Source organism: Streptomyces sp. NPDC001714, assembly GCF_042892755.1.
Classification (GTDB): Bacteria; Actinomycetota; Actinomycetes; order Streptomycetales; family Streptomycetaceae; genus Streptomyces.
Genome location: NZ_JBIAUL010000001.1, coordinates 394,835 through 452,505 on the forward strand (window position 1 = coordinate 394,835; position 57,671 = coordinate 452,505).

Genomic DNA, 57,671 nt, shown 5'->3' on the forward strand with positions numbered 1-57,671 from the left:
TCCAGGGCGTCTACGCCGGTCTGCGTCCGCTGCTGGCCGGCGAGTCCGACGCCACCAGCAAGCTGTCGCGCGAGCACACGGTCGCGCATCCGGCGCCGGGGCTCGTGGTCGTCGCGGGCGGCAAGTACACGACGTACCGGGTGATGGCCAAGGACGCCGTCGACGAGGCGGTGCACGGGCTCGACATGCGGGTGGCGGAGTGCGTCACCGAGGACATCCCGCTGCTCGGCGCGGAGGGCTACCGGGCCATGTGGAACGCCCGGGCCCGGATCGCCGCCCGTACCGGCCTGCACGTGGTCCGCGTCGAGCATCTCCTCAACCGCTACGGCTCGATGGCGGAGGAGGTCCTCGACCTCATCGCCGCCGACCCCGGCCTGGCCGAGCCGCTGTCGGCCGCCGACGACTATCTGCGCGCCGAGGTCGTCTACGCCGCCTCCCACGAGGGCGCCCGCCACCTCGACGACGTCCTGACCCGCCGCACCCGCATCTCCATCGAGACCTTCGACCGCGGCACCCGCAGCGCCCGCGAGGCCGCCGAGCTGATGGCACCGGTCCTCGGCTGGGACAAGGACCAGATCGAGCGCGAGGTCGAGCACTACGAGAAGCGCGTGGAGGCGGAACGCGAATCCCAACTCCAGCCGGACGACCAGACAGCGGACGCGGCGAGGCTGGGAGCCCCGGACATCGTGCCGCGGTAATTCCCTGCCGGGCGTGGGGTTCTGGCGTGGGGCCGGGTGCGCAGCCCTGCGGGGGGCCGGGGTGCCGGGGTGCTGGGTGCGCAGCCCTGCGGGGTGCTGGGTGCCGCCTGGGCGGTGAGTGGTTCCGGGGGCGGGGTGCAGCCTGCGTGGTGCCGGGTGCGGGGTGCAGCCTGCGTGGTGCGTGGTGCGTGTGACCGCGTGCAGCCTGCGGCGCGGGGTGCCGGGTGCGGCCTGCGTAGTGCGTGGTGGGTGTCCGATGCCTGGCGTCTGCTGCTCGCTTCCGCTGTTCCCCTGCGGTCGGTTCCCGGTCCCACTTGCCGGTCGGTCGTCGGGAAATCCTTCACCGCCGCGATGGTGCTGAGCCACGGCGGTGGTCTCCGGCGGTGCCGTACCACCCCGACCACCCGTGCCGCCCGACCGTCTGACATCACCCGATCGAGCGACCGGGCGTCGGGATCTCTCCCCGGCACCCGGCCGTTCTACCCATTGCGAGGGCAGAACTCGGCGGCGAGCAGTGCGGGTTCGAGGGCCGGGTCTGCGATCGCCGTCGTGTTCACGCGGAACGTGAGGACATGCCGGCCGCCGATCACGGCAGCGCTCCGCACATAGCTGCCCGCGATCCGGCCGTTGTGCCCCCACACCGTGGTCCCGCACGGCAGCTTCACAGGAAAGATCCCCAGGCCGTACGCGCCATGTGCGGCACGGGTGCCGAGCATCTCGCGCAGCCGGCGCGGGGGCAGCAGCTCGCCGTCCAGCAGCGCCGCGTAGAAGCGGTCCAGGTCGTCGAGCGTGGTCACCAGCTCACCCGCCGCGCCGGCCACGCGCGGATCGAGCTCGGTGACGTCGGAGCCGTCGGTCGCGTAGGCGCGACCGTGCGGGGAGGGCAGCGTGGTGCGGGCTCCGGGGAAGGACGTGCCCTTGAGGCGGAGGGGAGTGATGATGCGGCGCCGGACCTCGGTGGCGTACGAGTGACCGGTGACCCGACGGATGACCATGCCGAGCACGACGTAGTCGGTGCTGGAGTACGCGTAGTGGCCCAGCCGGGTCGAAGGGAGGGAGAGCGAGATGCGTACGGCCTGAAGCGGGGTCAGCGGGACGGCCCCCCGGGTGACCGTGGTGAAGTCGGCGAGCCCGCCGGTGTGGCTGAGCAGGGCCCGCAGGGTGATCCTCCGTCCGTCGACGCCGCGGCCGCGCAGCAGTCCCGGCAGATACCGCTCCACGGAGTCGGACAGGGAGAGCCGGTGTTCCGCGGCCAGTTGCAGGACGACGGTGGCGATGAAGGTCTTCGTGATGCTCCCGGCCCGGAAGTGGTCGGCACGGGTGATGCCCCGGCCGGCGGCCGCAAAGCGGACCTCGTCGCCGTCGCGGTCCAGGAGGGCGGCGGCGGGTGCTCCGCCTTTGGTGACGAACTGTGACAGGAGGGGGTTCGTGGCCTCCGCCGAAGACGCGGAACCGGCCATCAACGGGGCGAACAGCAGGGCAAGAGAGACCGGTATGGCCACCAGTGTCCGAAGCGACGGCATCCGGGTTCCTCCCTTCTCCGGGCCCATCATCCCGCCCGCGTGACGCCCTCGTCACCGGGGGTTCCGGTCGGCCGGCCCCGATGTGCGGTCAGGGGGCCCCTGGGCGTTGGGCACTTGTCGGGTGAGGGACAATGGAGGCTCTGTCAGGGCGGGTTGCATGAGGGGACGCATGTCGGAGGCGGAGCGGGCGGGGACTTCTCGTCAGGAGACTCGTCAGGACAACAAGGAGCGTCTTCTCGCCGGGCGGTACCGGCTGGGAGGAGTGCTCGGCCGCGGCGGCATGGGCACGGTGTGGCGGGCCGAGGACGAGACCCTCGGCCGGACGGTGGCCGTCAAGGAGTTGCGGTTCCCGTCGAACATCGACGAGGAGGAGAAGCGGCGCCTGATCACGCGCACCCTGCGCGAGGCCAAGGCGATCGCCCGGATCCGCAACAACAGCGCGGTGACGGTCTTCGACGTGGTCGACGAGGACGACCGGCCCTGGATCGTGATGGAGCTGGTCGAGGGCAAGTCGCTGGCCGAGGTCATCCGGGAGGACGGCCTGCTGGAGCCGAAGCGGGCGGCCGAGGTCGGGCTGGCGATCCTGGACGTGCTGCGGTCGGCACACCGCGAGGGCATCCTGCACCGGGACGTGAAGCCGTCCAACGTGCTGATCTCGGAGAGCGACGGCCGGGTCGTGCTCACCGACTTCGGCATCGCCCAGGTCGAGGGCGACCCGTCCATCACCTCCACCGGCATGCTCGTCGGCGCTCCCTCCTACATCTCCCCGGAGCGGGCCCGCGGCCACAAGCCCGGCCCGGCGGCCGACCTGTGGTCGCTCGGCGGTCTGCTGTACGCGGCGGTCGAGGGCGCGCCGCCCTACGACAAGGGGTCGGCGATCGCCACCCTGACGGCGGTGATGACCGAGCAGCTGGAGGAGCCCAAGAACGCGGGACCGCTGAAGGACGTCATCTACGGGCTGCTCACCAAGGATCCGGCCAAGCGGCTGGACGACGCGGGCGCGCGGGCGATGCTCAACGCGGTCATCAACGCGCCGGAGGAGGTGCCCGCGGACGCCACCCGGGTCGTACCGCTGCCTCCGCAGCCCGACGCGCCGCAGGAGGAGAAGGGCGCCGGGGCCAAACGGGGCGAGGAGGCCGGGGAGAAGCTGCGCGGGGCGCTGCGGTCGGTGCGGAAGGCCGCGGGGGCGGCGGGTGCCGCGGCCGCGACCCGGACGAAGAGCGCGGGCGCGGGCGCCGAGGCGGGCGCGGCCGCGGCACCCGCCGCACCGGTCGTGACCGGTTCGCCCTCGGGGCCGGTCGGGGGTGCGCGTCCGGCCGCCGCCGGTGGGTCCGGTGCCGGCACCGCTTCGGGTGGGACCAAGCCCTCGGCCGGCAAGGCGAGTTCGGGGTGGCCCGTGATGCCGCCGCCGGATCTGGACCTGGCGCCCCGGCCCGTGCCCAAGGCGCCGCTCACCGACGTGGTGCCGAAGCGCACCCTGGTGATCATCGCCGTGGTGGTGGTGCTCGCGGTGCTCGGCACCGTGCTCGCCATCGTGCTGAACGGCGACAGCGGGGACGACAGCAAGGGGAGTGGCAAGAGCGGCGGTTCCAAGGCGGTGGCGTCCTCGGGGGCGAGTGCGAGCACCGGTTCCGGTTCGAAGTCCGGTTCCGGGAACTCCACCAAGCAGGACACGAGCGGCGGTACGCGGACGGACGGGGACGCGTCGGCGGCCGGTGCCTCCGGGAGCGACGACTCGGACGAGTCCGGCGACGACGCGTCCTCGGCGTCGAACTCCAGTGGCAGTGGGAGCAACAGCGACAGTGGCGCGCCGGTGGTGCGGACGTACAAGGGTGACCAGGGGTATTCGATCGGGCTCCCCAAGGGCTGGAAGTTCCAGACCAGCGGTTCCGCCGGGGACCGGTTCACCGGGCCCGACGGGCAGAAGCTGCTGATCGCCTGGACGAGCACCCCCAAGGACGACCCGGTGGCGGACTGGAAGAACCAGGAGCGTTACATGGTGCGCTCCCAGTACCAGAAGATCCGCATAGCGCAGGTGAGCTACCGCAGCTGGAACACGGCCGACTGGGAGTTCACCTACGTCGACGGCGGCACCAAGTACCACACGATCGACCGGGGGTTCGTCGTCAGCTCGGACCAGGGGTACGCGCTGATGTACACCGCGAAGGCCGACGACTGGAGCAGTGAGCTGCGCAAGGACACCTGGAAGACGCTGACGGCGTCGTTCGAGCCGAAGTGACAAATTCGCATCCCCACAATGCGAATTGCCTCCGGCACGTATCGTGAGTGGTTGCGGACCGTACGCATGCAGGTATGCATACAGAACGGGCCGCGAAACGAACGGATTTGACCAGCCGGGCGGCCGGGGGAGGCAACGTGGACGACTACGCGGGTCGGGTGCTCGCCGACCGCTACCGCCTGCCGCTGCCCCCCTCCGACGAGTACGAACACACCGAGACCCGGGCCTTCGACACCTACAGCGGGCAGGAGGTGTTCGTCCGTCAGGTGCCGCTGCCGGAGGTCGTCGAGGCGGAGGTGCTGGACGCCGGAGGGCTGCCGGAGGGTTTCACTGCGCGTGACCGTGGCGCGCGGCGGCCGACGACGGCGCGCACCGCGACACGCCGGCCCAGCGATCCGGTGGTGCGGCGCGCCGTCGAGGCCGCGCAGGCCGCCGCCCGCATCCCCGACCATCCCCGGCTCGACCAGGTCTTCGACGTGTTCGCCGAGGGCGGTTCGCTGTGGATCGTCAGCGAGTCGGTCGCGGCGCGGTCGCTTGCCGCGGTGCTCGCCGAGCAGCCGCTGAGCCCGTACCGGGCGGCCGAGGTCGCCTCCGACGTGCTGATGGCGCTGCGGGTGCTGCACGCCCACGGCTGGGTGCACCGCAACATCACCGCCCGCACGGTCCTCGTCTGCGACGACGGCCGGGTGATGCTGACCGGTCTCGCGGTCGGGGCGGCCGAGGAGGCGCTGTGCGGGTACGACCCGGTGCCGGCGCAGGAGGGCGAGGGCGGCGAGGAGGCCGTCGGCGGTCGGCGGGCCGGGGAGGCGGAAGGTTCCGTCGCACCCGGCGGCCTGCCAGGCCCCGGCGTTTCGCCCGGTTCGGGTGTTTCGGGCGGTTCGCCCGGCTCGGGTGTCGTCGCCGTCGGGGGCATCGGGAGCGTCGGTGGTGCGTCCGGTGGTACGGCCGGCGCGCAGCGGGCGCCCGGCGCGCCGGAGACCGATCCCGAGGCCGCTCGGCGTGCCGCGATCCAGGCGCGGGCCGCCGGCGGGTTGCCGGGGGCCGGTGCGGACGAGGGCCCGGGCGGGACCGGTCCGGGTGGTTCCGGTACGGGTGCCGTGGAACGCCGGGCGCTGGAGACCGGCTCGGACATCCGGGCCGCCCGCGCCGGGGCGATCGCCGCGTACCGGGCGGGAGCCAGGGCTGCCGCCCGGGTCCAGGAGGCCCAGCAGGACGGGCGGGCCGCGCTGCCCGGCGCCCGGCCGCCGGCCGAGGGCGAGACCGCGGCGTCCGCGCCGCAGCCGCCGTACGGCCCGGGACACGCCAACGGGGCGGCCCAGCAGCCGTACGCCAACGGCGTGACGCAACCGCCGCACGCCTCGGGGCAGGCCAACGGCGTGGCGCAGTCGCCGTACGCGAACGGGCAGGCGCAGGCGCCGGGCGGGGAGCAGCGGGCCGCCGGTGGCATGCCGCCCGGCCAGATAGCGGACCCGTACGGAGTGCGCGGCGCCCCGTCGCCCTGGCACGGCGCCGCACCCCGCCCCCGCCCCGGCCCGCCCCCGGCGGTGGTCCCCGGCCAGGAACGCACCGCGCTCCCGACGGCCGGACCCGGCGCGGGCACCCCTCTGACCGGCCCCGGCGCGGGCACGCCCCGGCCCGGCGCCGACCTCTCCGGCGTCCAAGGGCAGCCGCACGCCGTCGTGCCCCCGCAGGGCGCCGGACCCGTCGCCGCCCGCTGGGGCGAGCCCGCCGCCGCGGTCCCCGGACGGCGGGGGCCCGCCACCGCGCTGGCCGCCGAACGGGCGCGGCAGGTGCGGATGACCGTCGTGGGGCCGGTGACCGAGCGCTGGGCGCCGGAGCAGGCCGTTCCCGTGCACGAGAACTGGCAGCTGGCGGCGCCCATCGGCCCGGCCACCGACCTGTGGGCGCTCGGTGCGCTGCTGTTCCGGTCGGTGCAGGGACACGCGCCGTACCCGGAGGAGTCGACGGCCGAGCTGGTGCAACTGGTGTGCTCGGAGCCGCCCGCCTTCGCGGAGGAGTGCGGGTCGCTCAGGCCGGTCGTGGAGTCGTTGCTGCGTCAGGACCCCACCGAGCGGCTGGACTTCGAGGAACTGCGCGGCTGGCTGCGCTCGCTGGTGCGGTCCGCGCCCGAGCCGGACGCCGGTACGCACGTCGTCGCCGCCCCGCCCGCCGACCCCAGGCGGCTGCCGATCGTCCGGCGCCGCGGTGAGCTGGTGCGCAGGCGCAAGGCGGGGCTCCCGGCGACGCACGGCCGGCACAAGCGGGCCCGGCAGGAGGCCAGGTCCCCGCGCCGGCTGGGCCGTACGCTGCTCCTGCTGGTCCTGCTCCTGCTGGCCGCGGCGGTCGCGTACGCCATGCTGTTCCTGCCGAAGAAGGACACCGGGGACGAGGGCGGCGCGGCGACCGGCGACCGGACGGGCACGGCAGGCGAGGCGAGTCCCGCCCCGAGTCACAACGGGACGCCGACGCCGACTCCCACGTCGACCCCGTCCACCGAGACGCAGACCACCGCCGGTTCGACCGGCGGCTCCACCGTCGCCGACGGGTTCACCCTGCGCAACGACCCGAACGGCTTCCAGATCGCCGTCGCCAAGGGCTGGAGCCGCTCCCCGAAGAACGGCAGCGGCCAGGTGATCTACTCGCACGGGAAGTTCGAGCTGATCGTCGTGGCCGGGCGGGACAGCGCGTCGGCCTACGGCAGCGACCCGATGGCGTACCAGCGGGACAAGGAACCGGAGCTGCAGCCGTACCGGGACTCCAGCTGGGCCACCGCCGGCGGGCTGCGGACCATCACGGTGGGTCAGCAGGTCTCCGCGGAGGGGCAGTTCACCTGGACGGACAGCCAGGAGGGCGACCTGTTCGTGCGCAACATGGTCTTCCTGATCAACGGGAGGTACCACATCGTGCAGGTCCGCGGCCCCGAGTCCGACCGGGACGAGGTCACCACGCTGTACGAGCAGGCGTCGGCGACGTACAAGTACACGGGCTGAGACGCAGACGCGGCCGTGGACGTACAAGTCCGCGGACGGGCGGAAATCAACGCGTCCCCGGGGTAGTTGGTTCCCGTGCCGGTGCGGGGATTTCGTTCACATCCGGTGGCGAAAGCGAGAACCGTCACAGTGCTGTCTCCGTGGGACCCCGCTTGTTCCCTGACCGAGGGGCGGTCCTTAGTCTGACCCTGACAAGAGCATTGCGGGGCAACGTGAATCAGATGCAGGGCCTGCTCATCGCGGGCCGCTACCGGCTGGCCGACATCATCGGCAGCGGCGGCATGGGCCGGGTGTGGCGCGCCCATGACGAAGTGCTGCACCGGGCTGTCGCCATCAAGGAGCTGACGGCCGCGCTCTACGTCTCCGAGGGCGACCAGGCCATCCTGCTGGCCCGCACCCGGGCGGAGGCCCGGGCCGCGGCGCGCATCAACCACTCCGCCGTCGTCACCGTCCACGACGTACTCGAACACGACGGCCGCCCGTGGATCGTCATGGAGCTGGTCGAGGGCCACTCACTGGCCGACGCGGTCAAGGAGCAGGGGCGCATCGAGCCGCGGGAGGCCGCGCGGATCGGGCTGTGGGTGCTGCGCGCGCTGCGTGCCGCGCACAGCGCCGGAGTGCTGCACCGGGACGTGAAGCCGGGCAACGTACTGATCGGCCGGGACGGCCGGGTCCTCCTCACCGACTTCGGCATCGCGCAGATCGAGGGCGACACGACGATCACCCGTACCGGGGAAGTGGTCGGATCCGTCGACTACCTCGCGCCGGAGCGTGTGCGCGGGCACGATCCGGGTCCGTCCTCCGACCTGTGGGCGCTGGGCGCGACGCTGTACACGGCGGTGGAGGGGCGCTCGCCGTTCCGCCGCACCTCGCCGCTGACCACCATGCAGGCGGTCGTCGAGGACGAGGCCGCCGAGCCGCGCGCCGCGGGCCCGCTGGAGCCGGTCATCACCGCCCTGCTGCGCAAGGAACCGGCCGAGCGGCCGACCCCCGAAGAGACCGAGCAGATGCTCGCCGAGGCGGCGGAGGGCCGGCGGCCGAGCGCGGCACAGGCGTACGTGCCGACACAGTCGCAGATCAGCGGCGGCAGTGGCGGCGTCAGGACGCGGCCGGACTCCGGTGGCGGGTACGGGAGTTTCCAGGAGGGCGCGCCGTACGAGGGCCCGTACGGCAGCACCTCCTACCCGAACTCCTACGCCGGTTCGCTCGGCGGCTCCTACGAGGGGCGGCGTTCCTCCGGTGGTTCCACGCACACCCCGACAGCCGTCGGTCCGCCCTCCGCACCCGTTTCCGTCCGGTCCGGACGACGCCGGCTGCGGACGCTCGCGCTCGTCGTCGCCCTGGCCGCGCTGCTCGGCGGCGGTGCGGCCGTGGCCCTGCAGAAGTGGGGCTCCGGACAGCAGAAAGACACCGGCAGCTCGGCCTCGCCGGTCACGTCCAGCTCTTCCTCTCAGGGCGCGACCACGGCCCCGGACGGCACGATTCCCGCGGGCTGGCAGCGGTACGACGACCGCGCGGGCTTCACGCTGTACCTGCCCGCGGGCTGGAAGCGCTCGGTGTCCATCAAGAAGACCGCAGGCCTGGAGCAGATCGATTACTCGCCCGACGGGGGCACGCACCTCGTACGCGTCGCCGTCGACACCTCACCCGACTACGACAACGCGTACGACCACATGCGCAACCTTGAGGGGCAGCTCGGGCGGAGGCTGGTGGACTACAGGACGGTGAGCCTGAAGAAGGGCGTGTACCGGGATCTGCCCAGCTCCCGCTGGGAGTACACGTGGACCGCGCTGCCGAAGGACGCGAAGGTTCCGGGTCCGTACCGGGCCCTCGACGTCGGCTACTTCAATCGCGACGGCGTCGAGTACGCGATCTACACGGCCTCACCGGTCGACGACTGGGCCACCACCAGGAAGCAGTTCACCTCCGTCCTCCAGGGGTGGCGAGAGGGCGAAGTCAGGTGACGAGAGCGTCAAGCGACGCTCAGTATTTCGGTCGGCATTTCTGCCGGCGCGTGATATCCGAGGGTTTTTTACAGGGCTGTGCCTGCTTGCAGGAACAGCCCCCGATCGTCGCGCGGGGACTCAGGCCCAATCCGAGCAGGTGAGCCCGCCGACTATCTTGTCCCCCTCCCAGACCGCCACGTGCACACCGACATAGCGGAGGAAATTGTCGGTGGTCGACGCGTGAGTACTGATGGGGAGGGTCGATCCCTTTCCGTCGTACTCGTGATGCCAGGGCCAATCCCTGACGGAATCACTTCCGTCGGAGGAGATGAGTTGAATGGCCACATGGTGGCTGTCGGCAGCGGTGTCCTTGACCCACCCGCTGATGTCCACGTAATTGTTCGACCAGTTGGTGAACGTGAGACTCCCCGTGGCGCCGGTCGTGGAGCACGAGGCGCCGCCGCTCGCCGCGCTGGCGTCGGTCACCGTGGTCGCCGCGAATATTGCCACCGCCGCGACACCCGTGACGGAAAGGCGCTTCAAAGTGTTTCCCATAAAGAAACGATAAGACTTCCCGCAGTTCACCTGACAGCGTGCATTCGGCCGCCCATTTTGCCTCGCATAGAGCGTATGTCCGTATGATTTGCCATGCTTTGACTGCGTTTTGAATCGATCATGGCTGAAAATGATCCCCTCTGACGTTGCCGCAGCGGCGAGTCGTTGCGGGTCCGGGGGCCGCGCTCGTTTCGCTTCGCGGGGTTGTCACCTGATCCGGTGGCCGGCTCGAAGAAGCCCGATCACTGTGAGGGGGCGGCGGCACATTTGGCCGGTCGCCGCCCTGGGAGGGGGCCGTGTCCGGCGCGGCATGATGGGGCCCATGGCGACCGATGGGGATCAGAGTGACGGCCTCCGTGTCATTGCCGGGCGTTACCGGCTCGGGAAACGGCTCGGGCGGGGCGGAATGGGTGTCGTGTGGCGGGCGGCCGACCGACTGCTGGGACGGCAGGTCGCCGTCAAGGAGCTCACCGTCGACGACTCCCTCTCGGACGACGACGCCCGGCTGCGCCGCGAACGCACCCTGCGCGAGGCGCAGGCCGTCGCCCAGTTGCACCACCCGCACATCATCGTCGTGCACGACGTGGTCGAGGACGGCGGACGGCCCTATATCGTCATGGAGTTGATCGAGGGCGGGTCGCTCGCCGACCGGATCTCGCGGAGCGGGCCGGTGGACGTCGGCGAGGCCGCGCGGATCGGGATCGCTCTGCTGAGCGCGCTGCGGGCGGCGCACGGGGCCGGGGTGCTGCACCGGGACATCAAGCCGGCGAACGTGCTCGTCGAGGCCGCCACCGGGCGTGTCGTGCTCACCGACTTCGGCATCGCCCAGGTCGCGGGCGCCACCACGCTCACCGAGACCGGTTCCTTCGTCGGCTCGCCCGAGTACACCGCGCCCGAGCGGATGTCCGGCGGCCGGTCCGGCCCGGCGTCCGACCTGTGGTCGCTGGGCGCGCTGCTGTGCGCGGCGCTCAGCGGCGAGTCGCCGTTCCGGCGCGACTCGCTCGGCGGGATCCTGCACGCCGTGGTCTCCGACGAGATCCGGCCACCGGCCCAGGCAGAGCCGCTGCTGCCGGTCGTACGGGGGCTGCTGGAGCGGGATCCCGAGCGGCGGCTGGGCGCGGCGGAGGCCGAGCTGATGCTGCGCGGGTTCCTGGAGACGGGGGCCGTGACGGGCGCGGGCGACGCGGCACAGAGCGCGGGCGTCGCGTCGTACACGCCGACCCAGCGGGACGTTCCGTTGCCGCCGGCTCCGGAACCCGCGGTGCCGCCCCGGCCCTCCACCCGCGGGGTGCTGGTCGCCGCGCTGCTGGTCGCCGCGATGGCCGGCGCGGGCGTGTCGGCGGCCACGCTGCTGTTCCACGGAGGCGGGGGCGGCACCACCCCGGGCCCCGGGGGCACGACGGCCGTCTCCGCGTCGCACCCCGCGAACCCCTCGGCCACGGCCACCACCCCGTCCCCCTCCTCGACCGCCCCGCCGCCCGCCACCACCCACTCCCGCACCGCACCCTCCGGCTACCGTCTCGTCCAGGACCCGGCCGGCTTCTCCCTCGCCGTGCCGGCGCGCTTCACCCGCGACCCGCAGGGCGAGCGGGTCTTCTACATGTCGCCGGGGCAGACCTTCCGGCTCGGCATCAAGGTCTCCGAGACGCAGACCGGCGGACCGGGAGGGGTGATGCGGCGCGCGGCGGCCGAGGGGCCGAGCACGAACCCCGGGTACCACGACGGCCGGGTCACCGACACCACCCACGCCGGGCACCCCGCCGCGTTCTGGGAGTTCACCTGGAAGGGCTTCAGCGCGACGGAGGGACCGCGGCACACCTACGACCTCTGCTGGGAGGAGGGCGGACAGCTGTACGACGTGTGGGTGTCGGCGCCGGTCGGGAAGGTGCGGGAGGCGCGCGAGTACTTCGACGTCGCGGTGGACACGTTCACGGCCAACTCGACCTGACCCGTGTCTACATAGGGCGGCCTGGGGCACTTCCACAGGAGGGGGTCCGCGACCGGCGGACCTCTGACCGCGCCGCTTCGACAAGGGCATGGTGCGCGAGGTACTCATGTGACATGAGCGAAGACGGCGAACAGCCGGTCGAAGGGCGCCTGATCGGCGGGCGCTATCGGCTGGCCGAGCGCATCGGCGCCGGGCCGACCGGCACCGTGTGGCGCGCCCGTGACGAGCAGGACGACCGGGTCGCCCTGGACGCGCGGGACGCCCGGGCCGAGCAGGACGGCCGGGTCGCGCAGGACGCGCGGGACGCCCGTGACGCGCGGGACGCCCGTGACGAGCGGGACGCCCGGGCCGAGCAGGACGGCCGGGTCGCGCGGGATGCGCAGTACGCCCGTGACGCGCAGGACGGCCGGGGAGCACGCGGCGGCCGAGAGCCGCAGGACGGCCGGGACTCCAGGGACGGCCGGGGCGTGGCGGATCGCCGGGACGCGGTGGACCGCCGGGACGCTCGGGATGCCTCGTACGTCGCCCTCAAGGAACTGCGCCTGACCGGTGAGCCGGCGGACGAGGAGCGGCAACGGGCCGCGCACCGGCTGCTGCACGAGGCCCGTGCCGCCGCCCGCGTCGACCATCCGGCCGCCGTCGCCATCCACGACGTACTCCTGGACGGCGAACGCCCCTGGATCGTCATGGAGCTGGTGACGGGGGAGTCACTGCAGGCCGCCCTCGCCGCCCGTGGCCCGCTGCCGCCCGCCGAGGCCGCCCGGATCGGGCTCGCTGTCCTCGGCGCGCTGCACGCCGCCCACTGCGTCGGCATCGTCCACCGTGACCTCAAGCCCTCCAACGTCCTCCTCGAAGCCGGCGGCGAGCGCGTCGTCGTCACCGACTTCGGCATCGGCGCGGCACAGCAGGAGCCGTGCAGCGGTGACTTCGTGGCTCCGGAGTGCGGCGGGGGGCGCGGGGCCGGGCCCGCCTCCGACCTGTGGTCCCTGGGCGCCCTGCTCCGTACGGCCACGGCGAGCACGGAGGGCCCCCTCGGACCGTTGCTCGAACGGCTGCGCGCCACCGAACCGGAGGCCCGGCCGGCCGCCGCCGATGTCGCCAAGGCGCTGGCGGAGGCCGCCGGCGCGAGCCTCCCGGAGTGGGTGACCGCACCCCCGGCCACCGCCCCGGCCACCGCCCCGGCCACCGCCCCGGCCGCCCCCGCCTCGATCTCCGCGCCCGCCTCGGCGCAACCGGCTCCGGCGGCGCCCGAACCCCGCCGTCTCACCCCGCTCGCCGCCCTCGGCCTGCTCCTCGCCAAAAAACCGGAACGCGGCTGACCGGCGCTGATCGTCCCCGTCCAACCCCCTGATCAGCGCATTCTCTGCCAGTGATCACTGGCGGTGTGTGTGCGGTCGGTGAAAGCGGGTTACCCACGGGTACCCAAAGGCCCCGCTCCCGAATACCCTGCGGCTCATGACGGACTCGCAGGCCCCGGCCCACGCACCGGCCCCCACCGGCACGAACCCGCTCGCCCCCGCTCCCGCAGGGGCCCGAACCGCCGCCGACGTGGTCACGCCCGAGCTGGTCGCCCAGCTCACCAAGGGTGTCGTCGGCTCCGGTCGTACGGCCAACCACACGCCCTTCACCGGCGAGAAGCTGGCCGACCTGCCCGAGTCCACCCCCGAGGACGTGGCCAAGGCCTTCGACGCGGCCCGCGCCGCGCAGGCCGTGTGGGCGAAGGTGCCGGTACGACAGCGCGCCGCCGTCCTGCTCCGCTTCCACGACCTGATCCTGGCCCGCCAGGCCGAGGTCCTCGACCTCATCCAGCTGGAGACCGGCAAGGCCCGCCTGCACGCCCACGAAGAGGTCCAGGCCGTCGCCGTCGCCTCCCGCCACTACGGCCGCAAGGCCCCCGCCTACCTCCGCCCCAAGCGGCACGCGGGCGCCATGCCCACCCTCACCAAGGTGACCGAACTCCGCCACCCGCGCGGCGTCGTGGGCCAGATCGCCCCCTGGAACTACCCCCTCGAACTCTCCGTGGGCGACGCGCTCCCCGCCTTCGTCGCGGGCAACGCGGTCGTCATGAAGCCGGACACCGAGACCTGCCTGACCGCCCTGTGGGCGCGTGATCTGCTGATCGAGGCGGGGCTTCCCGCCGATGTCTTCCAGGTCGTCATCGGCGAGGGCCCGGTCGTCGGCCCCGAGGTCGTCCGGCACGCCGACTACGTCTCCTTCACCGGCTCCACCCGCACCGGGCGCGAGGTCGCCCAGGGCGCCGCCGCCCGCCTGGTCGGCGTCTCCCTCGAACTCGGCGGCAAGAACGCCATGCTCGTCCTCGACGACGCCGACATCGAGAAGGCGGCGGCCGGCGCGGTCCGCGCCTGCTTCTCCTCGGCCGGTCAGCTCTGCATCTCCATCGAGCGGCTGTACGTCCACGAGTCGATCGCCGACGCCTTCGTCGAGCGCTTCGCCGCCCGCACCAAGGCCATGCGCCTCGGCAGGTCCCTCGCGTACGGCGCCGACATGGGGTCCCTGGTCGGGGAACGGCAGCTGGAGACCGTCAAGCGGCATGTCGAGGAGGCCGTCGAGAAGGGCGCGACCGTCGTCGCCGGCGGCACCGCCCGCCCGGACATCGGCCCCTACTTCTACGAGCCCACCATCCTCGACGGCGTCGAGGACGCGATGGCCGTCTGCACGGAGGAGACCTTCGGCCCGGTCGTCTCCCTCTACCGCTTCAAGACGGAGGACGAGGCCGTCGAGCACGCCAACGGCACGCCGTACGGCCTCAACTCCTCCGTCTGGACCAGGAACGGCAGCCGCGGCCGCGCCGTCGCCGCCCGCCTGCGCACCGGCACCGTGAACGTCAACGAGGGCTACGCCCCCGCCTACGGCAGCGTCCAGTCCCCGATGGGCGGCATGAAGGACTCGGGCCTCGGCCGCAGGCACGGCTCGGAGGGCATCCTCAAGTACACGGAGGCGCAGACGGTGGCGCAGCAGCGCCTGTTGCCGATGGCGCCCTCGCTCGGGATGGACGACGAGAAGTACGCCGCCTTCATGAGCACCAGCCTCCGGGTGATGAAGGCACTGAGGCTGCGATAGCCGACCTGGCTTTTCTCGGGGGGCGCGGGGCTGCATTCGATCTGCGGCTCCGCCGCGTGGGCGCGACCAACCACGACCTACCCGCACGCGAAACTCAACGAGGAGCACCCGTGCCCCAGGACACCTACGACTACGACGTCATCGTCGTCGGCTCAGGCTTCGGCGGATCGGTAACCGCCCTGCGCCTGACAGAAAAGGGCTACACGGTAGGCGTCCTGGAAGCCGGCCGCCGCTTCACCCGCGAGTCGCTCCCCAAGAACTCCTGGGACATCAAGAACTACCTCTGGGCCCCGCAGCTCGGCTGCTACGGCATCCAGCGCATCCACCTCCTCGGCAACGTCATGGTGCTGGCCGGGGCGGGCGTCGGCGGCGGCTCGCTGAACTACGCCAACACCCTCTACATCCCGCCGAAGCCCTTCTTCGACGACCCCCAGTGGCGGGACATCACGGACTGGCAGGACGAGCTGAAGCCGTACTACGACCAGGCCCAGCGCATGCTCGGCGTACGGCTCAACCCGACGATGACCCCGTCCGACGTCCACCTGAAGGCGGCGGCGGAGAAGATGGGCGTCGGAGACACCTTCCACCTCGCCCCGGTCGGCGTCTTCTTCGGCGACGGCAAGGACGCCGACGGCGACGCGAAGGCGGCCCCCGGCGACCAGGTCGCCGACCCCTACTTCGGCGGCGCGGGCCCCGCCCGCAACGCCTGCACCGAGTGCGGCGAGTGCATGACCGGCTGCCGGCACGGCGCGAAGAACACCCTCAACGAGAACTACCTCCACCTCGCCGAGCAGGCCGGTGCGGTCGTCCACCCCATGACCACCGTCGTCTCCGTCACCGACGACTCCCAGGGCGGCTACGCGATCGCCACCCTCCCCACCGACGACAGGAAGGCCGAGGGCCGGATCTTCAAGGCCCGCCGGGTCGTCGTCGCCGCCGGCACCTACGGCACCCAGACCCTCCTGCACCGCATGAAGGCCGGCGGCCAGCTGCCGTACCTCTCCGACCGGCTGGGGGACCTGACCCGCACCAATTCCGAGGCCCTGGTCGGCGCCCAGACCGACGACCGGCGCTACCGCAAGGCCCACGGCAGCCCGAAGGCCGACTTCACCCAGGGCGTCGCGATCACCTCGTCCATCCACCCGGACGAGAACACGCACATCGAGCCGGTCCGCTACGGCAAGGGCTCCAACGCCATGGGCAGCCTGTCCATCCTCCAGGTCCCGTACGCGGAAGGCACCTCCCGTGTGCTCGGCTGGCTGGCGAACGCGGCCCGCCACCCCCTCCTCGTGCTGCGCTCGCTCTCCAACCGGCGCTGGTCGGAGCGGACCATCATCGGCCTGGTCATGCAGTCGCTGGACAACTCCCTGACGACGTACCTGAAACCGGACGGCGTCGGCAAGGGCCTGCTCACCGCCCGGCAGGGCCACGGCGCCCCCAATCCCAAGCAGATCAAGGCCGCTTCGGAGGCGGCCGGCGCGCTCGCCGCCGAGATCAACGGCTTCGCCGGCAGCAATGTCGGCGAGCTGATGGGCACGCCGCTCACCGCCCACTTCCTCGGCGGCTGCCCCATCGGCGACTCCCGCGAGACCGGGGTCATCGACCCCTACCACCGGCTGTACGGCCACCCGGGCATCTCGGTCGTGGACGGCGCCGCCGTCTCCGCGAACCTGGGCGTGAACCCGTCCCTCACCATCACGGCACAGGCCGAGCGCGCGATGTCCTACTGGCCCAACAAGGGCGAGGCGGACCCGCGGCCGCGGCAGGGCGAGCCGTACCGGCGACTCCAGGCGGTCGAGCCGCACCGTCCGGCGGTCCCGGCCGAGGCCTTCGGCGCGCTGCGGCTGCCGTTCCTCGGGATTCCGGCCGTACCGCCGAAGAAGTAGGCCGCAGCGGCGGCCGGACACCGAAGAGGGACCTGTGCCCCCCTCCGAGCCCAGGTCCCTCTTCGATCGGTGCGCGGCCGCCGCCGTACGACGGTCCGCGCGACCTTGCCTATGAGTCCGTGCCGGTCCTCCGTCGCCGTACCAGGACCACCGCGCCGGCGCCGACCACGACGGCGACTCCGCCGACCAGGCCGATGACCGGGAGCGCCGAGCCGGCGCCGGTGTCGGCGAGGTTGCCGGTCGGCAGGTCGGAGACGTTGCCCTGCGGCTTCTTCACGGAGTCCGCGCCGTCGTCGTCGCTGGGCGTGGCGGTACCCGGGGCCGGGTTGGACGAGCCCGCCTTGAGGACCGTGAAGTCGTACTGGGCCCAGCCCTCGGCGACGCAGTCCTGGCCTTCGACCTTGTCGAGGTAGGCGCCGGAGCCGAAGGAGTAGGCGTCACCGGCGGGCGCCCCGGCGTCGACGGAGACGCGCAGGTCGACCGACTTGCTCGCGCCCGACGTCAGCTTCGGCACGTAGAAGAAGTAGTCGCCGGCCCAGTCGTCGCTGCCGATCCGGTCCCACGAGCCGGTGTCGGGGTTCTTGAACTCCAGGTCGACGTACGGGCTGAGGTACTTCGACGCGTCGATCTCGTAGTTCTCGATCTCGGCGTAGAAGGCGACGCCCTCGACGTCCGTCTTGGATTCGTTCGTCACGACCAGCTCGAAGCCGTGGAAGCCGTCGCCCGCGACGATCTTGCCGGGCAGGCCCTTGACGTCGGCGGAGACTCTGGCGTCGTCGAAGTTCTGGTCGAGGTCCTCGCAGTACGGCACGTCCGGGTCGGTCGGGTTCTCGCTGGGCTCGGCCGACCCGGACGGCCCGGCGGAGGAGGACGCCGACGCGCTGCCGCTCGCCGAGGCGGAAGCGGAGGCGGAGGCCGACGCGGACCCGGACGCCGACGCGCTGCCGCTCGCCGAGGCGGAGGCCGACGAGGAGGCGGACGTCGTGTCGCCGGGGATCCCGCTCGGCGCGCTCTCGGACGCGGGTGTGGACGGCGACTCCTCCGCGAACGCGACGACGGGTGCGGACAGCAGGGCGACCGGCGCGATGACAGCCACTGCGACTGCCGCGCCTGCCCCGGTCATGACCCGGCGAAGTTTCACGAGGACCCCTGTGCATCAGCTGCGGTGGCATGGATGTCACCGCTGGTTCCGCAGATGTGACAGGTGAGTCCTGTGAATGGTTGCCTCCGCATTCACGGAACCCTCATGTGATCTGGGTCACTCGTTACGTGGGGTCGCCGGGTGGCATGGACACAGTCGATTCCAAGGTTATTCTCGCCCCCGTCGAGCGGCCGAGCGAGAGAGTGTCATGTCTGACAGACGGTCCGAAGAATCGTCGGGGGACGAGCCGTCGTCCTCCTCCATATCCGACGAGGTGTGGGAGCAGTTCCTCCAGGACACCGAACGGGACATCCGCAAGTCGGCCCCCAAGGAGCCCTCCGCCCGGGCCCGTGAGGTGACCGAGCGGCTCAAGGGGCAGAAGGGGGAGCCCGAGGGGTGGCGGACGGGGCCCGCCTGGCAGGAGATGAACGGGCGGGCCGCCCGGCGCCGCAGGACCTGGGCGGTCATCGGCGTCCCGCTGGCGATCGCCGTGGCCGTCGTGGCGATACGGCCGTCCCTGATTCCCGGCGATCCCTTCGGCTCACCCTCCGGCAGGGACACCGCCACCACGCCGCTGCCCGTCGAGACCACCACACCGACCGCCCCGCCCTCCGCGGCCGCCCCCGACACCCCCACGCTCGCCCACCCGTTCGCCGGTTCCCCGGCGCTGCGCTGGGCCGACGGCGCGGCCGGCATCGTGCTGCCGAAGGCCGCCGCGATCGGTGCCATCCCGAAGGACCGCGTCGAACTGGCCCTTCAGCAGACCAAGAAGCTGCTGGTGGACGCCAACCTGAACCCCGATGTGGTGGCCGGCGGCCGTCCCGCGGGCGCCCTTTCGGTGCTCGACCCCAAGCAGCCCGACGTGCTCGACAACCTCAACGCCTCGCTGCGCAGCCCCAGCAAGACCCACGACCCGCTGTTCCTGTTCAGCCGCTTCGATCCGAAGGACGTGAAGCAGGCCGGGAAGGTCGTCAAGGTGCGCGGCCGGATCACCTTCGAGAAGGGCAAGTACCAGGGCGTGGCGGTGCACGCCGACTACACCTTCGTCTACCCGGTCGTCCGCACCGACGGCTCCACCGAGGTCACCCGCACGATCGTGCGCCGCGTCATCGACACCGAACTCCCCGACCCCACGCGGTACCAGGTCACCCCCGGCCGCCTGACCCTCCTGCGCTACGACGAGGACGCCGGCAACTCCGCCTGCGACATCAACGACGGCTATCTGCACCCGCAGTTCCCGTCCCAGGCGCCGACCGGCAGCGCCGCCCCGACCGGCCCGTCCGTCGACCCGTACGACCGCAGCCGCGACATCGGCAAGGAGGAGGCCTGCGGCACGGTCAGCCGGACCTAGTTCTCTGTGCCTCCTGCGTCTGCGCGTCCACTGGGCGCAGGCGAAGGGCCCCACGGGACGGAGCCGCGGGGCCCTTCTTTCGTCAGCACCGACGTCAGGGCAGCGTCGGTGCCTGGAAGCGGCGCCGGGGGGTTGCGCCGCTGGTCTCTGTGCCCTGTACCGCCGTCCGTGCCCCGGGTCGGCGCCCCGGCGCGCTCGGGGCGTACGGCAGGTCTCGACCTTTGGCGGACGGTCGGTACACGGCAATTCCGTTGCCTGAACTGGGACTTGGGAGCTTCGAAGGCCTTGCGGGCCTTCTACGCATCGTGCTGGATGTACGCGGCCTCCGCAACCGTTTGACCCAGCCCTTGTGCATTTTTGCAATTTTCCGCCGGTCGGCCCCGGGCGTCCCCGGAGCCGGCCGTCTCTTGGGTGACCGGGCTGCTGTCCCCTGCCGTCCGGTCACTTGACTGGAGCGAGGTCCCACGGCGCACGGCATGTTCCGTACGCCTCATCGCCCCAGCGAAGCCACGCGTGGTTCTTTCGGGCCCGCCCCTGGCTGACACGGACACCCCACCAACGAAGTGCCTCGCGGGCCGGTCACGCGCCGTACGGGTGAGAAGAGCCCCGAACTCAGATCCGCCCGACTCAGATGCGACCCCGGCACAGTTCCAGGAGCGTCATGGCGAGGGCCGTGCCGGGCCTGCCGAGCGCCTCGCTGTAGTGGCCGAGGACCTCCATCTCCCGGGAGAGATTCACCCGGCGGCCGCCGGAGGCGATCCGCGCCTCCTGGACGACGGCGGAGACGGCCATCCGTTCCTGGATCAGGCCGATGATCCGGTCGTCGAGCGCGTCGATGCGCTCCCGCGCACCGGTGATCACCTCGGCGGCCTCGTGGGTACGGGCACCGGTCACGTCGATCGCGTTCATGGGGGCTCCTCGTCTGTCCTTGCCGGAAGGGGTGCGGTGCCCCGGAGCGACCGGATCCGGAGAAACACCAGGCGCCCCGGACCTTGTCGGCCCGGGGCGCCTGGGGAAGTCGCTTGTCAGTTGCTCAAGCAGCACGACCATGGCAGCCGGTGGGCCGGTTGCCATAGGTAAAGAGGAAGGTCGTCTGGGTGAGCATGGGGGCGAGTATGCCACAGCACTACGGCGAGGTGCCCCGCGCCCACCCCGTTAGAATCGGTAGTCACAGACCCCCGCCCGACCGCCGGAAGGCACCCCGTGTCATCAGCGACTCCCGCTGCCGCCGCTCCCGACACCGTCCTGGTCGTCGACTTCGGCGCGCAGTACGCCCAGCTCATCGCCCGCCGCGTCCGCGAGGCCCGGGTCTACAGCGAGATCGTGCCCAGCACCATGCCGGTCGCCGAGATGCTCGCCAAGAACCCGGCGGCGATCATCCTCTCCGGCGGCCCCTCGTCCGTGTACGAGGAGGGCGCCCCCCGCCTGGACCGCGAGCTCTTCGAGGCCGGCGTCCCGGTCTTCGGCATGTGCTACGGCTTCCAGCTGATGGCGCAGGCACTCGGCGGCACCGTCGACAACACCGGCGCCCGCGAGTACGGCCGTACCGACCTGCACGTCTCCAAGACGTCCTCCACCCTGTTCGAGGGCACCCCCGCCGAGCAGCACGTGTGGATGTCGCACGGCGACGCCTGCTCCGCCGCCCCCGAGGGCTTCACCGTCAGCGCGTCCACGGACGTCGTCCCGGTCGCCGCCTTCGAGAACGACGAGAAGAAGCTCTACGGCGTCCAGTACCACCCCGAGGTCATGCACTCCACGCACGGCCAGCAGGTCCTGGAGCACTTCCTCTACCGGGGCGCGGGCCTGAAGCCCACCTGGACCACCGGCAACGTCATCGACGAGCAGGTCGCCGCGATCCGCGAGCTGGTCGGCGACAAGCGCGCCATCTGCGGCCTGTCCGGCGGCGTCGACTCGGCCGTGGCCGCCGCCCTCGTCCAGAAGGCCATCGGCTCCCAGCTGACCTGCGTCTACGTCGACCACGGCCTGATGCGCAAGGGCGAGACCGAGCAGGTCGAGAAGGACTTCGTCGCCGCGACCGGTGTGCAGCTGAAGGTCGTGGACGCGGAGGCCCGCTTCCTCGACGCGCTCGCCGGGGTCTCCGACCCCGAGCAGAAGCGGAAGATCATCGGCCGCGAGTTCATCCGCGTCTTCGAGCAGGCCCAGGCGGAGATCATCGCCGACGCCGGCCCGGCCGTGGAGTTCCTGGTCCAGGGCACCCTCTACCCGGACGTCGTCGAGTCCGGCGGCGGCACCGGCACCGCGAACATCAAGTCCCACCACAACGTCGGCGGCCTGCCGGAAGACCTCGAGTTCAAGCTGGTCGAGCCGCTCCGCAAGCTGTTCAAGGACGAGGTGCGGATGGTCGGCCAGGAGCTCGGCCTGCCGGAGGAGATCGTCCAGCGCCAGCCGTTCCCGGGCCCGGGCCTCGGCATCCGGATCGTCGGCGAGGTCACCAAGGAGCGCCTTGACCTGCTCCGCGAGGCCGACGCGATCGCCCGCGAGGAGCTGACCGCGGCCGGCCTCGACCGCGACATCTGGCAGTGCCCGGTGGTCCTGCTCGCGGACGTCCGCAGCGTCGGCGTCCAGGGCGACGGCCGCACCTACGGCCACCCGATCGTCCTGCGCCCGGTCTCCTCCGAGGACGCCATGACGGCCGACTGGTCCCGCCTGCCGTACGAGGTCCTCGCGAAGATCTCCACCCGGATCACCAACGAGGTCCGTGACGTCAACCGGGTCGTCCTCGACGTCACCTCCAAGCCGCCGGGCACCATCGAGTGGGAGTAGGCCCGAAGAAGAGGTGGCACGGCTCCGGCGGTGCCACCTCTTCGCCGTGTGCGGTACAGGCCACTCGGCTGTCGATTCCTGACATCTTCTGTCGTGAAATGCTCGCGCGCGTCATCTTTACAGAACAGCTCTGTTTTCCTGCGCTGACCGGCGGTAACTTCCGGCCGTAACACAAACCCAGTGCTGGAGGACCTATGCACGGGCCGACCCCGCCCCTGCCGCTGCCCACCGATCAGCTGCAGTTCGCGATGCCGCCGATGTACGACTCGCTCGACGACGAGCGCCGGCATCGCAAGGAGCGGCTCGCCGGAGCGCTGCGGATCTTCGGCCGGGCCGGACTGGAAGACGGCGTGTCCGGCCACATCACCGCCCGCGACCCCGAGTACTCGAACTGTTTCTGGGTCAACCCGTTCGGCATGCCGTTCAAGCACGTCACCGTCGGCGACCTCGTCCTGGCCAACCAGGACGGCCAGGTGATCGAGGGCCGGTACCACGTCAACCAGGCCGCCTTCACCGTTCACACCCAGGTGCACGCGGCCCGCCCGGACGTCGTCGCCGTCGCCCACTGCCACTCCGTGCACGGCCGCGCCCTGTCCGCCCTCGGCGACCTGCTCGAACCGATCAGCCAGGAGAGCTGCGCCTTCTACGAGGACCACGCCCTCTACGACGCCTACACCGGCGTCGCCGTCGACGCCGAGGAGGGCCGCCGCATCGCCGCCGCCCTCGGCTCCCGCAAGGCGCTGGTGCTGCGCAACCACGGGCTGCTGACCGTCGGCGACTCGGTGGACGCGGCGGCCTGGTGGTTCCTGTCGATGGAGAAGTCCGCGCAGGTCCAGCTGACCGCGAAGGCGGCCGGCCGCCCCCTGCTCATCGACCACAAGCTCGCCGTCGCCACCCGGGAGCAGCTCGGCGGCGACCTGGTGGCCTGGATCAACTACCAGCCCCTGTGGCAGGACATCAGCCGCAGCGAACCGGACCTCCTCAGCTAGGCGCTCCGCTGGAAGCGCCGCGATCTGCCGTCTGCCGTCTGCCGTCTGCGGTGCCGTCGTGGCTGGTCGCGCAGTTTCCCGCGCCCCTTCGGGGCGCTGCCCCCGGCTCAGAAACTCCGCAGCACGGCCGCCTTCGTCAGCGCGAACTCCTCGTCCGTGAGCACGCCGTCCCGGTGCAGCTCGCCCAGCTCCCGCAGCCTGCGCAGCAGGACGTCGTGGTGGTCGGCCGACTGGCGCGGCACGGCCACCGGGGGGCGGTCCCGGTCGGCGTACTCCGCGCCCGGCCGGGTCGACGGATGCGGCAGCCGGGCCGTGACCGCCGCCGCGACCAGCGCCGTCAGCAGGTCGCGGCGGACACTGCCCCACAGGTCCAGGGCGTACGGGTCGCGCTCGGCCGGCAGCTTCGAGAACACCGTCTCCCGGGTCACGAACCGCAGGAAGCCGTCCTCGTAGCCGGAGTTGGGCAGCCACTCCACCTGCACGAGATCGCCGACGCCGATGATCCGGGGCCCGGTGGCCCGCTTGACCCGGTCGGAGGTGTCGGCCCAGTCGATGCGCACCTGCGTACCGTCGAACGACACCGTGCCGTCCGAGGACCGCACCGACACCGGCACCGGCGGCCCCGGCAGCAGATACGTCCTCGTCGGCTCCTTCGGGATCTGGTCCAGCAGCAGCGACTGCCGGATCTCCGCCGCGACGTACTCGGCCACCCCGGACCGGTCCCCGTCCACCGCCAGCCGATACGGATCCGCCGCCTCCGGCAACCGTCCGCCCGTCGCCTGCAACAACGGGTCGGCCCCCTCGCGCAGCCGCATCCTCAGCCGCCCCCGCTTGCGCTCCGGCTCGTACCCGACCCCCGCCACGGCCTCCAGGGGGACGGCGATCTCCCCGTAGGTCTGCCGGAACAGCGGCACGGAACGGTGGCGTCCCGGCGTGATCCTGACCGTGCTGCCGTCGAAGGCCCAGGTCCCGTCCCGCTGGATGATCTCGGCCATGGGGGAATTCTCGCAGCCGGGTCAACACGTCTGCCGTACCTTCACTCGTCGTGACCGGCCCACTGAACGCAAACGGCGTGGCGTAGGGCACAATTCGCACTCGACACAAGGGAGTTGCACGACGACTTCGGGCCCCGGGGAGGGCCCTGCGCGTCGTGCCCCGGGCGTGGGGAAGGCGGGCGTCGGGCGTGGCGGTGCAGGAGGCGAGGCAGGGCGCCCATTCGGGTGCCCACGGTGGCGGCTGCGCGTGCGGGGACTGTCCGCACGGGGCACGGGAGGGACACCGGCGGGCGGTCGCCGAATTCCTCCTCAAACGGGAAGAGTTCGCGGCGGGGCAGGGGCTGCCCGCGGCGGTGGCCCACTCGGCCTCAGCGTCCCGCCAGTGGGTCTCCGAGGAACTCACCCAGTCCGCCGAGGTGGTCGCCGAACGCGGCCGCGCCGAGGGCGAGGCCTGGCTCGCCCGCCTGTGGCTGCGCACCGCGTGCACCGTCTGGGCAGCCGTCGTAATCATGCTCCTCACCCAGGCGCTCACCGCCATCGGCGCGGGCTGGACCAGCGCCCGCACCGCCGGACTGCTCGCCGCCCTGATCGTGGCCCTCGCCCTCACCGCCGCCTCCTGGTTCCACCGCTCGCGCGGCGGGGTGCTCGCCCCCGTCATCGGTGAGGACAACCGCATGTCCACCTCCCGCACCGTCGCCGCCTCCTGGGTCCTCTTCGTCGCCTACGCCGTCCTAGTCCTGGCAGGCCGCCTGGCCGTCGCCTCCTCTCCCGCCGAGCGGGACGCCCTCATCTCCGGCCTCGACCTCGCCCGCGGCGCCGGTGCGGTGACGGTCCTCGCCGTCGTCTGCGGCATCGCGGTCCTGGTGCGCCGGGTGGTCGGCCTGCGCATCGCCGGCCAGCGCCTGCAGAAGGTGCGTGCCCACCGCCCGCGCGCCGCCGACCTGCTCACCGACGACTCCGGCCGCGGCACCTTCGCCGACATCCAGTACGTCGTCATCAGCGCCGTCGCCCTCCTCTTCGCCGCCGTACGGCTCGCCCGCCGCCCCGACCAGCTCCCCGACCTGCCCTGGGGCCTCGCGACGGTGGTCCTGATCTCCGCCGCGACCTACCTGGCCGGCAAGTACGCCGAGGGCGGCCGCCCGGTGATCCTCTCCGTCGTCCGCGCCCGCGAGGCCGGTGACCTGGACGCCCCCATCCGCACGGGCGACGACATCGAGATCCGCGGCACCGGCTTCGTCCCGCCCGGCGCCCAGACCGCCGACCGCCTCTCCCGCATGGTCGTCCGCATCGGCGCCGTCAACGTCCACGTCCCCCTGGTCCCCGTCACCGGCGGCTTCAGCAACCCCACGGACCACGTCCTCACCGTCCCCGTCCCGGCCGACGTGGAGCCCGGCTCCGTCGAGGTCCAGGTGGTGACGGCGGCCGGAGTGGCAACCAACCGGTGCGTGGTCGAGGTGACGGAGTGAGCGGGCCTGCCGATGAAGGCCGGAGCAGAACCGGCCGAACCCCACACCCGCCCCTTCTTGCCCACCTTTCTCCACCTTCCCGGGTGTCTCAGTCCGGCTGAAATTCGGAAAAACGTCCGGCAGAGGGTTGAGCGGGCCGCGGTTGTCGTACGTATGGTCTGTTGAGGGGCTCGGGTACTGCGGCGAGAGGCGGCTACTGGCGATGACTCACGGCATTCGTTCGGACACGCACACTCCGTATCTCGACGGCGACCGCGGTCTGCGGGACACCGCCACCCGGTACGCCCTCCTTCCCTTGCGGATCTTCCTGGGCGTCACCTTCATCTACGCCGGCCTGGACAAACTGACCGACAGCGCCTTCCTCAAATCAGGCGGCGCCGGGTCCATCGGCGACACCATGCGCGGCGTCCGTGACTCCGCCGCGATCCCGGCCCTGGTCGACCTGGCCCTGAAGAACCCGGTCGGCTTCGGCACCGCGATCGCCATCGGCGAGCTCGCCGTCGGCCTCGGCACCCTCTTCGGCCTGCTGGCCCGGCTCGCCGCGCTCGGCGGCGCGCTGATCTCGCTCAGCCTCTGGCTGACCGTGAGCTGGGCCAACTCCCCGTACTACTACGGCAACGACCTCGCCTACCTGATGGCCTGGCTGCCCCTGGTGCTCGCCGGCGCCCCCTATCTCTCCCTGGACGCGATGCTCCGCGCCCGGCGCCGACACCGCTCCGCACGGGCTCCGCTGCGCCTCTAGCGGGCTTCCTGGCCCTCCGGTGTGCTGCGGCGCCTGCGTATCGCCCGGGTCAGCGCCGCGGTCACCCCTGCGAGGAAGAGGCCGACCGCCATCACCGGGATGACCGCGAACCACTCGGTGTCCCACCAGCCGCCGGCGTCACCGGCGTAGGCGATCCCCGCCGCCGTCAGGAAGACACCGACGACCAGCCGTCCGGGCTGGAACTCATGCCGCAGCACGGGTCACCTCCACCTGTCCCGCGCCGACCTGGAGATCCAGATCGAGCGTCCCCGTGTTCTTCGCACCGCTCGTCGGCGCCAGCGTCACGTCCTTGTGCCTGCCCGGCTCCACGTCCACGTCCTTCTTGTCGTCACCGGGCAACTGGATGTCGCCCACCCCCACGTCGATGCTCATCCGCACGGTTACGTCCGCCGGTACGACGATCTTCAGCCGGCCCGCGCCCACCTCGGCCGACGTCGACACCGTCCGCCCCTGGGCGACGCGTATGTGCCTCAGGTCCAGCGTGGCCACGCCCGTCCCGAGGTCGTACGCCGACGACACCTGCGCCGCGGTGGCCGGGGTCCAGGAGGCCCGAGTCCAGTGGGTGCTGATGTCGGACGGGAGGGCCGTCGCGGCCGCCAGCAGGGCCGCCGTGACCAGCGCCAGGAAGAGCGAGCCGGCCCCCGTGCGCCCGACGAACGAGCTGAGCGCCGTCCCCAGCCCGAACACGATCAGGGCGCAGGCCAGACCGGTCTGGAGGCTGGTGCCCAGCGGGTGCGTGTCCCAGGTCAGACCGGTGCCCAGGCTGCCCGCCACCAGAGCGAACAGGAAGATCCAGCCGCTGATCCAGCGCGGTCCGCGCGGCTTGGGAGGCGGGCTCTGCCGGGCGCGGACGTCCTGGCCGTGCACCCACGGGGTGCTCAGCCGGAAGTCGAGCCCCGGCGCCTCCCGGCCGCGGACGTCGGCCGGGCCCCACAGGTAGCCGGTGCCCCCGACATGCGTGCCGTCCTTGACGATCGGGTCCCGCCACCACGAGGGGTAGGAGATCGGGACCGGCGGTGCCTGGGCCTCCGGCGGGGCGTCGGCGACGGCCTGGGCGGACAGCGGGTCGGGGTCGGGGGCGCCGCGCCGCCGCGACCAGTACCCGGCGCCGGCCAGCAGCAGGGAGAGGACGACGGCGAACGCCAGCACCTGGCCGTTTTTGATCATCGTCAGCAGCACTCCGCAGCCGACCAGCGCGAAGAGCACGGCCGCCAGGGCCTGCCCGTCGACCCGGCCGGTCAGCAGCTTGCGGACCTCGTTCTCCTCGTCGTCCTCGTACGGCACGAAGAGCCAGGCGAAGCCGTAGAAGAGGAGGCCGATACCGCCGGTCGCGGCCAGCACGGCCAGGGTGATGCGGAAGATCACCGGGTCCAGGTCGGTGTGGCGCCCGAGCCCCGCGCACACGCCCGCGATCATCTTGTGCCGGCGGTCGCGCCGGAACCGCGGGGAGGCCGCATCGGCGGCTTCCGCGCCGGTACCGGTGGCGTCGGCCCCCGTCCCGGCCGTCTCCGCCGCGGCGGGCGCGGCATCCGACGGCCCGGTGCCCGCTGCGGGCCGCGGGCCGGGGCCGGGTCCCGGACCCGTCGCGGCGTGCTCGTGATCAGTCATGAGTCAATGGTGACGGCCGTGCCGCCGCAGCGGCAGTCGGGATGACCCTGGCCGAACCCTGAAATCGGCCCCGAGGCCGAGCCGGGAAGCGTTTGAACGGCGCCCTGGCGACGGAGACCCGAGCTCTGGGCCCGCGGGACCGGCGACGGGGATCCGAGCTCTGGGCCCGGTGGAGCGGCGACGGGTATCCGAGCTCTGGCCCTGCTGGACCGGCGGCGTGGACCGCGTCTCGGCCCGGTGGAGCGGTGGCGTGGACCGCGTCCCGGCCCGGTGGAGCGACGGCGGGGATCCGGGCGTACGCAGTCGGACCTGAGGAGTCAGCGTGGGGAAATCCGAAGATCAGGGGAGTCTCGGGGGTCGACCCTGATGCTCCGCAACTCCGGGCGTGTGACCATCGATGGCATGCCGGAAGCCGCAGCAGCGCCCCTCGACGACCCGCGGCCGCCGCGCAAGCTCTACCGCAGCAGCGACGGCCGCTGGCTCGGCGGAGTGGCGCGGGGCCTCGCCGGGCATCTCGGCCTGCCTGTCGTCTGGGTGCGGCTCGTCTTCGTCGGCCTGTTCATGGCCAACGGCCTCGGCGCGCTGCTGTACGCCGCGTTCTGGTTCTTCGTGCCGCTCGGGGTCGGCGGGGTCGGCGGACAGAAGCCGCCGTCCCTGGTCGCCACCGAGACCTCGGCGGACGGCCGCCGCAGACTCGTCGCCCGCAAACCGGACCGGGGCCAGATCGTCGCCCTGCTCCTCATGGTCGTCGTGTCCGTGGTGTTCGTGGGCAGTGTCAACCTGACCAGCGGCGCCAAGGCCTATCTCCTTCCCGCGGTGCTGGTCGCCGCCGGTGTCGCCCTGGTCTGGCGGCAGGCGGACAACGCCCGCCGGGCCCGCTGGGTCGAGGTCGGCAGCCGGCGCCGCACGCTCAGCCTGCTGCGCGCGGGCGTCGGCGTCCTGCTCGTCACCGCGGGCGTCTCGGGCGTCTTCGTCATGCAGGGCTCCGCCGCGCACATCGGCGCGGTGCTCCAGGCGGCCCTCGCCGTGCTCGTCGGCATCACGCTGCTCGCCGGTCCGTATCTCGTCCGGATGACCCAGGACCTCTCCGAGGAGCGGCTGATGCGCATCCGCGCCCAGGAGCGCGCCGAGGTCGCCGCCCATGTCCACGACTCCGTGCTGCACACCCTCACCCTGATCCAGCGCAACGCGGAGAACGCGGGCGAGGTGCGCCGCCTCGCCCGCGCCCAGGAGCGCGACCTGCGCACCTGGCTCTACAAGCCCGAGGGCACCGGCAAGGACGAGGCCGACGAACCCGCCACCCTCGCCGACGCGGTCCGGCGCAACGCGGCGGAGGTGGAGGACAAGCACGGCGTGCCCATAGAGGTCGTGGTGGTCGGGGACTGTCCGCTCGACGAGCGGACGGGCGCGCAGATGCAGGCCGCGCGCGAGGCGATGGTCAACGCGGCCAAGTACGGTGGCGAGGGCGGCGCCGTCCAGGTCTACGCCGAGGTCGAGGGCAGGACGGTCTTCGTGTCCGTCCGTGACCGCGGTCCCGGCTTCGACCTCGACTCGATACCCGCCGACCGCATGGGTGTCAGAGAATCGGTCATCGGCCGCATGGAACGTCATGGCGGCACCGCACGGCTGCGGTCCGTGCCGGGCGGCGGCACGGAGGTCGAGCTGGAGATGGAGAGGGCGGAGAAGACGTCATGAGCGACGCGACCGAGGCGAACGGCCCGGCGGAAGGCGCGGAGAAGGCCGGGCGTCGGGTGCGTGTGGTCCTCGTCGACGACCACCGGATGTTCCGGACGGGCGTCCAGGCCGAGATCGGCCAGACCGAGCAGACCGGCGTCGAGGTGGTCGGCGAGGCCGCCGACGTCGACCAGGCGGTCTCGGTGATCACCGCGACCCGGCCCGAGGTGGTCCTCCTGGACGTGCACCTGCCGGGCGGCGGTGGGGTCGAGGTGCTGCGCCGGTGCGCCCCGTTGATGGCGGATGCCGAGCAGCCGGTGCGCTTCCTCGCGCTGTCCGTCTCGGATGCCGCCGAGGACGTGATCGGCGTGATCCGGGGCGGCGCCCGCGGCTACGTCACCAAGACCATCACCGGCACCGATCTGGTCGACTCGATCTTCCGGGTCCAGGAGGGCGACGCCGTCTTCTCGCCGCGGCTCGCCGGGTTCGTCCTGGACGCCTTCGCCTCCACCGACGCCCCGCCGGTCGACGAGGACCTCGACCGTCTCACCCAGCGGGAGCGCGAGGTCCTGCGCCTCATCGCCCGCGGCTACGCCTACAAGGAGATCGCCAAGCAGCTGTTCATCTCCGTCAAGACGGTCGAGTCCCATGTGTCGGCGGTCCTGCGGAAGCTGCAGCTGTCGAACCGGCACGAGCTGACCCGCTGGGCGACCGCGCGCCGCCTGGTCTGAGGCTCGCGCCGGCTGTCCGAGGCTGCCCGGAGGGCCGCGTGCGGCCGCTCAGACGACCCGCGTCGCCCCGGCGAACGGCATCTCGTCGATGGGTGCGATCCGTACCGGAGCCGACGGGTTGGGCGCGTGGATCATCTGGCCGTTGCCGATGTAGATGCCGACGTGGCTGATGCCCGAGTAGAAGAACACCAAGTCGCCCGGCTGGAGTTCGGAGCGGGAGACGCGGCGGCCGGCGTTGATCTGGGCGTAGGTGGTGCGGGGGATGGAGACGCCGGCGGAGCGGTAGGCGGCCTGGGCGAGGCCCGAGCAGTCGAAGGCGTCGGGTCCGGTCGCGCCCCAGACATAGGGGCTGCCGAGCTTCGAGTAGGCGTAGGCGACGGCGGCCGCGGCGCGGGAGTCGGTGGCGGCGACATCGCCGGCGGCCAGGGGGGCGCGGGCGTCCGACGCGGAGCGTGAGGCACGTCCGGTGCCGTCGTCCGCCGCGACCGCCGCCCGCTGCTGCGGTGACAGCCGGTCCAGCAGCTGTCGGGCCTCGCTCAGTTTGCCGTTGATGGCGGTCTTCTCCCGCCTCAGCTCGGCCTGCCGGGACCGCAGCGAGGTGAGCCGGACGTGTGCCGCGCCCCGCAACTGCTCGATCTCCCGCAGCTGTTGCCGTACCCGCGCCACCGCACCGGCCTGCCGGTCGCCGGCCCGCTCGGCGAACGCCGCGTTGTCCAGGTACTGGTCGGGATCGCTGGACAGCGCCAGCTGCCAGGACGGGTCGATGCCGCCGTCGCGGTACTGCGCGGCCGCTATGGAACCGAGCGCGTCCCGGGCGGAGTTGAGCTTCTCCTGCGCACGGGCGGTCTCGTCCTGCAGCGACTTCAGCCGTCGCTGGGCCGTGTCGGCCTTGTCCTTCGCTCCGTCGTACTTCTGGGTGGCCGCCTCGGCCTCCTGGTACAGCTGGTCCACCTTGGCCTTCACCTGCGCCGGTGTCAGTTGCGGCTCGGCGTTTCCGGTCCCTTCGAAGGCCGTCGCGGTGGCCGCGCCCGCCAGGGCGAGGGTGACGGCCGTGCGGGCCGTGTTGCCGCCGAGCGAGCTCTGTCGGGGCTTGCGGTGCGCTGCCACCTGGACTGTCCCGTCCTTTCGTACGACCGCCGTCTCGTCCGTGGGCACGCCAGGGGGAGCGTCCGTACGGCCGCGGGGCAGTGCGGATCACGCGTCCGGCGGCGGCCCGCGCAGGGGGAGCTGGCCGCCGCCGGATCTTCTCGGCGGTGGTGTCCGACTGCCGCCCCTGGCCCGGGCGGCGGTGGGGAGTCGGTCACCTGGGGGAGGACGGTAGGCCCGGGTGTGTCGGCTTGGTAACGCGATGCACGGAATTGGCGGGACCAGATCGTTACCCGACGGTATGTGAACGGGATTCCGGCCCGCAGTCGTCGGCTTCTCGGGGTGGGATGACCGAAGCGGCGGTTCCCGGGCTGGAGGGGGACACGGGGTGCTATGGGGTGCATATATGCGGGGCGGCGGGCGCCGGGGGAGGGGCCGGTGCCCGGTGCCCCGTGCGGCCCTGATTAGGCTCCGGGGCCATGGACGTACTCATCCATCTCTTCGTCGGCCTGCACATCATCGGCATCGCCGCGCTCCTCGGCGGCTTCCTCACCCAGATGAAGGCGATGGGCCAGGGCACGGCACGGTTCGTCCCCGGGATGCTGCACGGCGCGTTCACCATGCTCGCGACCGGCGTGATCCTGGTCGGCCTCAACGAGGCCGACGGCCACCACGTCAACACCGTCAAGATCGGCGTGAAGCTCGCCCTGCTGATCGTGATCCTGGGGCTCGTCTACGTGAAACGGGACGACGAGAAGGTGGAGAAGGGCGCCTTCGGCCTGGTGGGCCTGCTCACGATGGCGAACATCTTCATCGCCGTGCTGTGGACATGACCCTCAGCCGGTCTTCCTGAGAGCGGCCCGGGCGCCCGCCGCCGCGCCGGCCGCGACCGTCAGCCAGGCCGCCACCGTGACCCACACCAGCACCCGCCCCGGCCACTTCGGCCACGCGCCGCCGACGGCGGCTTCGGCCGACAGCGCCGCCGTCGCCGTCATCCCCATCGGGAACACCGTCGACCAGCGGCGCACGTCGTACCGGAGCCGGGGCCACGCCACCTCCGCGGCCAGCAGGACCACGTACCAGGCCAGGCCCAGGATCAGCAGTGCCACCGTCACCACGCGCAGGACGCCCCGGTCGTCGTCGTTCCACAGGTACAGCCGCGCACTGTCGGCGGCCAGCAGCCGCGCCCCGGCCAGCGCCGAGATCGCGAGCGCGCCGCCCGCCACCCACTGGTCACCGGGCCTCTGGGCGATCTGCCGCCACTCGAACCGGGGCACCGCGAGCCCGTACATCGCCAGCCCCAGCCAGAACAGGACCAGCGAGAGGTGTGCGAGCCACGCCGTCGTCAGGGCCGCCGCCAGCGTCGCACCCAGCACGGCCGGCCCCTGCGTGGCCACACAGGCCAGGAACACCGCGCCGGGCATCCGCGGCTTCCAGCGCCGCACGACGAGGATCAGCAGCGGCGGCCACAGCACCACCGACAGCGCCAGCAGGGCCTCGGCGAGGGTCTGCCACCCGAGCGCCGAGAACCGCGTCCCCAGCACCGTCGTCGCCGCCACGGCGGTGAGGGCGCCCGGCGTCCGGGCCTCCTGCGCCCACCGCCGGCGGTCGCGCGCCAGCCGTACGACGAAGTCCGCGGCCAGCGCCGGCCACATCACGCAGGCCACCACCAGCGCCACCCGGGACACGGTCTCCGCGCCCGCCAGGTGCAACCCCACCGACATGGTGCCGGTGGCCATCACGGCGGCCCCGGCCGCCGGCGGACGCTGCGCCCACCAGGCGCGGAGGGGTGAAATGCCGGACATGCTCCTGATGCTAGGGAGAGTCGGCCGTGGTACGAGCGGGGCACGCGCGCGTGCGGCCCGTGAACCGTGCGATCCGCGGTGGAGCGCGAGCGGGTGCGGAGGAGTGGCTGGAGGCGTGCGAGGTCTGGAGGTGCGCCGTGGCCCGCTGGGAGCGGTGGCGCGAGGGGGTGCGGTGGAGCGGCCGCGGGTGCGTGGGGGGAGGCGGGCGCCGTGGCGCGCGAACGCCGGCGAAGGGGAGCGGGAGGGGGCGCCCCACGGGTGATGGGCGCCCCCTTGGTCAGGCCGGGCGGACCACGCTGTGGATGATCGACTCGCCGCCGTAGTAGATCGACTCCTCCCGGACGTAGGCGCCGGGCTTCGGGGCGTGGATCATCATGCCGTTGCCGATGTAGATGCCGACGTGGCTGACGTCGCCGTAGAAGAAGACCAGGTCGCCGGGCTGGGCGTCGGCGAGGGAGACGGTGGTGCCGGCGTTCACCTGGTCGTAGGTGGTGCGCGGCAGGGAGACGCCCGCGGCCTTCCAGGCGGCCTGGGAGAGCCCGGAGCAGTCGCAGGAGCCGGGGCCGGTGGCGCCCCAGACGTACGGCTTGCCGATCTGCGCGCGGGCGAAGGCGATCGCCTTGGCGGCCTTCGTGGCATAGGCGGAGGAGGAACCGCCCGACGTGCCGGAGGAGGAGCTGCCCGACGTGCCGGAGGAGGGGCTGCCCGACGCGGCGGACGACGACGTCTCCTGGTCGGCCGCCGCGGCCTGCTGCTTCGCCAGCTCCGCCGCCTTGCGGTCCGCCGCTTCCTGCTGCTGCTTCTCGATCGCCGCCAGCCGGGCCTTCTCCGCGGCCGTCAGCCGCGACAGCAGCTCCCGCGCGGAGGCCAGTTTCGTCTGCACGGTGGTCTTGGCCGTCTTGAGGTCGTCCTGCGTCTCGGTGAGCGTCTCGAGGCTCCGGGTGGCCTCCTGCCGCTTCTTCATGGTCGCGGACTGCTGCGTGACGTAGTCGTCGACCGCGTCCTTCTGGCGCGAGGTCAGCCGGCTCATCAGCTGGTCCTGGTCGAAGTAGTCCTGGGGACTGTCCGCGAGCAGGAAGGTCGCCGTGTCGGGAACGCTCGCCCCGGTCCGGTACTGGGCCGCGGCGAACGAACCCAGTTCCTCACGCGCCTTGTTCAGCCGGTCCGTGCGCCGGGCGACGTCGTCGAGCAGGGTGTCGACCTGCCTGCGCTGCTTGCCGGTCCTCTCCTCGGCCGCGTTGTACTTCTCGGTGGCCGACTCCGCCTGTCGGTAGAGAGCGTCGACCTTCTTCTCGACCTCCTCCAGGCTCGGCTTGCCGTCCCCGGAGGGCGCGGCCTCGGCCGTCTGGGAGAACAGGGCCATGGAGGTGAGGGCGGCGGTGGCCAGCGCGGGGGTGCGTATGCCTGCCGCGCGTGTTCCTGACGGCCGGGACTTGCGGTGCGACGCCAACGGGGGCGACTCCTTCCAGCGTTCCGCCTACCGAGTTAGCTGTCGGGTTCGGGCGGGTGGTTCGGAAGGGTTGCCCTACGGTCCGGTCCCCGGAGGGAGTCGGGACCGATTCACCCCGGGATCGGTGTGGGTCCCCGGCTCCGGATGCGCTGCGGCGCCCCGGACTCGGCGGAGGCCGTGCGGCCCGGCGACGTTCGCCGGTGGGGGTCGTACGGCCTGCCCGGCACGCTAGCCAACTCGTGTGGCCTCTGTGAAGGTTGATGTGCGATATGCCCGATACATTTTCGTGACCTTGGCGTAGGGGTTTGTTCGGGTGGGGTGGTCTGGGGCGTTATGGGCCACTTGCCCGGGAGGATCGACGGGTTCACGGGATGCGTTCGCGGCTGGATGACGCGCGTCGACCGGCCGTGACGGAGTGGATCTGTTCGGTCACCGGGGCGAGTTTTCGGGGCGGCGACCGGTTGTCGGTGGGGCGCCCTAGACTCGGAGAGCGATGAGCAGCCTCTTTGACGACAGCTTCCTGGCGAGCCTCCAGGCCCCCCGCGGCCATGACGAGGAACCCCCGCCGCCGCCCGAGGACGAGCACGCTCCGGAGCCGGTTCCGGACGATCTGTTCGGCGGGAAGTTCGACGTGCCCCCGGACCGGGACGCCTACTACCGCGACGGCGCCGCCCGCCCCGCCCTGGACCCGGCCGCGCTCCTGGAGGGGCTCAACGAGAACCAGCGGGCGGCCGTCGTGCACGCCGGCTCCCCGCTGCTCATCGTGGCCGGCGCCGGTTCCGGCAAGACGCGCGTACTCACCCACCGCATCGCGCACCTGCTCGGCGCGCGCCAGGTGCACCCGGGCCAGATCCTCGCGATCACCTTCACCAACAAGGCCGCGGGCGAGATGAAGGAACGCGTCGAGCACCTCGTGGGCCCGCGCGCGAACGCGATGTGGGTGATGACCTTCCACAGCGCCTGCGTGCGGATCCTCCGCAGGGAGAGCAAGAAGCTCGGCTTCACCTCCTCCTTCTCGATCTACGACGCGGCCGACTCCAAGCGCCTGATGGCCCTGGTCTGCCGGGACCTGGACCTCGACCCCAAGCGGTTCCCGCCGAAGTCGTTCAGCGCCCAGGTCAGCAACCTCAAGAACGAGCTGGTCGACGAGGAGGACTTCGCCGCCCGGGCGAGCGACGGCTTCGAGAAGACCCTCGCCCAGGCCTACGCCCTCTACCAGTCGCGGCTGCGCGAGGCGAACGCCCTCGACTTCGACGACCTGATCATGACGACGGTCAACCTGCTGCGCGCCTTCCCGGACGTCGCCGAGCACTACCGCCGCCGCTTCCGGCACGTCCTGGTCGACGAGTACCAGGACACCAACCACGCCCAGTACGCGCTCGTGCGCGAGCTGGTCGGCACCGGCGCACACGCCCCGGACACCCCACCCGGCGAGCACGACCTGCCCCCCGCCGAGCTCTGCGTCGTCGGTGACGCCGACCAGTCGATCTACGCCTTCCGGGGCGCGACGATCCGCAACATCCTCCAGTTCGAGGAGGACTACCCGAACGCGACGACGATCCTCCTGGAGCAGAACTACCGCTCCACGCAGACGATCCTGAGCGCCGCCAACGCGGTCATCGAGCGCAACGAGTCCCGCCGCCCGAAGAACCTGTGGACCAACGCGGGCGCGGGCGCGCAGATCACCGGCTACGTGGCCGACACCGAGCACGACGAGGCGCAGTTCGTCGCCGAGGAGATAGACCGTCTCACTGACGCGGGCGAGGCGAAGGCGGGCGATGTCGCCGTCTTCTACCGCACCAACGCGCAGTCCCGTGTCTTCGAGGAGATCTTCATCCGGGTCGGCCTGCCCTACAAGGTCGTCGGCGGCGTCCGCTTCTACGAGCGCAAGGAGGTCCGGGACGTCCTGGCGTACCTGCGGGTGCTGGCCAACCCGGAGGACTCCGTCCCGCTCCGGCGCATCCTCAACGTCCCCAAGCGCGGTATCGGCGACCGTGCGGAGGCGATGATCGACGCCCTCGCCCAGCGCGAGAAGATCAGCTTCCCGCAGGCGCTCAAGCGGGTCGACGAGGCGTACGGCATGGCCGCGCGGTCGACGAACGCGGTCAAGCGGTTCAACACGCTGATGGAGGACCTCCGTACGGTGGTGGAATCCGGCGCCGGACCCGCCACGGTCCTGGAGGCGATCTACGAACGCACCGGGTACCTCGCCGAGTTGCAGAACTCGACGGATCCGCAGGACGAGACCCGCATCGAGAACCTCCAGGAGCTCGCCTCAGTGGCGCTGGAGTTCGAGCAGGAGTCCGGTGAGGGAGAGGAGCCGGCCGGGCTCGCCGACTTCCTGGAGCGGGTGGCCCTGGTCGCCGACTCCGACCAGATCCCCGACGAGGACGAGAACGGCGACGGCGTCATCACGCTGATGACCCTGCACACCGCCAAGGGCCTCGAATTCCCGGTGGTGTTCCTGACCGGCATGGAGGACGGCGTCTTCCCGCACATGCGCGCCCTCGGCCAGACCAAGGAGCTGGAGGAGGAACGGCGCCTCGCCTACGTCGGCATCACGCGCGCGCGGGAACGGCTGTACCTCACGCGGTCGGCGATGCGCAGCGCCTGGGGCCAGCCGTCGTACAACCCGCCCTCGCGCTTCCTGGAGGAGATCCCGGGCGCGTATCTGGAGTGGAAGCGGACCGGGGCGACGGCACCGGTCTCCTCCGGGCCCGCGGCGGGTGTGGCGGCCTCGCTCTCCTCGACCCGCTCGCGCTCCTCGGCGTCCGGCGCGTCCGGCTTCGCCACCCGGCGGACCTCGGAGAAGCCGGTGGTCTCGCTGGCGGTCGGCGACCGCGTCACCCATGACCAGTTCGGCCTCGGCACGGTCGTCGGAGTGAAGGGCACGGGCGGCAACGCGGAGGCGACGATCGATTTCGGCGACGCCAAGCCGAAGCGGCTGCTGCTGCGGTACGCGCCGGTGGAGAAGCTGTAGCGGAGAAGGCGCAGGGGAGAAGGTTGTAGTACCGGGCCCCGCCGCGGCGGGGCCCACCGCCACCGGGGGTGGCTCAGGTCGGGTCGAGCCCGTGGCTGCGCAGCCACGGCAGCGGGTCTATGGCGGCGCCGCCGGCCGGCCTCACCTCGAAGTGCAGGTGCGGGCCGGTCGAGTTGCCGGAGTTCCCGGAGTACGCGATCGGGTCGCCGGCCTTCACCGTCGTCCCGGCGGCGACGCGGTACGACGAGAGGTGGCAGTACCACGTCTCCGTGCCGTCCTTCGCCGTCACGATCATCATGTTGCCGTAGGCGCTGTTCCACTTGGTGGAGACGACGCCGTCGGTCGCGGCCATCACCGTCGTGCCGTAGGAGACGGGGAAGTCGATGCCCGTGTGGACGGACATCCAGTTCACGCCGGCCTGGCCGAAGTAGGCGCTGAGCCCCTTCTGCGTGACCGGAAGCACGTACTTGGGGCGCAGTCGCTCCTTGCGGGCCGCCTCCGCCGCCGCCTTCTTCTTCTCGGTCTCCTGCTGGGTCTTGAGGTCGATGCGCTCCTGCGTCCGGCTGGCCCGGTCGGCGAAGTCGTCGGCTCCTGCCGAGAGCGTCCTCAGCTGGGCGTCCAGCTTGCTGTTGGCGGCGGACGGCTTCACCGACTGCGCGTCGGAGGCGGAGGCCGTGGTGTCCTTGCCGTCGTCGGTCAGGCTGCCGACCGAGGCTGCCGCGATCCCGGCGACCCCCATCACGCACACGGAGGGCACGGCGACGGTCAGCAGCGCGGACCGCTTGGGAGGCGTACGGCGGCGGGAACGCGCCCCCGCGCGGGAGCCGGCGCGAGTCGCCGCGGCGGGTGGGGCCGGGGTGAGCTCTTCCTGGTCCTCCAGCAGTGGCGTTACTGCAGGCAGTTCACCGGTCGCGGCCAGCTCGCCGTCGTCCGGGGAGTCCGCCGCGGACTCCGCGAACTCGTCGTGCCCGCCGTACTCCTCGTACTCGCCGTGCTCGCGGTGGTCCCCCTGCTCCTCGAAGTCCCCGTACTGCTCGTGCTCGGGGGCCTGGGCCGGGGTGCCGTCGGAGTTCCACTGCGTGGCGTCGTACACGCCGGTGTCGAACGCCTGGGTGCCCCACTCCCATTGCTGGGTCGCACCGGCCGTGGAGGACTGGTCGGGCTGCAGCCAGGCGTTCGCGTCCCAGTGACCGCTGGTGTCGGGGGCCGTCCCCTGCGCCGGGACGGTCCACGCGGTGCTGTCGTAGGCGCCGGAGTCGTAGGCGGCGTGATGCTGGGCCGCGTAGGGGTCGTAGTTCAGCGTCTGGCCGCCGGCGGTCTGCCACTGCGTGGTGTCGTACGCGCCGGTGGCCTGGGCCTGACCCGGGAGGCTGCCGAAGAGCGGGTCGCTGTGGAACGAGGTGCCGGTGGCGGCGTGGTCGCCGTACGTGGTGAAGTCGCCGTACTGGGCTTCCTGCGTGCCGTACGGCGCGTAGTGCGCCTGATCGGCGTCGGAAGCCGGGGCCGGGGTGGTCATGGTCCCCGACGGGTGACGGTCGTTCACCAACTTCTCTTTCGCCTCGACAACAGGGGCTGCCAGAGCAGTGCGGCGACTGTACCCGGCGGTATGCGGGCGCGACAATCTTCAACAGGTTTCGCTGTTTCGGGAAACGGGCATTCGGCCGTGTTTCGGGGGACGACGGGCGTGGGTTTGGCCTTTTGTTCGAGGAGTGTTCGAGGTGAGTGGTGCCGCCGGTGGTCCCCGGCGGCACCGAACGGGCCCTCCGGTGCGCCCTCAGGCCACCGTCAGACCGCCCGCGATCCGCTCCTCCGGGTGTGTTTCGTCGAGGGCCTGCCGTATACCGGTCGCGATCGCCGGGTGGACGGGGAGGGCGAGGTGGCCGATCCCGGTCACCCGTACGTTCGTCGCCATGAGGTCCGGGTGGTCGACACGGGCCGTCTCCACCGGTTCCATCAGCGAGTCGAGGTCGCTCCAGAAGCTCACGAACCGGGTACGGCAGCCGGGCGCGGGCCGGGCCAGCTCCTCGATCACCTCCGAACCGGGGCGCATCTGCCGCACGATCGGGTGTGCGTCCGCCAGGGGCGCCACCCGGGTGCCGGAGTGCGGGGTGCCGAGCGTCACCAACGTGCGGACGCGCAGGTCGCCGCCGAGGCGCTGGACGTAGTAGCGCGCGATCAGCCCGCCGAGGCTGTGCCCGACGATGTCGACCCGGCCGCTGCCGGTGCGCTCGCAGATCTCCTCTATGTGCCGGCCGAGCAGTTCGGCGGCGGTACGGATGTCGCAGGTCAGCGGCGAGTAGTTGAGCGACTCGACGCGCTGGCCGCCGTGCTGGGCGAGGGTGCGGCGCAACAGGACGAAGACCGAGCGGTTGTCGATGAAGCCGTGCAGCAGCACGACCGGCGGGGCCGCCCGGACCGGCAGCCGGGCCGTGCCGTCGAGCCCGGCGGACGGTGCGGCCGGTACGGGGGAACGGCGCTCCGGGGTGAGGCCGGTCGGGTAGAGCAGCAGATGCCCGGCCAGGATCGCGGCCTCCAGGGCGGTCGACTTCAGGAGGGCCAGCGACAGGCCGGCGAGCCTGCTGGGCAGGAAGCGGCGGCAGAACGGGAGAAAGGGCTCCAGTAGTACCTCGGTGACCTTCATCGGCCGACCTCCTGTCGGCACGCCGAGGACGGCTCCGTCCCCCGTGTGCCCTCATGGGGATGCCGGGGCGAAGGCGGCGGGGGTGGCAGGGTGCGACGACGTGCCGCGTCGTGTGCCCGTGCGTCCCCGCGGACCACGCTGCGGCTCCCTGACGTGTCCCGCTGTGTGTGATTTCCCCCTCTGTAACCTCCGCGAAACTGCCGGTTGCGGGATGCTGTAGATAACGTTCGTTCACTTGAAGCGGGTGGCGGAACGCGCCAAATGTGCGGTACTTCTCGGTACGCATGGATGTTGGCGTGTTCGTTTCGTGGTCATGGAGGCAGTGATGGGTGTGGCAGCCGGTCCGATCCGTGTGGTGGTGGCCAAACCGGGGCTCGACGGCCACGACCGCGGGGCCAAGGTCATCGCGCGGGCACTGCGCGACGCGGGCATGGAGGTCATCTACACCGGACTCCATCAGACGCCGGAGCAGATCGTCGACACCGCCATCCAGGAGGACGCCGACGCCATCGGCCTCTCCATCCTCTCCGGCGCCCACAACACCCTCTTCGCCGCGGTCATCGACCTCCTCAAGGAGCGTGACGCCGAGGACATCCTGGTCTTCGGCGGCGGGATCATCCCCGAGGACGACATCGCTCCCCTCAAGGAGAAGGGTGTCGCCGCGATCTTCACGCCGGGGGCGACGACGGCGTCGATCGTGGAGTGGGTCCGGGAGAACGTCCGGCAGCCGACCCAGGCGTAGGCCGCGTTCGCGGGGGGCCGACTTCGGGGGTGCGGGGCCGTGTCGGCTGCGGCGCCGTCGTGGCCGGTCGCGCAGTCCTCCCCCAGCCCTCGGCCGGGGGTACCCCCAGCGCCCCTTTGGGGCGCGTTTCGGTGAGCGGTCGTCTAATGGTTCGGTGCGTCCAGCTCCGTGAGCATCGCCGCCCGTAGCCTCAGTGTCGTCACCAGGCGCTGGAACGCCTCCGCCCAGTACCCGCCGGCGCCCGGCGACGCGTCCTCCCGTTCGTCCGGTACGGCAAGGAGCGCGTCCAGCCGGCCGGCTTCCGCGGGATCCAGGCAGCGCTCGGCCAGGCCCATCACCCCGCTGAAGCTCCACGGGTAACTCCCGGCGTCCCGTGCGATGTCGAGGGCGTCCACCACGGACCGGCCGAGGGGTGCGGTCCACGGTACGGCGCACACGCCGAGCAGCTGGAACGCCTCCGACAGACCGTGTGCCGCGATGAAGCCGGCCACCCAGTCGGCCCGCTCCCCGTCCTCCAGCGTGCCCAGCAACTTGGCCCGCTCGGCCAGCGACACCGCCCCCGGACCGCCGGCCTCCGGTGCCGCCGGCGCCCCGAGCAGCGCTCTCGCCCACTCTGCGTCCCGCTGCCGAACGGCGGCCCGGCACCAGGCGGCGTGCAGCTCGTCCTGCCAGCCGTCCGCCACCGGCAGCGCCACGATCTCCTGGGGCGTCCGGCCGCCGAGCCGGGCCGGCCAGCCGGTGAGCGGGGCCGCCTCCACCAACTGCCCCAGCCACCAGGACCGTTCGCCGCGCCCGGTCGGCGGCTTGGCCACGACGCCGTCGCGCTCCATCCCCGGGTCGCACTCCGGCGGGGCCTCGACCGCGATCACGGGCCCGTCCCTGGTGTGGTCGACCGCCACGCACGCCCCGGCCCGCACCGCCATCCGCCCGGCGAGCGCCGAGCCGGGCAGCGCGGACAGCAGCTCCGCCGCCGTCGTCCGCACGTTGCGGCTGCGGTCCGACAGCGCCTGCTCCAGGAACGGCTCGTCCCCGGCGGTCAGTCCCGTGCGCAGCGAGTCGAGGAACATCAGCCGGTCCTCGGCCCGCTCGGTCGCCCAGGTCCCGGACAGCAACTCGCGCGCCGCCTCGGGCGAACGGCTCCGCAGCGCGGCCAGCAGCGCGACCCGCTCGGCGAACAGCCCCTCCTGCCACAGCTGCCGTATCGCCGCGGTGTCCTCGGGGTCGGGCAGGGCCGTGCCGCCGCCCGGGGCCGCGCGCAGCGCGAACCGCCAGTCCTGGTTGAGCCGGGCCAGCCACAGGGCGCGTGGTCCGGCGAAGGCCAGCGCGGCGGGCCGCAGGTCGGTACGGCCCCGGGCCGCGTCCAGCAGCGCGGGCAGCGCCTGCGGGGGCGCGGCGAACCCGCGTGCGTTGGCCGCCGCGAGCCACTGCGGCAGCAGCTCCATCAGGTCGGGCGAGGTGCCCCGGCGGCCGCCGGCCGCGATGCCGGGACGGTCGGACAGCAGCATCGCCAGTCTGCGTGCCGCGGCCGCCGGCAGCACGGGGCGCGGGTCCCCGGGGGCCGGTTCGGGGCGGCGCGCGGCCGGTGCCGGACGCAGCCCGGCCCGCCGCCGTACGGTCGCCACGGCCGCCTCGTCCAGCAGGGCCACCGGAGCCTCCCGGCCCGGTCCGCCGGTCGCAGGCGGACGCCGGTCCGTGCCCAGCAGGGCCGTGGTGACGAGATCCTCCCAAGCGGTCACGGGGTTCCCTTTCCACGAGTTCCGGGAGTTCGAGGAGTTCGGTGAGTTCGAGGAGCTCGGTGAGTTCGAGCGGTTCTGCGTGTTCTGCGTGTTCTGGGAGTCGGTTCGGGTGCGGGGCGGTGGTGCCGGGTCGGTTCGGGTGTCGGGCGGGTCAGCACAGCGGCACCGCCTCGCCCGCTTCCTCCGGCCAGGCCGTCAGCGGGGTGAAACCGCGGTGGCCGCACTCGCCGAAGACCGTGAGCGGGGCACCGCCCGAGAGCGCGACCAGCCGCCACAGCCCCGGCCCGGAACGGGCGCCGGGAGCCAGGGGCAGCGCCGACTCGCCCTCGGCGTCCGCCAGTTGCCAGGAGTCGCCGTCCGGGACCGGCACCACCCGGTCGAGCGTCACCGGCACCGACTCCAGCCACGGGTCGTCGCGCAGCGCCTCCCCGTACCGGGCCGCCGCCTGTGCTGTCGCCAGGCCCGGCGGCCGTATCGACAGGGGCGCGGGTGCGGCGAACCGCTCGCCCAGCGCCGCACGGTGCTGCCCCGCGCCCGGATGGGCGGACAACTCCGCCTCCAGGGCGAGACCGACCGGCAGGGCCAGCTCGGGGACGCGGCCGGCCGCGCCGTAGGAGAGGAGCAGTGCCGTACGGCCCGAGTCGGCGCCGTACAGCCAGATGCGGCGGGTGGTCAGCTTCGCGTCCGCCGTGTCGTACTGGGCGAGGACCAGCCAGCGGTCGCGCACCGGCGGGCCGTCCGCCGGGGCGGGCAGGCCGATACGGGAGCGGACCGTGGCCGCGAGACCCGCCGGGAGCCGGTCACGGCGCAGCCAGCCCTGGTCGAGGAGGTGCAGCAGCGCGCACTCCTCGAGGAGCCGCACCGGCCAGCCCCGTCCGGAGCCCGGTATCGCCCCCAACTCCCGCACCCGCGCGGCCAGTCCGGGAGCCTGGGCGTCGACCATGCGGGCCGCCGTCTCCTCCCACAGCCCGTACCCCGCCTGCTCGGCCGCGGCCAGGCCGCCGCGCAGCAGGTCGGACAGCCGCTGCTCCAGCTCCGTGGCGCCCGCCGTGACCCGCTCGGCCCGCTTCTCCGCCCGGCGCCTGGCCGCCTCGGGATCAGCCGCGGCCGGGGAACTGCCGCCGCCCGCCGCCCGTTTCCCCTCCGCGCGCTCGCGTCTGCCCGCGATCCACTGCTCGGCCCAGTCCGGCGGCTGCTGCGCCGCCGGGACCGAGTCGTCCGCGCCCGCCCAGAGCAGGAGCAGTCCGAGGGCGTGCTTGCAGGGGAACTTCCGGCTCGGGCAACTGCACTTGTAGGCGGGACCCGCCGGGTCGGCGATGTCCACGATCGTCTGGTAGGGCTTGCTGCCGCTGCCCTTGCACAGTCCCCATACCGTCCCCTCCTCGCAACTCCCGGCTCCGGACCACGGCCCCGCCGCTCCGAGCCTGCTTCCCGCTTTGCGTGACGCGGCGTCAGGCGCCAAGGCCAGCACCTGGTCCGCACTCCAGCGCACCCCCTGCTGAGTCATGCCATCGAAGGTAGATCCCGCCACTGACAATCGCCCCGGTGAGCACATTTACGCAGGTCAGAGCGATTGTCAGTGGCGTGGTGCACGGTGGACACCAGATCCGAACCGGCCGAGCTGGAGGGGGCCTCAGCCATGACTGTGTCCGTGGAACCGACCGACCCGACGACCGTCGAGAGCGCGCTGCGACCGCACGCCGAGCACGCCTTCGCCGCCGAACTCGCGGCACTGGCCGCACAGGACGACCGACCGCGCCCGGCCCGCTGGAAGCTGTCGCCGTGGGCGGTCGCCACCTATCTGCTGGGCGGCACACTGCCCGACGGCACGGTGATCACACCGAAGTACGTCGGCCCGCGCCGCATCGTCGAGGTCGCCGTCACCACCCTCGCCACCGACCGCGCCCTGCTCCTGCTCGGCGTGCCCGGCACCGCCAAGACGTGGGTCTCCGAACACCTCGCCGCCGCCGTCAGCGGCGACTCGACCCTCCTTGTCCAGGGCACGGCCGGCACCCCCGAGGAAGCCATCCGCTACGGCTGGAACTACGCACAGCTGCTCGCCCACGGCCCGAGCCGGGACGCCCTCGTGCCCAGCCCCGTCATGCGGGCCATGGCGGAGGGCATGACGGCCAGAGTCGAGGAGCTCACCCGGATCCCCGCCGACGTGCAGGACACGCTGATCACGATCCTGTCCGAGAAGACCCTGCCGATTCCCGAGCTGGGCCAGGAGGTGCAGGCGGTCCGCGGCTTCAACCTGATCGCCACCGCCAACGACCGCGACCGGGGCGTCAACGAGCTCTCCAGCGCTCTGCGCCGCCGCTTCAACACCGTGGTGCTGCCGCTGCCGGAGAGCCCGGACGCCGAGGTCGACATCGTGGCGCGCCGCGTCGACCAGCTCGGCCGCTCCCTGGACCTGCCGGCCGTGCCCGACGGCATCGACGAGATCCGCCGGGTCGTCACCGTCTTCCGCGAGCTGCGCGACGGCGTCACCGCCGACGGCCGCACCAAGATCAAGTCGCCGAGCGGCACGCTCTCCACGGCCGAGGCGATCTCCGTCGTCACGGGCGGCCTCGCCCTGGCGGCCCACTTCGGGGACGGCGTGCTGCGGGCCGGCGACGTCGCCGCAGGCATCCTCGGAGCCGTCGTCCGCGACCCGGCCGCCGACCGGGTCGTCTGGCAGGAGTACCTGGAGACGGTCGTCCGCGAGCGGGACGGCTGGAAGGACTTCTACCGCGCCTGCCGTGAGGTGAGCGCGTGAGCGACGACACGGCGTGGCGGCGGTCGCCCGGCCCCGGGCCGCTGCTGCTGGGGGTACGGCACCACGGGCCCGGCTCCGCGCGGGCGGTGCGGGCCGCGCTGGAGGCAGCCCGGCCGCGGGCGGTGCTGATCGAGGGGCCGCCGGAGGCCGACGCGCTGATCCCGCTGGCCGCCGACCCGGAGATGCGGCCACCGGTCGCGCTCCTCGCGCACGCGGTGGACGAACCCGGCCGCTCGGCGTTCTGGCCGCTGGCGGACTTCAGCCCCGAGTGGGTGGCGCTCCGCTGGGCCCTGGAGCACGAGGTCCCGGCCCGCTTCATCGACCTGCCGGCCACACACACGCTGGCCTGGGAGAGGGCGGAGGGAACCGCGGCCGCGGCTCCCGGCCCCGACGGTGACGGTGCGGATGCCGACCCAGGGGACGCCGACGAGTCCGGCGCCGAGCGGCAGCTCCGTGTCGACCCTCTCGCCGCCCTCGCCGAGGCCGCCGGTTACGACGATCCCGAGCGCTGGTGGGAGGACGTCGTCGAGCACCGGGGCGGGGCCGGGGAGCGGGACGTGTTCGCGCCGTTCGCCGCGGTGGCGGAGGCGATGGGGGCGCTGCGGGAGACGTACGGGGCCGGTGGCCGCGACCGGGATCCCGTACGGGAGGCCCATATGCGGCTCCGGCTGCGCGCCGCACAGCGGGAGTTCGGGGACCAGGTCGCGGTGGTGTGCGGGGCGTGGCACGTGCCGGCGCTGCGCGCGAAGATCACCGTCGCCGCCGACCGGGACCTGCTGAAGGGGCTCCCCAAGGTCAGGACGGACATGACCTGGGTGCCGTGGACGAACCGCCGGCTGGCCCGGACGAGCGGCTACGGCGCGGGCGTCGACTCGCCGGGCTGGTACGGGCATCTGTTCCGCGCCCCGGACCGGCCGGTGGAGCGGTGGCTCACCAAGGTGGCCGGACTGCTCCGCGAGGAGGACCGGATCGTCTCCTCGGCCCATGTCATCGAGGCGGTGCGGCTGGCCGAGACGCTGGCCGTGATGCGCGGCCGCCCGCTGCCCGGCCTCGGCGAGACGACCGACGCGGTGCGGGCGGTGCTCTGCGAGGGCTCGGACGTCCCGCTGGCGCTGGTGCACGACCGGCTGGTGGTCGGGGACGTGCTGGGCGAGGTGCCGGAGGCGGCGCCCGCGGTGCCGTTGCAGCGGGACCTGGCGCGGGAGCAGCGCCGGCTCAGGCTCAAGCCGGAGGCGCTGGAGCGGGAGCTGGAGCTCGACCTGCGCAAGGAGACCGACGCCGCGCGGAGCCGGCTGCTGCACCGGCTGCGGCTGCTCGGAGTCGGCTGGGGCGAGCCCGCGCAGTCCCGGGGCAGCACGGGGACGTTCCGGGAGACCTGGCGGCTGCGCTGGGAGCCGGAGCTGTCGGTGCGGGTGGCCGAGGCCGGGGTATGGGGTACGACCGTCGAGGGCGCCGCGACGGCCAGGGCCGAGGCCGACGCGGAGAACGCGAGCGCCCTGGCCGAGGTCACCGGGCTCGCCGAGCACTGTCTGCTGGCCGGGCTGCCGGACGCGCTGCCGGTGGTGATGCGGGCGCTCGCCGACCGGGCCGCGCTGGACACGGACGTCGGTCATCTCGCCCAGGCCCTGCCGGCCCTGGTCCGCTCCCTGCGCTACGGCGATGTCCGGGGCACCGAGACCGAGGCGCTCGCCGAGGTCGCCGCGGGCCTCGCCGAGCGGGTCTTCGTCGGGCTCCCGCCGGCCTGCGCCGCCCTCGACGCGGACGCGGCCGAGGAGATGCGCGGCCATGTGGACGCGGTGCACACGGCGGTGGGACTGCTCGGGGAGCCGACGGCGACCGGTTCCGGCCACTGGGACCTCCGAATCCGCTGGCGGGCCGTGCTGCGCACGCTGTCCGGGCGGGACACCGTGCCCGGGGTGCTGCGCGGGCGGGCCGCGCGGATCCTGCTGGACGAGGGGGAGCTGGGATCGCAGGAGGCGGCCCGGCTGATGGGGCTGGTGCTCTCGCCCGGGACCCCGCCGGCGGACGCGGCCGCGTGGATCGAGGGGTTCGTCGGCGGGAGCGGCGGCGGGATGCTGCTGGTGCACGACGAGCGGTTGCTCGGCCTGGTCGACGCCTGGCTGACCGGGGTGCCGTCGGAAGCGTTCACGGACGTGCTGCCGCTGCTGAGGCGGACGTTCTCGGTGTACGAGCCGGGGGTGCGCCGGACGATCGGGGAACTGGTGCGCCGCGGGCCGGGGGAGCGGCTCCGGGGTGCGGGGCAGTCGGACGGGACACCGGGGTTCGGCGCCGAGGCGGACGCCGAGCGCGCCGACGCCGTACTGCCGGTGCTGCGCCTGCTGCTCGGCCTCGACGAAGGGGAAGACGCAGAGGAATCGGACAACGACCTTGTGAGGGCGGGGAGATGACCACGGACGTGACGGACACGACGGACGCCGGCACCGAACCCGGTGATCCCGCGCGGGAGCGGCTGCGGCGGTGGCGGCTGGTGCTCGGGGGCGAGTCCGCCGACGGGACCGGGTGCGCGCTGGCGGGGCGGGACGCGGCGATGGACGGGACGCTGGCCGCGCTGTACGGGAAGGGGGACAGAGCGCAGTCGGGGCGGGAGCGCTCGGCGGGGCTGGGGGCGTCGGCGCCGTCGGTGGCGCGCTGGCTCGGGGACATCCGGACGTACTTCCCGTCCTCCGTCGTCCAGGTCATGCAGCGCGACGCCATCGACCGGCTCGGGCTGGCCTCGCTGCTGCTCGAACCGGAGATGCTGGAGGCGGTGGAGGCGGACGTGCACCTGGTCGGCACCCTGCTCTCGCTGAACAAGGCGATGCCGGAGACGACGAAGGAGACGGCACGGGCGGTCGTGCGCAGGGTCGTCGAGGACCTGGAGAAGCGGCTGGCCACCCGCACCCGGGCCACCCTCACCGGCGCCCTCGACCGCAGCGCCCGCGTCAGCCGGCCGCGCCACCACGACATCGACTGGAACCGCACCGTCGCGGCCAACCTCAAGCACTACCTGCCGGAGTACCGGACGGTGGTGCCGGAGCGGCTCGTCGGGTACGGCAGGGCGTCGCAGTCGGTGAAGAAGGAGGTGGTGCTCTGCATCGACCAGTCCGGGTCGATGGCGGCCTCGGTGGTGTACGCCTCGGTGTTCGGAGCGGTGCTGGCGTCCATGCGCTCGATCGACACCCGGCTCGTCGTCTTCGACACCGCGGTGGTCGACCTCACGGACCAGCTGGACGACCCGGTGGACGTCCTGTTCGGCACCCAGCTCGGCGGGGGGACGGACATCAACCGGGCGCTGGCGTACTGCCAGTCGCAGATCACCCGGCCCGCGGAGACCGTCGTCGTCCTCATCAGCGATCTCTACGAGGGCGGGATACGGAACGAGATGCTGAAGCGGGTCGCGGCGATGAAGGCGTCGGGGGTGCAGTTCGTGGCGCTGCTCGCGCTGTCGGACGAGGGCGCGCCGGCGTACGACCGGGAGCACGCGGCCGCGCTCGCGGCGCTGGGGGCACCGGCGTTCGCGTGCACGCCGGACCTCTTCCCCGAGGTGATGGCGGCGGCGATCGAGAAGCGGCCGATCCCGGTGCCGGACACCGTGTGACGCCGTGCCCGAAGGGTGACTTGTCGACTCGGCGATGTCCGGCACCGGCTGTCAAAACGGACATGACTACCCATCGGTAACGGAGGGCTTGCGCAACCGCGGGAGTGCCGTGCAAGGATCGAAGTCTCCACTGGTCTTTCACCGGCCTTCACGCCGTTGAGCCACCTCTGCTCCGTTCCGCCGCACGGGAGGACCCTCCCCGTCTTGACTTCGCCAGCAGTTCTGCCCGGTGCCGCCGCGCGTGTGTTGCGCACGGCGCCGGGACGGCGTGCGCTGCAACTGGCGCTGCTGGTCGGCGGACTGCTCGCGCTCGGCTTCCTCTGCGGACAGCAGGCACAGGCGGCCGAAGGGGCGACGACGTCGTCGAGTCCGTCGCTGACGTCGGTCGTGACCCAGAAGGTGCCGCTGCGGGATGTGGTGACGCCTCGTCGGGTGCCGGGGGCGGCGCGGAAGCCCGTCACCGGGGCCGTGCCGGTGGTGGGCGGCGTCCAGGACGTCGTCCGGTCCGTCACCGGCACGGTGAGTGACACGGTGACCGTGACGGCGGCCGTGACCTCTCCGGTCACCACGGCCCTGACCGAGACGCTCACCGAGACGGTGCGGCAGGTGACGGAGCTGCCCGTCGTGCCGGTGGTGCAGGTGCCGGAACTCCCCGTCGTCTCCGCGCCGCCGGTCGCCCCGGCCCCGGCACCGGTGACGCCGGTGCCCAGCCCCGCGCAGGGGCAGGCGCAGCCGCGGACACCGGTCACGCACGAGGCCGGGCACGAGAAGTCCGGTACGGAAGCCGCGACCGCGGCGGCGACCCCCGCCGTGTCGTACGGGCCGCGCAGCACCGCCGTGACCTTCACGTCCGGCAGGGCGCAGCACACCGGCGGCCACCGTGCCGACCGCGTCGTCGGCGCCCCCGCCCACCCCGCGCCCGCCGGAGACCCGGACGGCGCGCTGGGCAAGTCGGCGGTGGACGGCGCCCCCTCCCGGCACGGTGACGCGCACGCCGTGACCTTCGCCGGCCGGGCGCCGCTGAGGCTCGCGCCCGGTGCCGCCGCGCGTCTCGACGCGGTCGGGACCCGGGACAGGTACCGGGACATCCCCCTCTTCCCCGGCTAGGACCGGCGACCACCTCCCCGCCACAGACCTGTCGCGCGGGGGCGGAACAGGTCTGCCCGCCCGTCCGGGCCCTTGCGGATCCCCCTTCCGGACTCCGTGAGCACGCCTCGGTTCCCCTGCCGAGCGCTTCGGGCGGCGATGTCCCCAGCCGCGCTTCCGGCCTCACCGGAAGCTCTCCCGGCTCCGTGTGCGCATGGGAAACGCGCCGGAGCACCGAAGGACTGACACACGCATGAACGAGTACCTCGGCCGTTCCATGGTCACAGCCGCCGGCGGAAGCTGGGCGTGGGCGTTCGGCCGGCCCGCAGCGGCCGGCGCCGAAGAGCCGCCCGCCGCGCCGGGAGGGCAGCCCGCCGTGTCGAGCCGGGCGGCCCGGATCCGCGGTGCCCAGGCGATCCAGGGCGCCCGTGCGGCCCGCGCCGCGGCGGCCACGGCCAAGGCGCAGGCCACCGCCCGAGCGCACGCCCAGGCCCTCCAGAACCGCGCGGCGACCATGCTCGCGCACACCGCCCCCGGCCACGTGCCCTTCCCCTCGGGCGTCACTCCCATGACCCGGGAGGCCGGCCACGGCGCGTAGGCCCTGGTGACCGGCTTTCCGTGACTCCGTGGGTGGCCCGGTGCGGGCGGCCGAACGCCGTCGGTCCGTCCGGCCGGGATCCCACGGTTCGGGCCGGCCCTCCCCCGTGGGGCGGGGTGCGGCCGCCCGGCCCGAGGACCCGGAAATCCTCGGGGCCTGAGGCCTCACCGGGCCAACCCCAGCCCGGTGAGGCCTCGCACTTCGCACGTGGGACGGCACGCCGTGCCACGAGAACCAGGGATTCCCGGCATCATGTGACAGGTATCACCGCTCAGGTGTGACTCCCGATTTAGAGACCCTCAGCGAGCGGCGATAATCTGCGAGACGGACATGCCGCGCGCTCGGACACCGTGTGCGCACCCCTTGTGACACATTGCGGACGTCACGTTGCCCTTCGCGGCACGCCCACGCATCCAACGAACCGCGAGATCACTGATAGGGACGGAAGCGCGTGGACCTGTTCGAGTACCAGGCGAGGGACCTCTTCGCCAAGCACGATGTACCGGTGCTGGCCGGTGAAGTCATCGACACGCCTGAGGCGGCGCGCGAGATCACCGAGCGACTGGGCGGCAAGTCCGTCGTCAAGGCGCAGGTGAAGGTCGGTGGTCGCGGCAAGGCCGGTGGCGTCAAGCTGGCCGCCTCCGCGGACGAGGCCGTCGCCCGTGCGACGGACATCCTCGGCATGGACATCAAGGGCCACACGGTCCACAAGGTGATGATCGCCGAGACCGCCCCGGAGATCCTCGAGGAGTACTACGTCTCCTTCCTCCTCGACCGTGCCAACCGCACCTTCCTCTCCATCGCCTCCGTCGAGGGCGGCATGGAGATCGAGGAGGTCGCGGCCACCCGGCCCGAGGCCGTCGCCCAGACCCCGATCAACGCGATCGACGGTGTGGACCTGGCCAAGGCCAAGGAGATCGTCGCCGCGGCGAAGTTCCCGGCCGAGGTCGCCGACAAGGTCGCCGACGTGCTGGTCAGGCTGTGGGACACCTTCATCAAGTCGGACGCCCTCCTCGTCGAGGTCAACCCGCTCGCGAAGGTCGCCTCCGGTGACGTCATCGCCCTGGACGGCAAGGTGTCGCTCGACGACAACGCCGAGTTCCGTCACGACTGGGACGAGCTGCACGACAAGGCCGCGGCCAACCCGCTCGAGGCCGCCGCCAAGGAGAAGAACCTCAACTACGTCAAGCTCGACGGCGAGGTCGGCATCATCGGCAACGGCGCGGGTCTCGTCATGAGCACCCTGGACGTCGTCGCCTACGCCGGTGAGAACCACGGTGGCGTCAAGCCCGCCAACTTCCTGGACATCGGCGGTGGCGCCTCCGCCCAGGTCATGGCGAACGGCCTGGAGATCATCCTCGGCGACCCCGACGTCAAGTCGGTCTTCGTCAACGTCTTCGGTGGCATCACCGCCTGCGACGAGGTCGCCAACGGCATCGTGCAGGCCCTGAAGCTCCTGGAGGACCGCGGCGAGGACGTCTCCAAGCCGCTCGTCGTCCGCCTCGACGGCAACAACGCCGAGCTGGGCCGCAAGATCCTCACCGACGCCAACCACCCGCTGGTCCAGCGCGTCGACACCATGGACGGCGCGGCCGACAAGGCCGCCGAGCTGGCAAACGCCGCCAAGTAAGCACTCAGGACGAGGACACAACACACCATGGCTATCTGGCTCAACAAGGACAGCAAGGTCATCGTCCAGGGCATGACGGGCGCCACCGGCATGAAGCACACCAAGCTCATGCTGGGCGACGGCACCAACGTCGTGGGCGGCGTGAACCCGCGCAAGGCGGGGCAGACCGTGGACTTCGACGGCACCGAGGTACCGGTGTTCGGTACGGTCGCCGAGGCCATCGAGAAGACCGGCGCCAACGTCTCCGTCATCTTCGTGCCGGAGAAGTTCACCAAGGACGCGGTCGTCGAGGCCATCGACGCCGAGATCCCGCTGGCCGTCGTGATCACCGAGGGCATCGCCGTGCACGACTCGGCGTCGTTCTGGGCGTACGCCGGCAAGAAGGGCAACAAGACCCGGATCATCGGCCCGAACTGCCCCGGCATCATCTCCGTCGGCCAGTCCAACGTCGGCATCATCCCGGGCGACATCACCAAGCCGGGCCGTATCGGCCTGGTCTCGAAGTCCGGCACGCTGACGTACCAGATGATGTACGAGCTGCGTGACATCGGCTTCTCGACCGCCGTCGGCATCGGTGGCGACCCGATCATCGGCACCACGCACATCGACGCGCTCGCCGCGTTCGAGGCCGACCCCGACACCGACCTGATCGTCATGATCGGTGAGATCGGCGGCGACGCCGAGGAGCGGGCCGCGGACTTCATCGCGAAGAACGTGACCAAGCCGGTCGTCGGCTACGTCGCGGGCTTCACCGCGCCGGAGGGCAAGACCATGGGTCACGCCGGCGCCATCGTCTCCGGTTCGTCGGGCACCGCCCAGGCGAAGAAGGAGGCCCTGGAGGCCGCGGGCGTCAAGGTCGGCAAGACCCCGACCGAGACGGCGAAGCTGGCGCGCGAGATCCTCGCCGGCTGAACAGCCGCGTGACTGTACGCCGGTAGGCCCGTTCCCCGGGTGGGGGCGGGCCTACCGGCGTTTCGCTCACCCGCGCAGCCAGGCCTGCAGGGCGCGGCTGGGCAGCGCCCCGTAGGGGGCGGGGAACTTCGCGATCAGCCCCCACCGGCCCGCAGCCGACCGCGCTACCTCGCCACCGGCACCAGTCTCTCCGGGCCGTTGTAAGCGAGCCTCTGCAGTTTCAGCCGGAGCGCCCGTTCCCCCGCCGACAACGGCCCCAGCCCCACCGCCGCCGGCACCCCGCTGATCGCCTGGGCCGGGCCGATCGGTGCCTCGTAGTGCGTCGGCGCCGTCCGCAGCGTGAGGGTGGTCGCCGCGATGATCGTCGCCGTGAAGGCGAGCGCGGACCGGGTCCAGAAACGGGTCCGCTGTTCGGCGTACGTCCGCACGGTGGGCGGCTGGGCCGCCCGCAGCCGTTCCGTCGAGGCCAGTTCGGCCAGCCGGCGGTGGAGCGCGGCGGGGTCGGCGAGTTCCGGCACCCGGTCGGCGACCAGCCGCCGCGCGCGGGTCAGCCGGCCCGCCGCCGCCGGCGTGCTCGCCTCCGTCTCCGCCGCGGTGTCCGGCAGGTCGAGACCGACGCCGTCGTACAGCAACAGCGTGCGCCGGTACGACGGCGGCAGCGTCAGCAGCGCCTCCAGGAGCGCGCGGTCGGCCGAGTCGGCCGGCGGGGGTTCGGGGTGGCGGTGGCGCAGCCGGAAGCGGTGCCAGGGGGAGAGCGCACACTCGTGCGCCACCGCCCGCACCCAGCCGGCCGGGTCCCGGTCGCAGGCCACTTGCGGCCAGTTCTGCCAGGCGAGTTGGAAGGCCCGCTCGACGGCCTCCTGCGCCAGCTCCCGGCGGCCGGTGAGCAGGTAGGCCTGCCGTACCAGGGCCGGGGCGCAGAACGCGTAGAGCGCGTCGAAGGCCTGAGCGGGCGTCAGAGCGGGGGACGGTCCGGCCTCGTCGGTACGGGCAGGGCTCTGCGGCATCGGGCGCACCTCCCTTCGAAAAAGCACATAAACATATATTGAGCGACACTTCGGCTGTTCATCGGTTACGCCGGAAAAGCGCGTGTCGTTGGGAGCATGGCGGTCGTGATTCGGATGACCGCCCGCCGACCGTCGCTGCCGTCCCGCCGACCGCCGTCGCCGCCGCTGCTCAGCCGGGTGCGCGACCGTTCCCCGGGACTGGGCGCGAGCCTGGCGGCCGGTGCGCTCGCGGCCGGGCTCGGACTCGGTTCCTTCGCCGTCCTGGCGATCGCGCTGTGGGTCAGCTCGCCGTACCCGGACAGCGGTCCGGGCGGCGCGCTGCACGTCGCGGCCGCGCTCTGGCTGCTCGCCCACGGCGTCGAACTGGTCCGCACCGACACGCTGTCCGGAGTACCGGCTCCGGTCGGGGTGACACCGCTGCTGCTGCTCGTACTGCCGGCGCTGCTGCTGCACCGGGCGGCGCGGTACGCGGTGGACGCACCGGACGGCGACGACGCCGACGCGCCGCCGCCGGTGCGCGCCCGTACGGCCTGGGCCGGCGTCGTCGCCGGCTACCTCGCCGTCGGCGGCTGCGCCGCCCTGTACGCGTCCGGTGGTGACCTGCGGCCCCAGTGGGCGTGGGTGGCGGTGTGTCCGCCCCTGCTCGCGGCGTGCGCGGCCGGCGCGGGGGTGTGGACGGCGTACGGCCGTCCGCGTGAACCGCTGCTGAGCCTGGTGCCGGCACTGCCGGGTGCGGTACGGCGGCGGCTGCTCGGGCGCGACACACGGGTGCGGTGGGGTACGGCCCTGCGCGCCTCCCTGGCCGGGACGGCCGTGTTCTTCGGGGGCGGGACGCTGCTGCTCGCGGTGTCGCTGGTGGGGCACGGCGACGCCGCGCGGGCGTCGTTCCTGCAGCTGACGGAGGGCTGGACGGGCCGGTGCGCGGTCCTGTTCCTCTGCGTCTCGCTGATCCCGAACGCGGCGGTGTGGTCGGCGTCGTACGCCGTGGGCCCCGGCTTCGTGCTCGGCGCCGGGCATCTCGTGAACCCGCTGGCCTCGGATCCGGCACCGCTGCTTCCGCCCTTCCCGCTGCTGGCGGCCGTGCCGCAGCGCGGTCCCGGGACCTGGGCGAACTGGCCGGCCGGGGTGGTGCCGGTGGCGGCCGCGGTGACGGTGGCGTGGTTCGTGGCGGCGAGGGCGGTCGAGCGGCGCTGGTCGGCCGAGCGCACGGCCGGCGTGGTGGTACTGGCGGCGCTGCTGTGCGCGCTGCTGCTCGCGGCGCTGGCCGAACTGGCGGGCGGTCCGCTGGGCGTCGCCGCGCTCACCCGCTTCGGTCCGGTCTGGTGGCAGACGGGCGCGGCGACCGGCGGCTGGCTCCTCGTGGTGGGCGTGCCGGGAGCCCTGGCGCTGTGGGCGTGGCGGAGGGAGGGCGCCGCCTCACTCGCCGCGTGGCTGGGGTTCGCCGGGCGAAAGCCGCGGGACGGACGAGCCGCGGAGAAGGAGAAGGAGACCCAGCAGGGGAGCCACGCACCGTCGGCCTCGGACCCCGCCCCGACTCCGGCGCCCGCCCCGAATCCGGGTGCGACCCCGGCCTCGGTCTTCGTGGCCGGGCTGCTGCCGGATCAAGGCGACGGCGACACCTCCGAGCGGTACGAGGCGCTGCCGGCCGAGCCACCGGAGGTGCTGTCCGTCGACCCGCCGCCCGGCCCCTGGGAGGACGAGGCGGCGCGCAAGGCCCGCTGGACGGCGCTGCGGAAGCTGTCCGAGCCGGCCGAGGACACCGACGGCCCCTGACCCACCCGGCTGCGTCACCCCCGTCCCGTCAGCTGTTCCCGCTCCCCAGCACCCCGCGCAGCTCCTGCGGCAGCAGGTGGTCGCAGGACTGCTTGGCCTCGTTGGTGAGGGCGTCCGAGACGCAGGTGTAGTAGTCGCGGTAGACCATCTGGGCCGTGAAGTTGGCCGCCACCAGGGCCAGCGCCAGGGACGCCGTGACCAGGCCGCTGATCGCCGCCGTCGTCTGGGGGCGGCCGGTGGCGGCCTCGTCGGGGTTGCGGGGCTTGGCGCGGAGCGCGCTGATGCCCCAGTAGAGGGCCAGGGCGCCGAGCAGCAACGCCACGTACGGCCAGCTGAAGAGCGCGAAGAGGAAGGCCCACATGCCGCACAGCAGGGCGTACCGCGCCCTGCGCTGGGCCGGGTCGGTCGGGTCCCAGCGCATGCCGGGGCCGCCGGGGCCGCCGGGGCCGTTCTGGCCGCCGCCCGGGCCGCCGTCGGGACGCTCGCCGAAGCCGCCGGACTGCCGGCCGGGCTGGCGGTCGCTCCAGTGACTGCCCCACGGCGCTTCCCGATCGTCGTCACCGGCCGGGCGGCGCGGCCGCCACGGGCTGTCCGGGGTGCCCTCCGGCGGCGGGGCGAAGGGGTTGTCGTCCTGCTGGTCGTCCTTCGGCCGGTCCGAGGGCGCGTCCGGCGGCGAGGCCGGCCGCTCCCGCAGCAGCACGGCGGAACGCGTCCCTCCCAGTACCGACTGCGGGGGGAGCATGCGAAGTCCCAGGGTGCGGTCCGGCATCAAGTGAGCGTCTTCCCCTAGATCAAGATGAACAGAACAGAGCTGATGGATTCGGCTGCACACGGATACGGATACGCATGCAGGTACGGACACGGCTGGATACGGCGGATGGCTGCGGGCGATCGGCACAGCAGCCGAAACGACCGCCTACCCCGTGAACGCGCCGTATCCCGGACGCGTTCCCGTCTCGGTACCTCCCAGACGCTACCTTCCGGCCACGCCCCCGTCCCGTGGGGGCCGCCCGGTGTGCCGGTATCGTTGCTGACGGTCGGCCGCTTCGTAGACTTCCCCGTATCCCGGGGCGTGAAGCACTCGTACGAATGTACAAAGCGGGTACGAGTCCGGCCGCCGTACCGACGCTCCCCCGAGAAAGGGCCCCACCGTGGCCGCCAAGCCCGTGGCCAAGCGCCTCGTCGTGCTGGTCTCCGGATCCGGCACCAACCTCCAGGCGCTCCTCGACGCGATCGCCGAGAACGGCGTCGAGGCGTACGGCGCCGAGGTCGTCGCCGTCGGTGCCGACCGCGCCGGCATCGAGGGGCTCGCGCGTGCCGAGCGGGCCGGGATCCCGACGTTCGTGACCAGGGTGAAGGACTTCGCGACCCGGGAGGAGTGGGACCGGGCGCTGGCCGAGGCCGTGGCCGCCCACGCACCCGACCTCGTGGTCTCCGCCGGGTTCATGAAGATCGTCGGGAAGGAGTTCCTGGCGCGGTTCGGGGGGCGGACCGTCAACAC

General features: G+C 72.7%; 43 protein-coding genes and 1 riboswitch (2 of these 44 running past the window's edge). Of the genes, 27 read left to right on the forward strand and 16 right to left on the reverse strand.

Going from position 1 to position 57,671, the window contains the following annotated elements:
• A protein-coding gene (locus ACFY0P_RS01895) for a glycerol-3-phosphate dehydrogenase/oxidase (protein ID WP_388906171.1) crosses the window boundary here: on the forward strand, positions 1–698 show its 3' portion. 1,009 nt of this gene lie to the left of the window's left edge; 698 of the gene's 1,707 nt are visible here — the last part of the coding sequence; its start codon lies off the left edge, out of view; it ends in the stop codon at positions 696–698.
• A gap of 479 nt (positions 699–1,177) precedes the next feature.
• On the opposite strand, the gene ACFY0P_RS01900 is transcribed toward ACFY0P_RS01895, so the two are convergent.
• Entirely contained in the window at positions 1,178–2,221 is a 1,044-nt protein-coding gene (locus ACFY0P_RS01900; RefSeq protein ID WP_388906173.1) for a serine hydrolase domain-containing protein, read from the reverse strand.
• A 169-nt stretch (positions 2,222–2,390) separates the two neighbouring features.
• Here ACFY0P_RS01900 and ACFY0P_RS01905 point away from each other — a divergent pair, with 169 nt between their 5' ends.
• The 3 genes from ACFY0P_RS01905 (at position 2,391) to ACFY0P_RS01915 (ending at position 9,414) form a co-directional block, all read left to right on the forward strand.
• Positions 2,391–4,460, forward strand: a complete 2,070-nt coding sequence (locus tag ACFY0P_RS01905; RefSeq protein WP_388906175.1) for a serine/threonine-protein kinase — start codon at positions 2,391–2,393, stop codon at positions 4,458–4,460.
• Between the two features lie 137 nt (positions 4,461–4,597).
• Positions 4,598–7,450, forward strand: coding sequence for a protein kinase (locus ACFY0P_RS01910; RefSeq protein WP_388906177.1), 2,853 nt, complete (start codon positions 4,598–4,600; stop codon positions 7,448–7,450).
• Between the two features lie 221 nt (positions 7,451–7,671).
• Entirely contained in the window at positions 7,672–9,414 is a 1,743-nt protein-coding gene (locus ACFY0P_RS01915) for a serine/threonine-protein kinase (RefSeq protein ID WP_388906180.1), read from the forward strand.
• Between the two features lie 120 nt (positions 9,415–9,534).
• Here ACFY0P_RS01915 and ACFY0P_RS01920 read toward each other — a convergent pair whose 3' ends face one another.
• The gene (locus tag ACFY0P_RS01920) at positions 9,535–9,951 is read right to left on the reverse strand and encodes a hypothetical protein (protein WP_388906183.1); all 417 of its coding nucleotides are present in this window, start codon (positions 9,949–9,951) and stop codon (positions 9,535–9,537) included.
• A 322-nt stretch (positions 9,952–10,273) separates the two neighbouring features.
• Between ACFY0P_RS01920 and ACFY0P_RS01925 the strand changes: the two genes are divergently transcribed.
• The 4 genes from ACFY0P_RS01925 to ACFY0P_RS01940 all read left to right on the forward strand — a co-directional run bounded on the left by ACFY0P_RS01925 (position 10,274) and on the right by ACFY0P_RS01940 (position 16,866).
• Positions 10,274–11,899: a serine/threonine-protein kinase gene (locus ACFY0P_RS01925; protein ID WP_388906185.1), complete on the forward strand. Its 1,626-nt coding sequence runs from the start codon at positions 10,274–10,276 to the stop codon at positions 11,897–11,899.
• 113 nt (positions 11,900–12,012) lie between these two features.
• A complete protein-coding gene (locus ACFY0P_RS01930) occupies positions 12,013–13,218 on the forward strand; it encodes a serine/threonine-protein kinase (protein ID WP_388906188.1) in 1,206 nt (401 codons plus the stop codon).
• Positions 13,219–13,354: 136 nt separating this feature from the next.
• Positions 13,355–14,980, forward strand: a complete 1,626-nt coding sequence (locus ACFY0P_RS01935) for a succinic semialdehyde dehydrogenase (RefSeq protein ID WP_388906191.1) — start codon at positions 13,355–13,357, stop codon at positions 14,978–14,980.
• Positions 14,981–15,090: 110 nt separating this feature from the next.
• Positions 15,091–16,866, forward strand: coding sequence for a GMC family oxidoreductase N-terminal domain-containing protein (locus tag ACFY0P_RS01940; RefSeq protein ID WP_388906193.1), 1,776 nt, complete (start codon positions 15,091–15,093; stop codon positions 16,864–16,866).
• A 109-nt stretch (positions 16,867–16,975) separates the two neighbouring features.
• On the opposite strand, the gene ACFY0P_RS01945 is transcribed toward ACFY0P_RS01940, so the two are convergent.
• Positions 16,976–17,989 carry an LPXTG cell wall anchor domain-containing protein gene (locus tag ACFY0P_RS01945; RefSeq protein WP_388906196.1) on the reverse strand — a complete coding sequence of 338 codons (1,014 nt, stop codon included), beginning with the start codon at positions 17,987–17,989 and terminating at the stop codon, positions 16,976–16,978.
• A gap of 226 nt (positions 17,990–18,215) precedes the next feature.
• Between ACFY0P_RS01945 and ACFY0P_RS01950 the strand changes: the two genes are divergently transcribed.
• Positions 18,216–19,358 (forward strand): hypothetical protein, encoded by a 1,143-nt coding sequence (locus ACFY0P_RS01950; protein ID WP_388906198.1) that lies wholly within the window; start codon positions 18,216–18,218, stop codon positions 19,356–19,358.
• Between the two features lie 627 nt (positions 19,359–19,985).
• On the opposite strand, the gene ACFY0P_RS01955 is transcribed toward ACFY0P_RS01950, so the two are convergent.
• Positions 19,986–20,267 carry a chorismate mutase gene (locus ACFY0P_RS01955; RefSeq protein ID WP_388906201.1) on the reverse strand — a complete coding sequence of 94 codons (282 nt, stop codon included), beginning with the start codon at positions 20,265–20,267 and terminating at the stop codon, positions 19,986–19,988.
• Between the two features lie 294 nt (positions 20,268–20,561).
• On the opposite strand from ACFY0P_RS01955, the gene guaA reads away from it, so the two are divergent.
• Both guaA and ACFY0P_RS01965 read left to right on the forward strand, forming a co-directional pair.
• On the forward strand, positions 20,562–22,142 hold the full coding sequence (gene guaA, locus ACFY0P_RS01960; RefSeq protein WP_388906204.1) for a glutamine-hydrolyzing GMP synthase: 1,581 nt from the start codon (positions 20,562–20,564) through the stop codon (positions 22,140–22,142).
• Positions 22,143–22,336: 194 nt separating this feature from the next.
• Positions 22,337–23,131 (forward strand): class II aldolase/adducin family protein, encoded by a 795-nt coding sequence (locus ACFY0P_RS01965; protein ID WP_388906207.1) that lies wholly within the window; start codon positions 22,337–22,339, stop codon positions 23,129–23,131.
• A gap of 107 nt (positions 23,132–23,238) precedes the next feature.
• On the opposite strand, the gene ACFY0P_RS01970 is transcribed toward ACFY0P_RS01965, so the two are convergent.
• Positions 23,239–24,126 carry a DUF4429 domain-containing protein gene (locus ACFY0P_RS01970; RefSeq protein WP_388906209.1) on the reverse strand — a complete coding sequence of 296 codons (888 nt, stop codon included), beginning with the start codon at positions 24,124–24,126 and terminating at the stop codon, positions 23,239–23,241.
• Between the two features lie 188 nt (positions 24,127–24,314).
• Here ACFY0P_RS01970 and ACFY0P_RS01975 point away from each other — a divergent pair, with 188 nt between their 5' ends.
• Both ACFY0P_RS01975 and ACFY0P_RS01980 read left to right on the forward strand, forming a co-directional pair.
• Positions 24,315–25,592 (forward strand): hypothetical protein, encoded by a 1,278-nt coding sequence (locus tag ACFY0P_RS01975; protein ID WP_388906211.1) that lies wholly within the window; start codon positions 24,315–24,317, stop codon positions 25,590–25,592.
• 202 nt (positions 25,593–25,794) lie between these two features.
• The gene (locus tag ACFY0P_RS01980; RefSeq protein ID WP_388906213.1) at positions 25,795–26,334 is read left to right on the forward strand and encodes a DoxX family protein; all 540 of its coding nucleotides are present in this window, start codon (positions 25,795–25,797) and stop codon (positions 26,332–26,334) included.
• Here the strand turns inward: ACFY0P_RS01980 and ACFY0P_RS01985 are convergent.
• On the reverse strand, positions 26,331–26,552 hold the full coding sequence (locus tag ACFY0P_RS01985) for a hypothetical protein (RefSeq protein ID WP_388906215.1): 222 nt from the start codon (positions 26,550–26,552) through the stop codon (positions 26,331–26,333). The genes ACFY0P_RS01980 and ACFY0P_RS01985 overlap by 4 nt on opposite strands.
• Positions 26,539–27,963 (reverse strand): PspC domain-containing protein, encoded by a 1,425-nt coding sequence (locus ACFY0P_RS01990; protein WP_388906218.1) that lies wholly within the window; start codon positions 27,961–27,963, stop codon positions 26,539–26,541. The genes ACFY0P_RS01985 and ACFY0P_RS01990 overlap by 14 nt, the downstream gene beginning before the upstream one ends.
• A 402-nt stretch (positions 27,964–28,365) precedes the next feature.
• Between ACFY0P_RS01990 and ACFY0P_RS01995 the strand changes: the two genes are divergently transcribed.
• Positions 28,366–29,658, forward strand: coding sequence for a PspC domain-containing protein (locus tag ACFY0P_RS01995; protein WP_388906221.1), 1,293 nt, complete (start codon positions 28,366–28,368; stop codon positions 29,656–29,658).
• A complete protein-coding gene (locus tag ACFY0P_RS02000; protein WP_351491342.1) occupies positions 29,655–30,368 on the forward strand; it encodes a response regulator transcription factor in 714 nt (237 codons plus the stop codon). Before ACFY0P_RS01995 ends, ACFY0P_RS02000 begins: the two co-directional genes overlap by 4 nt.
• A gap of 48 nt (positions 30,369–30,416) precedes the next feature.
• On the opposite strand, the gene ACFY0P_RS02005 is transcribed toward ACFY0P_RS02000, so the two are convergent.
• Entirely contained in the window at positions 30,417–31,475 is a 1,059-nt protein-coding gene (locus tag ACFY0P_RS02005) for an NlpC/P60 family protein (protein ID WP_388906223.1), read from the reverse strand.
• Positions 31,476–31,933: 458 nt separating this feature from the next.
• Here ACFY0P_RS02005 and ACFY0P_RS02010 point away from each other — a divergent pair, with 458 nt between their 5' ends.
• Positions 31,934–32,287, forward strand: a complete 354-nt coding sequence (locus ACFY0P_RS02010; RefSeq protein ID WP_388906225.1) for a hypothetical protein — start codon at positions 31,934–31,936, stop codon at positions 32,285–32,287.
• Positions 32,288–32,290: 3 nt separating this feature from the next.
• Here ACFY0P_RS02010 and ACFY0P_RS02015 read toward each other — a convergent pair whose 3' ends face one another.
• Both ACFY0P_RS02015 and ACFY0P_RS02020 read right to left on the reverse strand, forming a co-directional pair.
• Positions 32,291–33,259, reverse strand: coding sequence for a tellurite resistance/C4-dicarboxylate transporter family protein (locus ACFY0P_RS02015; protein WP_388906228.1), 969 nt, complete (start codon positions 33,257–33,259; stop codon positions 32,291–32,293).
• A 277-nt stretch (positions 33,260–33,536) separates the two neighbouring features.
• Positions 33,537–34,709 carry an NlpC/P60 family protein gene (locus tag ACFY0P_RS02020; protein ID WP_388906230.1) on the reverse strand — a complete coding sequence of 391 codons (1,173 nt, stop codon included), beginning with the start codon at positions 34,707–34,709 and terminating at the stop codon, positions 33,537–33,539.
• 7 nt (positions 34,710–34,716) lie between these two features.
• Positions 34,717–34,890, reverse strand: a riboswitch (cyclic di-AMP (ydaO/yuaA leader).
• 312 nt (positions 34,891–35,202) lie between these two features.
• On the opposite strand from ACFY0P_RS02020, the gene pcrA reads away from it, so the two are divergent.
• Positions 35,203–37,689, forward strand: coding sequence for a DNA helicase PcrA (gene pcrA, locus ACFY0P_RS02025; protein WP_388906232.1), 2,487 nt, complete (start codon positions 35,203–35,205; stop codon positions 37,687–37,689).
• Between the two features lie 73 nt (positions 37,690–37,762).
• Here the strand turns inward: pcrA and ACFY0P_RS02030 are convergent, their stop codons facing one another.
• Both ACFY0P_RS02030 and ACFY0P_RS02035 read right to left on the reverse strand, forming a co-directional pair.
• A complete protein-coding gene (locus ACFY0P_RS02030) occupies positions 37,763–39,232 on the reverse strand; it encodes a M23 family metallopeptidase (protein ID WP_388906234.1) in 1,470 nt (489 codons plus the stop codon).
• A gap of 231 nt (positions 39,233–39,463) precedes the next feature.
• Positions 39,464–40,330: an esterase/lipase family protein gene (locus ACFY0P_RS02035; RefSeq protein WP_388906237.1), complete on the reverse strand. Its 867-nt coding sequence runs from the start codon at positions 40,328–40,330 to the stop codon at positions 39,464–39,466.
• 325 nt (positions 40,331–40,655) lie between these two features.
• Between ACFY0P_RS02035 and ACFY0P_RS02040 the strand changes: the two genes are divergently transcribed.
• Positions 40,656–41,072, forward strand: a complete 417-nt coding sequence (locus ACFY0P_RS02040) for a cobalamin B12-binding domain-containing protein (protein ID WP_388906239.1) — start codon at positions 40,656–40,658, stop codon at positions 41,070–41,072.
• A gap of 143 nt (positions 41,073–41,215) precedes the next feature.
• Here ACFY0P_RS02040 and ACFY0P_RS02045 read toward each other — a convergent pair whose 3' ends face one another.
• Together ACFY0P_RS02045 and ACFY0P_RS02050 are read right to left on the reverse strand one after the other, a co-directional pair.
• Positions 41,216–42,808 carry a DUF5691 domain-containing protein gene (locus tag ACFY0P_RS02045; RefSeq protein WP_388906242.1) on the reverse strand — a complete coding sequence of 531 codons (1,593 nt, stop codon included), beginning with the start codon at positions 42,806–42,808 and terminating at the stop codon, positions 41,216–41,218.
• Positions 42,809–42,959: 151 nt separating this feature from the next.
• Positions 42,960–44,315 (reverse strand): SWIM zinc finger family protein, encoded by a 1,356-nt coding sequence (locus ACFY0P_RS02050; RefSeq protein ID WP_388906244.1) that lies wholly within the window; start codon positions 44,313–44,315, stop codon positions 42,960–42,962.
• A 132-nt stretch (positions 44,316–44,447) separates the two neighbouring features.
• Here ACFY0P_RS02050 and ACFY0P_RS02055 point away from each other — a divergent pair, with 132 nt between their 5' ends.
• The 7 genes from ACFY0P_RS02055 to sucD all read left to right on the forward strand — a co-directional run bounded on the left by ACFY0P_RS02055 (position 44,448) and on the right by sucD (position 53,390).
• The gene (locus ACFY0P_RS02055) at positions 44,448–45,566 is read left to right on the forward strand and encodes an AAA family ATPase (RefSeq protein WP_388906246.1); all 1,119 of its coding nucleotides are present in this window, start codon (positions 44,448–44,450) and stop codon (positions 45,564–45,566) included.
• Positions 45,563–47,974, forward strand: a complete 2,412-nt coding sequence (locus tag ACFY0P_RS02060; protein WP_388906248.1) for a DUF5682 family protein — start codon at positions 45,563–45,565, stop codon at positions 47,972–47,974. The genes ACFY0P_RS02055 and ACFY0P_RS02060 overlap by 4 nt, the downstream gene beginning before the upstream one ends.
• Positions 47,971–49,164 (forward strand): VWA domain-containing protein, encoded by a 1,194-nt coding sequence (locus ACFY0P_RS02065; RefSeq protein ID WP_388906250.1) that lies wholly within the window; start codon positions 47,971–47,973, stop codon positions 49,162–49,164. Before ACFY0P_RS02060 ends, ACFY0P_RS02065 begins: the two co-directional genes overlap by 4 nt.
• A 204-nt stretch (positions 49,165–49,368) precedes the next feature.
• Complete coding sequence (locus ACFY0P_RS02070) at positions 49,369–50,271, forward strand: hypothetical protein (protein WP_388906253.1); 903 nt, start codon at positions 49,369–49,371, stop codon at positions 50,269–50,271.
• A 232-nt stretch (positions 50,272–50,503) separates the two neighbouring features.
• Positions 50,504–50,848 carry a hypothetical protein gene (locus ACFY0P_RS02075; RefSeq protein WP_388906256.1) on the forward strand — a complete coding sequence of 115 codons (345 nt, stop codon included), beginning with the start codon at positions 50,504–50,506 and terminating at the stop codon, positions 50,846–50,848.
• A 451-nt stretch (positions 50,849–51,299) separates the two neighbouring features.
• The gene (gene sucC, locus ACFY0P_RS02080) at positions 51,300–52,478 is read left to right on the forward strand and encodes an ADP-forming succinate--CoA ligase subunit beta (RefSeq protein WP_388906259.1); all 1,179 of its coding nucleotides are present in this window, start codon (positions 51,300–51,302) and stop codon (positions 52,476–52,478) included.
• Between the two features lie 27 nt (positions 52,479–52,505).
• Positions 52,506–53,390: a succinate--CoA ligase subunit alpha gene (gene sucD, locus ACFY0P_RS02085; protein ID WP_388906262.1), complete on the forward strand. Its 885-nt coding sequence runs from the start codon at positions 52,506–52,508 to the stop codon at positions 53,388–53,390.
• Between the two features lie 164 nt (positions 53,391–53,554).
• On the opposite strand, the gene ACFY0P_RS02090 is transcribed toward sucD, so the two are convergent.
• Positions 53,555–54,397, reverse strand: a complete 843-nt coding sequence (locus tag ACFY0P_RS02090) for an RNA polymerase sigma factor (protein ID WP_388906264.1) — start codon at positions 54,395–54,397, stop codon at positions 53,555–53,557.
• A 96-nt stretch (positions 54,398–54,493) separates the two neighbouring features.
• On the opposite strand from ACFY0P_RS02090, the gene ACFY0P_RS02095 reads away from it, so the two are divergent.
• The gene (locus ACFY0P_RS02095) at positions 54,494–56,170 is read left to right on the forward strand and encodes a DUF6350 family protein (protein WP_388906266.1); all 1,677 of its coding nucleotides are present in this window, start codon (positions 54,494–54,496) and stop codon (positions 56,168–56,170) included.
• Between the two features lie 28 nt (positions 56,171–56,198).
• Here ACFY0P_RS02095 and ACFY0P_RS02100 read toward each other — a convergent pair whose 3' ends face one another.
• A complete protein-coding gene (locus ACFY0P_RS02100) occupies positions 56,199–56,939 on the reverse strand; it encodes a hypothetical protein (RefSeq protein ID WP_388906267.1) in 741 nt (246 codons plus the stop codon).
• A gap of 382 nt (positions 56,940–57,321) precedes the next feature.
• Between ACFY0P_RS02100 and purN the strand changes: the two genes are divergently transcribed.
• A protein-coding gene (gene purN / locus ACFY0P_RS02105) for a phosphoribosylglycinamide formyltransferase (RefSeq protein WP_388906269.1) crosses the window boundary here: on the forward strand, positions 57,322–57,671 show its 5' portion. 280 nt of this gene lie beyond the right edge of the window; 350 of the gene's 630 nt are visible here — the first part of the coding sequence; its start codon is at positions 57,322–57,324; its stop codon lies off the right edge, out of view.

Coding starts and splice junctions, on each gene's coding strand:
- ACFY0P_RS02015 (WP_388906228.1), bottom strand. CDS start 33,259: ATGTCCGGCATTTCACCCCTCCGCGCCTGGTGGGCGCAGCGTCCGCCG.
- ACFY0P_RS01965 (WP_388906207.1), top strand. CDS start 22,337: ATGCACGGGCCGACCCCGCCCCTGCCGCTGCCCACCGATCAGCTGCAG.
- ACFY0P_RS01935 (WP_388906191.1), top strand. CDS start 13,355: ATGACGGACTCGCAGGCCCCGGCCCACGCACCGGCCCCCACCGGCACG.
- ACFY0P_RS01995 (WP_388906221.1), top strand. CDS start 28,366: ATGCCGGAAGCCGCAGCAGCGCCCCTCGACGACCCGCGGCCGCCGCGC.
- pcrA (WP_388906232.1), top strand. CDS start 35,203: ATGAGCAGCCTCTTTGACGACAGCTTCCTGGCGAGCCTCCAGGCCCCC.
- ACFY0P_RS02010 (WP_388906225.1), top strand. CDS start 31,934: ATGGACGTACTCATCCATCTCTTCGTCGGCCTGCACATCATCGGCATC.
- ACFY0P_RS02040 (WP_388906239.1), top strand. CDS start 40,656: ATGGGTGTGGCAGCCGGTCCGATCCGTGTGGTGGTGGCCAAACCGGGG.
- ACFY0P_RS01970 (WP_388906209.1), bottom strand. CDS start 24,126: ATGGCCGAGATCATCCAGCGGGACGGGACCTGGGCCTTCGACGGCAGC.
- ACFY0P_RS02090 (WP_388906264.1), bottom strand. CDS start 54,397: ATGCCGCAGAGCCCTGCCCGTACCGACGAGGCCGGACCGTCCCCCGCT.
- ACFY0P_RS02095 (WP_388906266.1), top strand. CDS start 54,494: ATGGCGGTCGTGATTCGGATGACCGCCCGCCGACCGTCGCTGCCGTCC.
- ACFY0P_RS01930 (WP_388906188.1), top strand. CDS start 12,013: ATGAGCGAAGACGGCGAACAGCCGGTCGAAGGGCGCCTGATCGGCGGG.
- ACFY0P_RS01990 (WP_388906218.1), bottom strand. CDS start 27,963: ATGACTGATCACGAGCACGCCGCGACGGGTCCGGGACCCGGCCCCGGC.
- ACFY0P_RS01955 (WP_388906201.1), bottom strand. CDS start 20,267: ATGAACGCGATCGACGTGACCGGTGCCCGTACCCACGAGGCCGCCGAG.
- ACFY0P_RS02100 (WP_388906267.1), bottom strand. CDS start 56,939: ATGCCGGACCGCACCCTGGGACTTCGCATGCTCCCCCCGCAGTCGGTA.
- ACFY0P_RS01905 (WP_388906175.1), top strand. CDS start 2,391: ATGTCGGAGGCGGAGCGGGCGGGGACTTCTCGTCAGGAGACTCGTCAG.
- ACFY0P_RS02000 (WP_351491342.1), top strand. CDS start 29,655: ATGAGCGACGCGACCGAGGCGAACGGCCCGGCGGAAGGCGCGGAGAAG.
- ACFY0P_RS02055 (WP_388906246.1), top strand. CDS start 44,448: ATGACTGTGTCCGTGGAACCGACCGACCCGACGACCGTCGAGAGCGCG.
- sucD (WP_388906262.1), top strand. CDS start 52,506: ATGGCTATCTGGCTCAACAAGGACAGCAAGGTCATCGTCCAGGGCATG.
- ACFY0P_RS02050 (WP_388906244.1), bottom strand. CDS start 44,315: ATGACTCAGCAGGGGGTGCGCTGGAGTGCGGACCAGGTGCTGGCCTTG.
- ACFY0P_RS01925 (WP_388906185.1), top strand. CDS start 10,274: ATGGCGACCGATGGGGATCAGAGTGACGGCCTCCGTGTCATTGCCGGG.
- ACFY0P_RS02075 (WP_388906256.1), top strand. CDS start 50,504: ATGAACGAGTACCTCGGCCGTTCCATGGTCACAGCCGCCGGCGGAAGC.
- ACFY0P_RS01950 (WP_388906198.1), top strand. CDS start 18,216: ATGTCTGACAGACGGTCCGAAGAATCGTCGGGGGACGAGCCGTCGTCC.
- ACFY0P_RS01920 (WP_388906183.1), bottom strand. CDS start 9,951: ATGGGAAACACTTTGAAGCGCCTTTCCGTCACGGGTGTCGCGGCGGTG.
- ACFY0P_RS01980 (WP_388906213.1), top strand. CDS start 25,795: ATGACTCACGGCATTCGTTCGGACACGCACACTCCGTATCTCGACGGC.
- ACFY0P_RS01900 (WP_388906173.1), bottom strand. CDS start 2,221: ATGCCGTCGCTTCGGACACTGGTGGCCATACCGGTCTCTCTTGCCCTG.
- ACFY0P_RS02065 (WP_388906250.1), top strand. CDS start 47,971: ATGACCACGGACGTGACGGACACGACGGACGCCGGCACCGAACCCGGT.
- ACFY0P_RS01945 (WP_388906196.1), bottom strand. CDS start 17,989: ATGACCGGGGCAGGCGCGGCAGTCGCAGTGGCTGTCATCGCGCCGGTC.
- ACFY0P_RS01915 (WP_388906180.1), top strand. CDS start 7,672: ATGCAGGGCCTGCTCATCGCGGGCCGCTACCGGCTGGCCGACATCATC.
- ACFY0P_RS02035 (WP_388906237.1), bottom strand. CDS start 40,330: ATGAAGGTCACCGAGGTACTACTGGAGCCCTTTCTCCCGTTCTGCCGC.